The following is a 43,750-nucleotide window of genomic DNA, read 5'->3' on the forward strand; positions in this document are numbered from 1 at the left end:
CAAACGTGCGTGGTTTTGTCATCATGGTCGTCATCATCGGCTCGCTCGTTGTTCTCGCCGGATTGTATGCACTCCTCCCTCGAGATACGAACACGCCTGACAATCAGGGTAACCCGGTCGCCGCGCTGGCCACGGCGAGTGCCGAAGATGGCAATAGCGGCACGCAGGGCAGCGCCGAGGGAGCTGAGACCGCGGACGCAGCAACTGTAGCGACGCTCGCGCCTGAGCAGAGTTCTGTCGCCGAGAATGTGCCGCTGCCAACAGTAGCGCAACCGAACCTCATGTCGCCGATTGGCCCGCTTGGGTTCGTGCAGGAGTATTACGGCGAGACCTACACGTTCGGAAATGTCACTGTCGCATGGAGGCCCGGAGCGTTCGATCCATCGCTTGCACAGAACATCGCGGCGATGGCTGAGCATGGCACTGCCAAAGTCAATGCGTTCCTCGGGACCGATGACACATCGCCGCTGACGGTCTATCTGGCAGACCAGATGTTCAACGACGACTGCCGTGGCTGCCAGGGGTTTGCGGCCTCCGATTTGCACCAGATCTTCATCCTGCAGGATGGCAGTGTTGCGATGGATGAGATGCAGGGACTCATCACGCACGAGATCGCGCACGTCATCGCCGGCAACCATATCGCTCTGCCGAATAGCCTCTTCTTCGCTGAGGGTTTCGCCACCTACCTCATGGATGATGACGTGCAGGCGTCCGGATACATCACGTCGATTCAGTCCGCCGCCTGGGCCTACCAGGCCGGTGTGCTGCCAACGCTCGAGTTCCTCCGCGATGATGCGACCTATGAGGGCCGAGTGCGGCGTCGACTGGAGTACGACGCAGCCGGTTCCTTCTCGCGCTTTGTGGTCGATACATACGGCGTTGAGGCGTATTCTGAGCTGTATCGCACCCGGGTTCCGGAGCAGGTGCTCGGCGTCGACTGGCAACAGCTCGAAGAAGCGTGGCACGCCTATTTGCAGCCCTATGCCACAGCCGTTGTTGACGGTGTCGATGGCCCGACCTGGTGGAACGTCGCGCAAAACGTCGCGCTTGGCTTTGGTGCCCTCTACGACAATCCCGAATCTGTATCAGTTGAGGATTATGGGGCGCTCACCGTCGCACGTTTGGCGCTGTATCGGCTCGATCTGCCGACGGCGATCCGCTATGCAAACGAGAGCAACCTCGCTCCCAAGACGGCGACATAACTGTTGCGACGTTCTTCGCATAGGAGCGCCACGTCTCGTCGGTATACTTTGGTTGCCGATGCTGATTGACGCTGAGGATTCAGCGGATTCATCGCATTGACGGCTTTACCTGATGGCGTCACACGACATAAGGATATATCAGCGTGCCGATAGAAGAAGATCAGATTTACGACATCATCGTGATTGGTGGGGGGCCGGTCGGTCTCTTCGCCGGGTTCTATGGATGTATGCGCGGGATGCGGACCAAGGTGATCGAGGCCCTCGAAGAGCTTGGTGGTGCGCTCACGGCGATCTATCCAGAGAAGTACATCTACGACATTGCCGGGTTCCCCCGCGTCCTCGCCAAGGACTACGTGGCTGCTGCGGTCGAGCAGGCAGCCAACATGGGGTGCGAGTTCGTGGTCAAGACCGCAGTGCAGTCAGTGACGCGAACCGAGGACGGCATCTTCGTGCTGGAGACAACGACCGGAACCCATTACAGCCGGACGATCATCATTTCGGCGGGCATCGGCGCGTTCGAGCCCAAGCGCCTCGACGTTCCCGGCATCGAGCGGTTTGAGGGTGGCGGCGGCGTCCACTATTTCGCCAAGCGCATCGAGGACTTCCGCGATCGAGATGTGTTGATTGTCGGCGGCGGTGACTCTGCTGTCGACTGGGCAAACACCCTCGCGCCGCTCGCGCGCTCAGTTCGCCTCGTCCACCGATCGAAGTTCCGCGCCCACGAGCACGCGATCTCGCAGATGGAAATCGGTGGCGTGCAACTGCATTACCCCGACTACGCTGTCAAAGAGGTCCATGGTTCAGATCGTCTGGAGTCGGTGACGTTCCATCACCTCAAGGAAGGTCACGAGCAGACGGTCGATGCGAACGAGCTCATCGTCGCGATCGGCTTCCTCGCCGACCTTGGCCCGCTCAAGACCTGGGGGCTGGAGGTCCAGCGCAACACGATCCGAGTCGATCCGATCACGATGGCCACCAACATCGACGGCGTGTACGGCTGCGGTGACGTCGTGACGTATCAGGCCAAGTTCAAACTGATCGCGACCGGCGTGGCCGAAGCGATCACGGCTGTGAACCATTGCGCGACCTTTATCAACCCGTCGATGCGGCTTGATCCGGGCCATTCCACCAACATCATGGAGAAGCGCGAACGGGCAGCGGTTTAATCCGCTGCCCGCCAGAATTCGCGCGGTTACACCGCTGAGGATGGCGGTGGGATGACGCGACGTTCACGGTGCGCGGCCAACTCGCGATAGGTCGTGACCTCCGGGTTAACCTGGCAGTGCGGCGGGTCGCCGTTGAGGACGTTGGTCACGTTGACGAGCGCCAAGTAGAGCGCCCGATCAAATGCTTCTTTCGTCGTCCCGCCGATATGTGGTGTCAGCACAACGTTGGAGAACTCGGTGTACGGGTTGTCCGGATGCGGCTCGAACTGGAAGACATCCAGCCCAGCACCGGCGATCCTGCCTGATGCTAACGCACCAACCAGCGCCGATTCCTTAACGATCGGGCCGCGCGCCGTATTGATGAGGAACGCCGACGGCTTCATCAGATCGATCGCGCGCTCGTCGATCAGGTCGCGTGTGTGATCGTCAAGCGGGCAGTGCAGCGTCACGTAATCAGAACGCTTCAGCACCTCATCGAACGACATGTATGAGATGCCGTGCTCGTTGGCGAACGTCAGATCCCACGCGATATCGGCCGCCAGCACGCGCATACCGAACGCCTTGGCGAGCAGCGCCGTCGACTTGCCGACGCGGCCGAGGCCGACGATTCCGATCGTCTTGCCCCACAGCTCGGTGTTAGCGTCGGTCGGAATACGATCGTAAGGGAACCACTCGCCGTCGCGGATCGATTGATCGACAACAAGGACGTTCCGCGCGAGATTGACCATCATTCCGAAGGCAAGCTCAGACACGGAATGGTTGTTGCACCCTGCGCAAATCGCGACCGCGATGCCGCGTCGATTCGCTTCTTCGACGTCAATGTGATCGTAGCCAACGCCGCCGGCACTGACTACCTTGAGGTTCGGCGCGGCTTCCATGACACGCGGCGAGATCCACTCCAGGCCGGTGATAATGCCCTCTGCGTCGGCGGCAAGGCGACACAGTTGCTCCTGATCGATGGGATACTGCATTTCCGCATCGATCATTTCGCAGTTCCGCCTCGACAGAAACTCTTGCAGGAACTCGCTATTCCCTTCGCGGAACTTGCGGGACAGGACCAGCACCTTGTGCGCCACCGCGTTGCCTCCCCAACTTTGCGTTACGGTCTTCATCAGATGGCGCATTGTAGCATCGGTTTGATTAAGGCCGGGGTCGCATCTGTCCTTTCTGTCGGCTACAACTCGATATTGCCGATTCGGCAGTCATCATGCCTGATTGTTACCGAAATGCTCCTGCAGCAGGCGACTTCCGCGTCATGTAGTGCTATACTGGCCAACAGAAGAGATTCAGATGGCGTTTCATGTGCGACTGCAAAGTACGTACGCGGCTTTTGCGCATGTATCGCCGGATACGCAAGGAGTCGGGCATGGTACAGAGTCCGGTGGGCGGCAAACCGAAGACGGCCGAAGAGTACGCGCAGAGCGCACTTGAGCACGTCTGGATCCACTCAGCCAACTGGCAGGAGCTGGCGACCCAGAAGGGTATGAAGGTCTTCGATCACGGCAACGGCGCCCTCCTCTACGATGTCGATGGCAAGGAATATATCGACGGCATCGCCGGTCTGTGGGTGGTGAACGCGGGACACGGTCGCGCCGAGATCGGCCAGGCTATGGCCGAGCAGGCTGCGAAGGTCGCCTACGTTTCAGCCGCCAACTACACGACGGTTCCGGCTGTCGCGCTCGCAGAGACGATCGCTGAGATTTTGCCGGGTGATCTCAATCGTCTGTTCTTCTGCTCCGGTGGCTCTGAGGCCGTCGAGTCGGCGATGAAGATCGCCAAGCAGGTCCAGGTGATGCGCGGATTCCCGAAGCGCTACAAGATCATTGCCCGCCGCGGTTCGTACCACGGCATGACCTACGGCGCGATGAGCCTCACCTCGGCACGCAACGAGACCTATTTCGGTCCGTTCATGCACGGCGTGTACCATGTGCAGTCGCCGAACAACTATCGCCCGCAGTTCCCCGGCCTGTCCGGTGAGGCGGACGACATCGCCTGTGCCAACGCGTTCGAGGCCGAGATCGAATACCAGGGCCCCGAGACCGTCGCGGCGATCATTGCCGAGCCGATCTCGACCGCCAACGGTGTTCAGGTTCCGTCAAAGGCTTACTGGCAGCGGCTGCGGGAGATCTGCGACAAGCACGGTGTTCTTCTGATCGCCGACGAGGTCATCAACGGTTGGGGCCGCTCGGGCAAGTACTTCACGATCGAGCACTATGATGTCGTTCCTGACATGGTCACGATGGCCAAGGGTCTCTCGTCGGGTTATGCGCCGGTCGCTGGCGTGGCAGTTCGTGACTCGGTCTTCGACGGCTTCAAGGAGAAGGGCGATGTCGCCCTCGGTCACCTGCTGACCTTCGGTGGCCAGTCGGTTGCCTGCGTCGCAGCGCTCGCCAACATCGACATCTTTAAGCGCGAGAATCTGGTTCAGCAATCGGCTGACAAGGGCGAGTACCTGAAGAAGCAGCTTGAGGAGCTTCTCGTCCACCCGACTGTTGGTCAGGTTCGCGGACTCGGTCTGATGTGCGGCATCGAAGTTGTCAAGAACAAGGAAACCAAGGAGAAGTTCGGCAAGGACTCGAAGTTCATGAAGCGAGTCTCCGAGCACTTCGATGACAAGGGACTGCTGACCCGCGCCTGGGACACCATTCACTTCGCGCCGCCGTTCGTCATCACGACCGACGAGATTGATCGCATGATCACCATCGTCGATGAGTCGCTGACAGCGGCCGAGAAGGAATTCGCTGACGAGATCGCCCAGTAGCGACCAATCGTTGAGCGTAACAGCCCGACCGACGGAGCAATCCGTCGGTCGGGTTTTCTTTTGCATGTCGGTCGCGGTGCTACGTACCGAATAATCGGTCGCCCGCATCGCCGAGACCGGGCAGAATGTAGCCGCTGTCGTTGAGCCTGTCGTCGAGCGCAGCGGTCACGATCTGCACCCCGTCGTCGGCTTGTAGAACGGTCATTGCACCGAGAGGTGCCGTGACGAGGGCGACTACGTCGATTCGCCCTTCAAACGATCGCCGTACTTCGGCAATCACTCGCGCAGTCGATCCGCCAGTCGCCACCATCGGATCGAGCACAACGACCCGATCGGCCCAGCCGGACTTGTGCGGCAGGTTGGACGTGTAGATCGCCGGTGCCAGCGTCTCCTCATTCCGCCGAATCCCGACCTGGTAGAGCGGTGCATCCGGCAGCAGTGACCGGAATGGGGCCGAGAAGAGCATCCCGGCGCGCAGGATGACGACGCCAGCGATGCGCTCTGCCGGACGAGCGATGTCGATCGGCGAGCCGTCAAATCCGGCCACTGATTCGTGCTGCAGCCGCAGTTCGGATAGCGCCATCCACAGCGTGTGCGCGGCGAGGACCTCTCCGGCTTGGCCAAACTCCAGGGACTTCGTCGCGCGATCGCGGAGCCGCCCGAGATGTATCTTCGCCAGCGGGTCGTCGTTTATCTGGACTCGACCGGTCGCGAGCACGCTTTCGCGCGATGGCTGCGCGCGTCTTCCCATCGCGCTTGTGTCATCTGACATGGCGTATCCTCGCGTTCACTCTGCGGAAACCTCCGCGCCGATGGTCTCCGCCAGCCTGTCGACCCACGCTCGTTCTCGTGCCAGCGAAGCGTCGATTTGCAGCGACGTGCGGTGACCGCCGCTTTCAATCTCCAACTCGAACAACCGCTGAACAGTCGGCTCCTCCCACGGCGAAACTGCCTCGATCGAGTGCGACTTTTCCGTGAGGCGATACGCGCCGAGAGCGAGCAATTCAGCAAGGACAGCGCTCTGTGTGACGCAGGCGATCGATGTCTGCGGACTTTGGATCACGATGACCCAGGTCGGCGCTGCCCAGGCGGTCAGCTCGACGGAACCGTCCTGCGGGAGCGCGGCGGCTCGCAATCGTGTATTGGGATGGAACAGCGCATCTGCCGCATGCGCCGCGCCGGAACGTTCGTGCGGCCTGCTCACCATAAGGATTTCCGGGGTGCTCGCCGCGTCGGCACGCATGTCGGCGGAAGTCAGCGAAGCGCCGGCGAGATCTGTCAGACGAACCCAGCCAGATGTGTTCGCGCTGGGCAGGATCGATGCGTCGACTACGTTGGCGATGGTGGCGACAATGCCGTCTGGCGGTCGCGACGTTTCTCGTTCATCGATTAACAGCACCGCTGGGCCGTTGAGGTTGAGCGCGTCAGGCAGCCAATGCGCTATTTGGGAGACATCTCCGAGCGTAGCTGTTCGTTCGCGCGCTCGGTGGTTGACAGGCTGGCTGCGATCCGGTTGCGGCGGTCGCGTCGCTGCGATCGTGTTGCGCATGCCAGTGATCCAGCGAGTCACAGAACCTCCCGCACCTAGTCGAGCCGCCTGACTTCCGGATTCCACTTGATCAGTCCGAGCACGTAGATGAGCACGACACAGGCGTTCACCAGAATCGCGCGCTGCGTCCCCCATTTCTCGGCGACGATGCCGATCTGCAAATAGCCGATCGGAGTGAGCCCCCAAAATGTGGAGTAGACAGCCATGACCCTGCCGCGATACTCATCATGCACGATTGTCTGGATGAGTGTGTCGGCCAGCGTGCCGTAGATCGCGCTGACCAGACCCATGCCGAATATCAGCATCATGCCGATGGCCAGCGTCGGCGCGAACGAGAAGATAATCTGGAACACGGCGAAGAGAAAGACGAAGATAATCACCAGCAGTCCGCGACGGCGGAGCGACGCCAGGGTCGCCACCAGCATCACGCCGAGGAACGCTCCGGCTCCGTCAGCAGCATACAGAAATCCGAGGCCCTCGGAGCCGCGCCCGTACACATCGCGGGCGAGAGCCGGCAGCAGGGCAAAGAACGACATGCCGAAGATGACCGGTATCAGGTCGACCGACAAAAGGCTCCGAAGAGTCGGGTAGCTCCAGATATAGGAATAGCCGTCGGTGATCGTGCGGATCGCCGAGGTTCGCACACCGCTTGGTAGCACCCGGTCGATGCTGAGCGTGAGCAGGACAACCATTGACGGAATGAACGCGAACGCCGACAGATAGAAACAGGCCGCAGTACCAATGATTGCGATCAGCGTCCCGCCGATGACCGGCCCCATAATTCGCGCGCCATTGAACGCAGCAGAATTTAGCGCAATGGCACTCTGGAGTTCGTGCTGCGTGACGAGATTCGGCACGATCGACAAGCGGGCGGGCCAGTCGAACGCCGACGCTGCTCCTGCGAGCGTCGCAATGATCAGGATGTGGTTGACCGTCAAAATGCCCAGCGCATCCAGCGTGGCCAGCGCGAACAGGTTCAGAGCGATGAATGCCTGCGTGGCAAAGAGCACCTTGCGTCGATCAAATCGATCGACAACGACCCCAACGATCGGCGACAGAATCAGGACCGGTATAGCACTGAGAAAGCCGACGAGCCCCAGCAGGAACTTGTCACTGGTCATGTCATAGACAAGATAGCCCTGGACCGTGATACGGATCCACAGCCCGGTGAGTGCCAGTGTGATGGCGAGCCAGAAGTGCCGAAACTGCGGGTTACCGAGGGCAGCGATCCTGTGAGGCTTTGGCAGAGTTTCCGGCTCCTGACTCGTGATTGAATCAGTAACTTCCGTGTCGAGCGGCATGCAGTTCCCCCACGAGCCGAGTTCCGAAATCCGCCGCATGTTACACTGGCCATACGGAGTTATCGGTTATCGGATCACGTTCAGATGAGTACAATCAATCAAGCACTGAGCATCTTACAGGAATCGGGATACAGGGTCACAGCCCCGCGGCGAGCAGTTGTTGAGGCTGTCCATGCGACCGCAGGTGCCTTCACCGCTGACGATTTGCTGAGCAGCCTGGCGTCAGATGGTCAGTCTGTCGGGCGGGCGACTGTCTTCCGAACACTGGACGTGCTGGTGCGAAGTGGTCTTCTCGATCGACTGCACCGGCCGGACGGATGTCACAGCTATGTCCGCGTCAAAGGCGACGGCGGCCATCGGCATCATCTGATTTGCTCCGACTGCGGAGCCGTCGTCGAGTTTGACGAGTGCACCGTCGCTCCCATGCTCGAGGCGCTCGGCGCGCGCACCGACTTCGAGATCTCCGGTCACTGGCTTGAGGTCTTCGGCATCTGCGCCGCCTGCCGACACTAATCTATATTCAAACAGCATCATTGAGATTCGCTTGCACTTGCGTATCGTGCCGTTCGCAGCGACGATACGCTCTGTGCCGTGGCGCGTTCGTGCGCGCCAGCGACGTTCAGTGGGGAGGGCGGACTGGTGAGTCAGAACGACATCTGCTTTTCGACGGCGGTTGATCTCGCTCGTCGGATTCGGGAGCGCGAGCTATCCGCAGTCGAAGTGATGCAGGCGCATCTGGCGCAGATCGAGCGGGTGAACCCGAAGGTCAACGCGATTGTCACGTTGATCGACGGCGAGGAAGCGCTCGCCAAGGCGCGTGACGCGGATCAGCAACTTGCCTCGGGTGCTGAAGTTGGACCGCTGCATGGGCTTCCTGTCGCGCACAAGGATCTGGAGGAGACCGCTGGGATTCGCACGACCTTCGGGTCGCCGATCTTCCGCGACAACGTGCCGACGCACGATACGCTGCTCATTCAGCGCATCAAGCAAGCAGGCGCGTTGACGATCGGGAAGACGAACGTTCCCGAATTTGGCGCTGGCTCGCACTCGTTCAACCCGGTGTTTGGCGCGACGCTGAATCCGTACGACACGACGAAGACATGCGGCGGGTCGAGCGGCGGCGCAGGTGCAGCGCTCGCCTGCGGGATGATCCCGATTGCAGACGGCAGCGACATGGGCGGATCGCTGCGTAACCCCGGCAATTTCAACAATGTCGTCGGATTCCGTGGCTCGCCTGGCCGGGTGCCGGTTGTGCCCTCGATGAGCGCCTGGTCGAATCTAGGCGTCAAGGGGCCGATGGCGCGGACGGTTGACGATGTCGCGCTGTTCCTCAGCACGATTGCCGGGCCAGATCCGCGATCGCCGATCTCGATTGATACACCGGGCAGCACCTTCGCGCAGGCACTGGATCGTGACTTCAAGGGCGTACGCATTGGCTGGTCGCCCGACCTTGGCGGCCTGCCGCTCGACCCGCGTGTGCGCGAAGTCGTCGCCGGAGGCCGCAGTGTGTTTGGCGATATCGGCTGCGAGATCGATGACGCCAGCCCGGATTTCAGCGGAGCGAACGAAGCGTTCCAGACGTTACGGGCACTGAGCTTCGCGATGTCGCACGCCGAAAAGCTAAAGAACCATCGCGACATGGTCAAGGACACGGTCATCTGGAATACCGAGAAGGGCCTCGCGCTGACGCCGGACGAGATCAACCGCGCCGAAGTGCTGCGATCGCAACTCTACGCGCGTATACAGGAGTACCTGGAGACGCACGAGTTTCTGGTTTGCGTTGTCAATCAGGTGCCGCCGTTCGATGTCGGAACTGAGTATCCGACGGTGATCGACGGAGTCGAAATGGAGACGTACATCGACTGGATGAAGTCGGCGTACTACATTACGCTCACCGGGCTACCGGCGATCTCGGTTCCGTGCGGCTTCACCAGCGACGGCCTGCCTGTTGGCATCCAGATCGTCGGGCGCTGGCACGACGATTTTGGCGTGCTGCAGCTGGCCCGCGCGTTTGAGCAGGCCACTGAAGTCTGGAAGCGTCGACCGCCGGTCGTGACCGCGAGCTAAAGACGCTCGGCAAGCAGCTCGATCACATGCAATACCCGGATGGGCTGGTCACGACTGGCCAGCCCGCCCTGTATCTGCATGAGGCATCCCGGATTGTCGGAGACAACAACCTGCGCGCCGGTAGCAGTGATGTTGTTGATCTTCTTGGCCAGGATCGCGCTGGACACATTCGGATAGTCCATCGAGAATGAGCCGCCGAATCCGCAGCAGACGCTCGAATCCTCCATCTCGCGCAGCTCCAGGCCCAGCACATCAGTCATCAGTCGGCGCGCCCCGTCGCCCAGACCAAGTGCGTTATGCGACTGGCAAGCGTCGTGGTAGGTGACGGTCGGAGCGTCAGGATTCGGCGGGAAGTCACTGCTGGCGATCTGCGCATGCTCATCAATAAATGTCGTGACATCGATAAGGCGTGCGGCCTGTTTCGCGGCACGCTCGCGCCACTCGGTGTCGTGCCGGAAGAGGTGCTGATAGTCCTGTAGCATCGCCCCGAGGCAACTTGTACTGTTGGTCACGATCCAGTCTGCCTTGGTCGATTCAAGCATGCGGATGGTCTGCTCGGCCATCTCGCGCCCATGCACGCGGTCACCGGAATTCAGCGCCACGAGGCCACAGCAATGCTGATCGGGTGGGAACGTGACGGTGCAACCTGCCGCCCGCAGCACACGCACCATCGCTTCGGCCATACCCGGCGTGATCCGGTCAGTCATGCAGCCGGGGAAGATGGCAACTGTCGCGCCCTTTACCTGACTACTGGGCAGCTCTCGGACCGGCTGGTTCATCACCGCATTGAAGCGCTTGCGAAACGGTTTGGTCGTCGGTGCAAGCAGCGAACGTCCGTCAGTCAGCACCGGTTGGAGCGGGATGTGCTTAACGACCCCGTTGCGATTACTCACCAGCGACGCCGCACGTGATGCCAGTCCTGCCCAGCGCTCGCCACTTGCTGGGTCGGTCCAGCGCGAAATCGCGAAGTTCTTGAGCGTCGGTTGCCCGAACGCTTCAGTCGCGCGCTCACGCACGTCCAAAATCAGACGCGGGATTGGAATCTCCGCCGGGCACACCATCTCGCAGGCATTGCAGGATGCGCACAGACTCTGCGGGCCGGCGGCGTTCTCCAGTCCGTGGTGCATGGCTGTCATGATGAGGCCGATTGGGCCCGTGTAGATGTGCCCGAAGACGTGTCCGCCGACGATCTGATATGGCGGGCAGACGTTCGAGCATGCCCCGCAGCGAATGCAGTGCAACGCCTCGTGAAGATCTTCGTCCTCACGCGCGGCCCATCGTCCATTGTCGAGCAAGATGATGTGCTGTTCTTTCGGCCCATGAACGCCTGTTGTCAACGTCAGCTCGATGTCGGCGCTACGGCTCGGGCCGGTCATGAACGAGACGTAGCTTGTGATCTTCTGACCGGTGCCGGAGCGCGGCAGAACCTGCAGGATCGCCGTTGCATCCTCCATTGAGGGCACGATCTTCTCAATGCCGAGCACGGCAATGTGAACGGGCGGCAGCGTGGTCACGAGGCGGCCGTTGCCCTCATTCGTGACGATGACAAGCGTGCCGCTATCGGCGATGGCGATGTTTGCGCCGGAGATACCAACGTCCGCATCAATGAACGCCTGGCGCAAACGCTCTCGCGCAACGGCAACGAGTGTCGCCGGATCAGGCGGCAGATCCTGACCGGTCTCCTTCGAGAACAGCTCGGCTACCTGCTCGCGGGTCTTATGAACGGCTGGGGCGATCAAGTGCGAGGGGTGCTCGCCGGCAAGCTGCATGATCCATTCGCCGAGATCCGTCTCAACGACGTTGACGCCGAGCGCTTCGATCGACGGATTGAGCTGGATCTCTTCAGTCACCATCGACTTGCTCTTGACCACCAGCTTTGCATTCTGCTGCGTGATGATCTCGCCGATGATGCGGCGCGCGTCGGCATCGGTGGCGGCTGTATGGACGATTGCGCCGACGGCTTCTGCCTCTTGCGTGAAGCGCTCGACCAGCTCCGGCAGACGGGCGATGGCGTCGGCCTTGAGGTCGCGAACGCGACGGCGTCGGGCGGCAAAGTCCTGATCCTCGAACGCGCGCACGCGTCGGCGACCGAACTCCGGCAGCGCACGCTGGAGGGCAGTCCGGAGCTGCGGATCTGCGACGGCGCGATCGACTCGGCGCTTGAACTCTCGTTTATTTGGCTTCGCTGGTGCGGTACTCACTGTTGTTCCTCAAGTTGACCAATGACGGGATATCGACTGTTTTTGCGAGTATAGCCCTCGGTACAACGGTTGCCCGAATGCGATTCCCGCCCGCAATCGGGTAGAATGATCGTCCCCCACACGGGTGATTTGGGGTGCTATTCGAGCTGATTCGAGGCGTACCGATCTGGTCGCAGAAAGACGCTCTCCCTCGTGATGACTCCAGGACATGACTCGCAGGTACCCGCGAGTCATCCACTCGTACAATACCGCGAATCTGTGGCGACCGCCTGGCGCGATGTCGCACGCGAAGTAAGCCCCGCATACCGCCGCATGAGTCAGGCAATGCTGCGCGAGCGGATTGATGAAGCAATCGACGCGCTCATCGAAGCAGCCGCCGGCATCGAATCAGCCGAGCAGCGTTTCCTCTCGAATCTCGATTGGGCCATCGACCAGCAGCGGATTGAGTTCGACGACATTCTCGCTGGTCTTATCGGCGGCAGCGATGCGTTCGATCGCAGCCTCGCTCCGGACGTGCGCTACTCGCCGCAGATGATTGAGGCCGAGCGCACGCTGCGTGCACTCACCCGACGCTTCGCGGCGTCCGCAATCGACCTGATTACCGAGAAGCTTGAGGTAGAAGCTGCCGCTGAAGCGCGCAACAGAGCGCGGCTGCTGGCTCTGCAGCGCGTCGGTGCTGCCGTCACCAGCTCGCTGGATGTCGAATCGACGTTGCACACGATCGTTACCGAGGCGGCGTCACTGATGAACGGCGCGACGGCGCGCCTCCGACTCGCAGACGAGACCGGCGAGCACTTGCGGCTGATCGCGTCTTCGGGAGAGCTGGACAGCGAGGACTCCAACCCTGCTGTACCGGTCGAAACGACGCTGGCTGGACTGAGCTACCGCAGCGGTCGCCCGGTGATTTCGAACGATGTGGCTGCCGATCCGCGCGGCGATCAGTACGCGCAATCACGGCAACAGACACGATCGTTGCTCTCTGTTCCGCTCACCGTCCGAGGTACAGCAACCGGAGTACTCACGATTTCCAACATCTCCGACCGTGCGTTCGAGGAGTCAGACGCCGAGATCCTCGGCCTCTTCGCGGACCACGCTGCGATCGCCATCGAGAACGCGCGGCTGTTCGAGGAAGCTCAGGCGCAGATCACTGAGATGGAGATCATCAACCGCGTCTCAGCAGTCGTTTCTTCGTCGCTGAATCTCAATCAGATTTATCGCTCGATTCACCACGAGATCGCACGAATCATGATCGCCGATGCGTTCCTGATCGTGATTCGCACGCCGGAAGGCCGCGACGATCTCGTGTACATCGTCGATCTGGGCCAAACGTTCTCGCCGCGTCACAACATCACGCTGCCGATCGAGTACCTGGAGTCGATGAGCGAGCGCAAGGCGAGAATTCTCGATGCGTCGCAGGTGATCGAGTACGACAAATGGGAGCGCTATGGTGACATGTCCAAGCGCGTCCAGTCGATGCTGGTCGCCCCGCTGGTGCGTGGCAACGACGTCATCGGCTGCATCAGCGCACAGTCTTATGCGCCAAACAGCTACCGCCGCCGTGACACCGAGCTGTTGTGGACGGTTGCGAACGTCGCGGCTGTCGCAATCGAGAACGCGATGCTGTTCGAGCAGGCGTCGGATGTTGCCGTCGCTGAGGAGCGCAACCGCCTGGCGCGCGAGATCCACGACACGATTGCGCAGGGACTAGTTGGCATCATCCTCCAGCTTGAGGCCATCGGAGCGCAGGTGGAGTCGTCGCCACTTAGTACGCGGATCGATCGCGCGATTGCGCTGGCACGTGCCAACCTGGACGAGGCGCGGCGCTCAGTGCGCGATCTGCGTGCAGCGCCGCTGGAGCACTTGTCGCTCATTGAGGCGATTGAGCAACTTGCTGAGCAGCATATGGACGAAGTCGACACGCGCGTGATGATCGACTCGCCCGTGGGCTTGCCCCTGCTCGACGACAAGGTTGAGGCTGCGATCTACAGGTTTGTTCAGGAGTGCCTGACGAACTGCCGGAAGCACGCGCGCAATGCCGAAGTCAACATCTCTGTTTATATCGACGTTACCCTGAACATTGAGGTGCGCGACAACGGCCCCGGATTCGACCTGAAGACCCTCAAGCAGGACCGCACGGCCAACAGGTTTGGCGTGCTCGGCATGCGCGAACGAGCTGAGCGCCTGGGTGGGACGCTTGAGATTGACAGTGTGATCGGCTCTGGTACCCGCCTGGCGATGTCCTTCCCCTACGATCGACAAACAGACCGCAACTAGCGCCTGCCAGAATGGCGGAGTATCTCCCTGCTCGAATGGGGAGTTACCTTCTGCGACTCCAGAAAATACAATTGAGATATCGAAACATTGATGATTGAAAGGAGCTGCCTTGAGAGATTTTGCGCACCTTGGTGCTACGCCTGGTGGTCGCCCCGGTGGAGGACGACGATCAGAGCAAGAAGAAAACACAACCCCGCGCACGCGGCAGAATGATTTGCAGATTCTGCGCCGTGTGATCGGGATATTCCGCCCGTATCGTGCTCAGGTCGGCGCGATCATGCTGGCCATCCTCGTCTCGTCCGGTATCGGACTTGCGAACCCACTCCTCCTCCGACGCATCATCGACGACGCCATCCCAAACGGCGACATGAGCTTGCTGAACATTCTCGTCGCCTTGATGATTCTGGCCCCCATTCTCGGTGGCCTGGTTGGTGTCGGACAGTCGTATCTCAGCAATCGGGTCGGACAGAGCGTTATGCGCGATCTGCGAATGCGGTTGTACTCGCATCTGCAGGGCATGTCGCTGCGCTTCTTCACCGGAACGCGTACCGGCGAGATTCAGTCGCGTCTATCTAATGACGTCGGCGGCGTGCAGGGTGTCCTCACCAACACTGCCGCGAGCATCGTGTCGAACATTGCGACCGTGCTTACGACCGTCGTGGCGATGTCGCTGATTTCCGGCAAGCTCACTCTCCTGTCGTTTGCGCTGTTGCCAATCGCGCTCTATCTGACACAGAAGGTCGGCCGCACTCGCCGCCGCCTGTCGACCCAGACGCAGCGGACGATGGCAGACATGAGCTCGATGGTTGAGGAGACGCTGTCGGTTAGCGGCGTATTGCTGACCAAGACGTTTGGCCGACAGACCTACGAAATCGATCGATTTGGTGCCGAGAACGACTCACTGGCCAGCCTCCAACTGCACCAGCAGATGGTCGGTCGCTGGTATTTCATGATCATTGGTACGTTCTTCTCGATCGCACCAGCCGTCGCCTACTGGCTCGCCGGGCGCGCGATCATTGGTTCGGGCAGTGCCGCTGTGCTGACGATCGGTGACCTGGTCGCGTTCACCACCTTGCAGGCACGCCTGTTCTTCCCACTCGGCGCGCTGCTGAACGTGCAGGTTGAGATTCAGGGAGCCCTGGCGCTCTTCGAACGAATCTTCGACTACCTTGACCGCAAGCAGGAGATCGTCGATGCCTCGCAGGCTATTGTGCTTGACCCTCACAAGGTTGAGGGTCGGGTCGTGTATGACGACGTGTTCTTCCGCTACGGGACTGGCGATGATGGGACGAGCGTCCCCAAGAACGCTGAACGCGATTGGACGCTTCAGGGCGTGAGCTTTGAAGGGCGACCCGGTCAGCTGATCGCACTCGTTGGTCCATCTGGCGCTGGCAAGACGACACTCACCTACTTGCTCCCGCGTCTCTACGATGTTGCTTCCGGGTCGGTGTCGATTGATGGCCACGACGTGCGAGACATTTCACTCGCGTCGCTCGGTGAGATCATCGGCGCTGTCACGCAGGAAACGCATCTGTCGCACACAAGCATCCGCGAGAACCTGCGCTATGGTCGACCGGACGCGACCGACGACGAACTGATCGCCGCAGCACGCGCTGCCGCGATTCATGATCGCATCATGGAGCTCGAAGACGGCTACGACACGGTCGTCGGCGAGCGCGGTTACCGACTCTCCGGCGGCGAGAAGCAGCGCCTGGCAATCGCGCGGGTGATCCTCAAGGATCCGCGCATCCTCATCCTCGATGAGGCAACGTCAGCGCTGGATACCCGCTCTGAACGACTGATTCAGTCGGCGCTTGAGCCGTTGATGCAGAGCAGAACGACGATTGCCATCGCGCACCGCCTGTCAACGATCCTGGCAGCCGATCTGATCCTGGTGATCGACGGAGGACAGGTTGTCGAGCGCGGCACGCATGACGAGCTGCTGGTGCGGGGTGGCCTGTACAGTCGGCTCTATCACGAGCAGTTCGCTGCGCGCCCGGAACTGTCACCGACGGTCCTGGATTTCGTCCCGGCCGCCGATGACTAAGCTCCCGAGAGCAGATTGCTCGCCTCGCTGGCTACTTCTTGGCGGTCCAGCGTGGCGGCAACGGCTCCCGCTCCAGGTAGGCGAGAATCAGATCAACGCATTGAACCAGCTCCGGCTCGGTCACCATCTCGTTCGGAGAATGGGTGTACCGGGTCGGCATCGTTAGCAGAACCGTCTCAATTCCCCGGCGGGTGAGCTCCGCGCCATCACTCCCATAGTTCTGGAAGACAGCATGCTGCACGGGAATCCCGGCAACTTCGGCTGTTTCAGCCATCGCCATGGTCATGCGATGCGAGTAGTGACCCGATGAATCCTGATGGACGATGATCGGACCACCGCCAAGCTTTGCCGGATGCGTCTCCGGGCGCGTCCCCGGAACGTCGCCACACAGGCCCACGTCCAGGTTGATGGCATAGGAGAAGTCGGCGATTTCCGGAATGCTCGACGCTCCCAGCAGTCCGTTCTCTTCCTGAATCGTCGAACCAACCCAGAGGGTGTGCTTCAACTTGCTGATGTCGGCACGCTCAGCCACCGATGTTGCGATCGAGAGCGCGGCGCGATTGTCCATCGCCTTGCCCATGATCGCATCGCCCAGGCGTCGCGTTTTTGAGTTCACGACGATGCGGCTACCGGGCCGGATGCCGAGTCCCTCAACGCGCTCGCGCGTCATCAGGCCGAGATCAACAAACCAGTCGGCCCATTCAAAATGATCTTTCTGGTCAGCGGCACTGATGACGTGGCCGCTCGCATAGACCAGCTGGCCGTCGATCGGACCCTCGTCCGACATAACCAGAACCGGCTGGTTGATTGGGACATAGCGCAGGGCAGGACGTCCGCGCGTATCCCTGCCGGCCGGCCAGACGCGGAGCAGCCCGTTGGCGGTGATCGATGTCACCATCAAGGTCAGTTCATCGCCGTGGGCCAGGATGATGATGTTTGGTCCCTGACCGCCCACCCGCGCGATGACGTTGCCCACTCCGGTAATCTGAACATCGTCGGTGATCGTCGACCAGTGATCGGCGCACCATTCATGGACGAGGTCTTCCTGCCCGGTTGGTCCCGGAATTTCCGTCAATGTCTTGACGAGGTCGTACATCGCCGTTGGCTTACCCACTCCAGATACCCCTCTCAGTATTCTGCGGCCTGTGAGCCGCCGGAGAATAGGCGCGAATGGAGTAGCTTGTCAACGCGATGCTTGACGGGTCGTCAGCCGACTCCTAGTCTTCTGGCGTCTGGATGCAACATATCCCAGCTACAAGAGAACGGACGGGTGGAACTCATGAGCGACCTGATGCAGGGGTGGTTCGACGTACGGCGGTTTGATAGCGGAGTGACGATGATCGGCGAGCCGCTGCACTACGAGGACGTGAAGTCGTACCTGATCGAGGGTGATACCGACGTCGCTATCATAGACACCGGCATGGGAGTTGGAGACTTCGCAGCGGTTGTTTCCAGCCTGACGGATCGCGCGCCGATCGTCCTGCAATCCCACGCGCACTTCGATCACATCGGGGCCAGCAGTGCGTACCAGCGTGTCATGGTCCATCCATCCGAGGCCGAAGACCTGGCGCTTGGCTATCCCAACGAGAAGCTCCGCAAGTGGTGCGAACCGGAATACATGCGCGGCGCGCTCCCCGAAGGCTTCGATGCTACGACGGCCAGCATCGACGGCGTTGATTGGGCGATGCCGCTGGTTGCCGGTGACGAAATCGACCTCGGTGGTCGCGTGATCGAGGTGTTCCACACGCCGGGGCACTCATCGGGTGGACTCACGTTTCTTGATCGCGCAGCCAGGGTGCTGTTTCCCGGCGACGCAGTCTACGCCGGACCGATGTTCGCCTATCGTGAGGGTAGCGATCCGTCGCAGTATCGCGATTCACTGCAGTTGCTCGCTGAATTGGCCGCAATCGTCGACCACGTCTATCCGTCTCACAACCGTGTGCCGCTCAGACCGGACGAAGTGGTGGGGATGCACGAGGCGTATGAGCAGGTCTGGGCCGGGCGTGCGCCGGACAGCCGCCACCCGGATCACGATGTCTTCGACTTCGGGGATTTCTCATTTTGGCTGGTGCCGCGCGAGGATTGAGCGCAGCGCGTGGCAGCGGCTACCGGACCGCAGCGACGAGCAGAACGACCGACATCAACGCACCGAACTGCAGATGCAAGCCTGCCGTCTTGCGTAATGCGGTATTGAGCGTGCCGACGTCCTGCCGGTGCATGACGATGCGCACAAGCTCGATTGCGCGCGGGATGGTGAGAAACACGATCAGGATACCGGCCGGCAGCAGACCGCCGAGGGCGACGAGGGCGACAGCGATGTAGGAACCGACGAGGAGCGCGACATATTCGCGTCGCGCCCAGCGGTAGCCGATGTACGTCGCTAGCGTCCGCTTGCCGGCGTCGGTGTCGTCGCGAATGTCGCGGATGTTATTAGCCTGCAGGATGGCCGTCACGAGCAATCCGACCGGGATCGACAGCGCGACCGCCTCCCAGGAAATGGACTGCGCCTGCACATAATACGCACCAACGACCAGCACTGGACCCATGAAGATGAAGACGGTCGCCTCGCCAAGCGCGACATATCCCAGAGGCTTGGGGCCGCCGGTGTAGAGGTACGCGGCCAGAAGGCTGGGAATCGCAAACAGCAGGACCGGCCATCCGACTCGGGCGACGATGAGGAGCCCGATGATGGTTGCGATGGCAAAGAGCGCCAGACCGAACCACAGGATAGTTTTTGGGCTTATGAGGCCGCGCTGGATGAAGCCGCCGTTGCCGCGTGAGATCGGCTTGTCTGCGCCGTTGCGGAAGTCGTAATAGTCGTTTACGAGGTTGCTGCCTGCGTGAACGAGCAGCGAGGCCAGAATGACCATCACGAACAGGCTCAGCGAGAATGCGCCGTCGATCGAGGCGAGGAGCGTGCCGAGCAACGCCGGGATGATTGAGGCGGTGAAGGAGAAGGGCCGCGTCGCCATGAACCAGTTGCGGACAGCCTGCGGCACCGGAATGCTGAAGCGGCGTCGCTCGGGCGCGCGCCACGGCATCGCGACCCGTTCGACTTCGTCCATGACGAGATTCAGTAGCCAGCCGAGCATGCCAGTGACGATCAGTCCAACATACATCTTCTCGATCGCGAACGTCTGATACGAGTTCCAGATCAGGTAGCCGATGCCATTCTTCGCGGCGAGGAACTCGGTGCCGACGATCACCAGCAACGAGAACCCGAGCGCGAGGCGCAGACCGGAGAAGATCCCCGGCAGTGCTGCAGGAACCGCGACCGTGCGAATACGCTGCAACACACTCGCGCCCGCGTCGCGTGCGACATCGAAGTACCCCTGTTCGATCTCCAGGACTGCGCTCATTGTCGACAGCACGACCATGAACAGGACGCTGACAGCAACCATCGCGACCTTCGAAGTCTCGCCGATGCCGAAGATGATGATGACGAGCGGCAGAATGGCGATCTTTGGAACTGCGAAGAACGCTGCTGCGATCGGTGACACGACAGCACGCACCGGCCACCACAACCCCATCAGCACACCGATCAAAACTCCGGGCACGGCGGCGATGACGAACCCGGCCGCGACCCGTAGCATGCTGATCCGCAGATCGTCCCACAGCTGCCCGGACGAAATCAGCTTTCGTGCTGTCGTTTCGAGCGATGTCGGCGGCGGGAAGAAGAGCGGGTTGATCGTTTGTGTTCGGGCCAGGATTTCCCACGTCACAAGCACGACAACCGGCCCGAGCAGGGCCAGGATGAATCCCAGCCAGCGACGGCTCTCAGCGCCTCTCATGACGCCACCGCCGTCGGTGGCGCGGCAGATTCATCGCGCAGGAGCGACCAGATGTGCAGAAATAGCGTTGCGAACGTCGGGTCGGAGCGCACGGTCTCGATCGAGCGTGGTCGGGCGAACGGAACATCGATGTCCGCCTTGATCGTGCCGGGGCGCGAGCTCAGGACAATGATGCGGTCCGCCAGAATCATCGCTTCGTCGATTGAGTGCGTCACGAACATCACCGTCTTGCCGCTCTCCTCCCAGATGCGAAGGAGCTCGGATTGCAGGATCAGGCGTGTCTGCTCATCCAGTGCGCCGAACGGCTCGTCCATAAGCAACAGCTCGGGATCAACAGCGAACGCCCGGACGATTGCGACGCGCTGCCGCATGCCTTCTGAGAGCTGCGAGGGATAGGCATACAGAAACTCGCCGAGCCCGACCTGACGGAGTAACCGCTCTGCAATCGCTTCGCGCTCCTCGCGCGAAACGCCGCGCATCGCCAGGCCGTAGGCGGCGTTGTCGAGTACGGTCATCCACGGGAAGACGGAACGGCCCTGGAAGACCATCGCTCTCAGCGGCTTGTCATCCGAGTTGCGCTGAATCGCGATGCTGCCAGCGGTCGGCGAAACCAAACCGGACACAGCTCTGAGTAGCGTGCTCTTCCCGCAGCCGGACGGGCCAACGATTGCGCAGAACTGACTCTCCGGAATCGCCAGCGAGACGTTGTCAATCGCGGTGACCACCGAGCGCGCGAGTGGAAAGGTCACCTCCAGACTGCTGATATTGACTTTGTGGCTCGCGCTATCCGGCGAGTACATCGTCCCTCCGGTGGTTATTGTTCAGTGGCGACGCCGATTTCCTTAACTGCATTTTCGGCAAACGAGCGGTCGATCAGCGAGTTGACATCGAGCGGTTCGTCGTATTCGAGCAGGCCGCGATCAGCGAAGAATGTCTGCAAGGTGGCGAGATCGTCTGCGTGGATGTCGCCGTTCGGTTCGCAATAGGTGCGCGACGCCTCGCGAATCAGGTCCGGCGGCACATTCGTATGGGCTTCCAGGATCTCCAGGTTCTCGTCGCTGTCCCAGTCGTCACCCCACAGATCGCGGCAGCCGCGCAGCATGCCGGCCATGAAGCCGGTCACCAGGTCGGGAGAATCAGCGGCGAAATCCGGATTGACCCACACGAATGTCGGCTGGAAGTTCTCCGGGAAATTCGCGTCGAGGCGAACGATCAACCCCTGCTGCTCGGCTTGCGTAGCGATCGGCTCACCGAGCATCGCGCCATCGAGCGCGCCGGACGCCAGCGCCGCCGGCACGTCCGGGAATGGGAGCGTCTGGAGATCGACATCGCCGATAGTCAATCCATCTGTTTCCAATGCGGCGTTGAGCCAGTACTCAGTCGCGCCGCGCGCATTCACCGAAACCTTCTTGCCCTCCAGGTCACCCGGTGTGGTCAACTCGCCGCTGTCGTAGCGTTCCTTGGAGACGACGAGCGGCGTCGCTGCCTCACCGCGCTCGAAGTGCAGCGGCGAGATGAGTTTTAGATCGATGCCGCGCGCTACGGCGTTGAAGAAAGCTGGCCCGGTCCCACCGATGCCGATGTCAAAGTCGCCGTTGGCAGTCAGGACGACCATGTCAGATCCACCGGCAAGTGGCTCCAGGTTGACATCGAGGCCGTATTCCTCGAAGTAGCCCTTGTCGTGCGCGAGAGCGACCGGCGCGTAGATCAGCACCGGGATGAATCCGACTGTCACGGGAGTCAGTTCGGCGGGTGTCGATGTGTCGGCAGTCGCGTCGGTAGAGGAAGCAGTCGTCGCGGTCGAATCCGCTACTGGCGTCGATGTAGGATCCGAATCACCGCCGCACGCAGCGACCAGCATTCCCAGCATCACCAGAATCGTGAGCATACCAGCAGCACGGGTTCGCGTTCTCATCCGTAATTGGCGTCCCTTCGGGCTTGCTCGACCGAGCGTCTCTCGAAGTTCGGATATTGTTGGCGTAAGTCTAGCAGTGCCGCTATCGTTTGTGACTCGCTGCACAACTGAGATATTCCTGTGCACGGCTACAATCGGACTGTTCCGGATTGCTGCTTGCTCGAACGGAGAAGGTCCCGCTATGCGAGTGCGTATAGATCGCGACAAGTGTGTGGGTGCAGAGAACTGCGTCGTAACTGCTCCGTCGATCTTCGCGCTGGACGCGGACGGCAAGGCGCGCCTGCTAGAGATTCGCGAAATGAGTGCTGACCTCGTCTGGCTGGCGGCCGAATTGTGTCCGACTGAAGCGATCATCATTGAGGCCGATGACGGCGAGCAGCTGTATCCATGACAGTGCCAGCGACAACTCCGCAGTTACCGGGCCGTGAGCGCGAGCTAGCTGATGCAGTAGCCGTCCTTGGTGCATCGGCTGCTGGTCAGTTGCGCGTCATGGTACTGACCGGCGAGCCGGGCATCGGCAAGTCGCGGCTACTGGATGCTATCGAGACGCTGGCCGTTGCGCGGGGCTTTCAGACAGTGCGGACTGTCTGCGACGAAGAGTCGATGCCGGTTGCATTTGCTCCGTTGCAACAGGTAGTCGCCGAGCTTGGGCAATCGGCGGGTCTCGAAGAGCACTCGGAATCGCTTGCTGAGCATCTGCGCCGGTTGCCGCGCGAGGCGACCGAGCCGGAGCTGCGCCTGGCTGCCACCGATTACATCGCGCGGGTGATTCGAGCACGCAGTGCGGGTCAGCCGGTTGCGATCCTGATCGATGACGTGCAGTGGCTTGACGAGTCGAGCGCCTCGGTGTTGCGGCGCTTGATCCGAACCGTTCGTTATGTGCCTGTGACGCTCGTTGTCGCCTACCGCGGTGATGACCCGCGGGTGACCGGTGCCGGCGATCGCTTCATCAGTCAGGTTTCGTCCGACCCGGTGTGTCGGTTGGTTCCGTTACGGAGACTACCCGATGACGCGACGCGCTCAATCGTCGCGACGCACCTCGGGACGTCGTCTGACGAGGTGGCCGCGCTGAGCGACGAGATTCAGCGACAGTCCGAAGGTGTGCCGCTCTACGTCGTAGAGCTGATAAGCCATTTGCAGCGCTCCGACCTGCTGACGCGCAGGAATGGGCAGTGGCATGCCGACGCAGCGCAGATTGAAGGCATGCCCCTAAACATTCGAGCCCTGCTGGATCAACGGTTGGACCGTCTGGGCGACACACACCGCGATGTGCTTGAGGTTGCGGCAGTGCTCGGGTCAGACATCGAAGACGGAACACTGAGAGCGGTTGTCGATCTCTGCGCGCCGCATCTGGCGGAACACATCGACGACGCGCTCGCTCGCAGCGCAGAGCTGGGGCTTATTCTTGAAGATACGCGCGCAGACTCGACCGCAAGCCGATTTGGCCATCAGCTGTATCGGGATCGCCTGTACGCCGGTACCGGGCACGGCACGCGACGATCGATCCACGATGCCGCCGCGACCGTCCTTGAAGCGACAACTGCGAATGGAGAACAGGTAGAGCGCGTCGCGTATCACGCGATTCGAGGTCGTGACCCACTTGTCGGCGTTCACGCGGCTCGTCGCGCTGCACGGGCCGCCGCCGATATCCACGCCTGGGAAGATGCCGTGCAATGGATTGACGTTGCGATTGACTTGCTCAGCAGCATGCCGCCGGGCGACCCAATCGAACGTCCAGCACGAGCTGATCAGCAGATAGCGCTGGCGATTGAACGTGACACCTACGTGGCCGTCGTTGGCGATCCCACCGCGCGGCAGTCGAGCGCCGAGATTCTGGAACGCCTGGCGATCGAAGCGGCAACAGCATCCAGACGTTCCGAGCTGCTCGTGCGTGCCACACGTGGAATGGTCGCTGGAGGTGCGCTCGACCGAGCGAAGAAGCTCGCCGCACAGCTCGCAGGTCTGGCCGACGACGAGGAGATCGATGAGACGGCGCAGCTCTGGATTGCTGTTGGCGAAGCGGCTATCGGCAGGTCGATTGGAGAACCAGCGCCGGTGCGGTGCGCCGTTGATGGTCTGCAGCGAGCACGCAGTGCGTTTCATCGCGCCCTGTTTCTTGTTCCCGAGACGCCGACCAGCATCAGAGGATCGCTGCTTCAAGAGCTTGGTGTCGTGGAGGCGGCGCTGGCTGATCGTGGATTGCTGGAGCGACGTGTCGCGCACGAGAGGCTGCGGGCAGCGCTGGATGTTTACCGCCTGGCGAAAGACCGACGCGGCGAGACAACGATCCTGATCGCGCTCGCCTATCGCCGGAACATCGAAGCTGACCGCCCAACTAGTGGCAACTCAGACCGCTTCGTCTCATTTCTCGAAGAGATCCGCCGGTTGCGTGCTGCCGAGCACCGGATCGTTGGTGCCACCGACCAGCCGCGTGCGGAGGCGCTCTCGCTCCTTTCGACTCAGCTCTACTGTCGAACGAAAGGCTGGTACGAGTTGGCGCTCGAACGTGGGGCACAGGCTCGCCGGTGGGCCGATGAATCACGCGATCCTCGCGTCGGCGCGATGGTCGAGATCGCGCTGTCAGAGTGCAATTGGCTGGTTGGGCGGGGTGCGCGCGCCCTCGAGCATGCGGAGCGTGCGCTCGCTGCGCTCGATCAGCTCGCGGCTCATCCGAGCGCCGACAGCCTTTTGCACTGGCAGGCTTTGGCGGCCAGGGTCCGCGCGCATCTCGCAATGGGCGACACTACCCGCGCGACGCACCTTGCACGGCAAGCTGCATCGGATGAAGGCAATCGTCGTGGCGCGACGACGGGCCAGGTTGAAGCGCTGCTCGTTGAAGCTCTGGAGGCCAACAGGCACATCGACGAGGCGCGGGCGCTGGCTGAGGGCGAGTTGCGCGGGGCCGTGGGCCTGTCGTCCGGCACCATCTGGGACATCCAGCTGGACCTTGCGCTGTCTCGCATGGCGCTGGTTAGTGAGGATGGACGTTCGGCTGTCGGCCACGCCGCCGCCGCTGCGGCACGCCTGACCGAGCGCCGCACTCCGTTTGTCTGGCTGCGCCTCGCGGCCGGGACTGCCCTCGTCGCGTCACTGCTGGCAACCGGGCATGAGCGCGAGGCACGCGATGCTGCGCGCGATCCGGCCGAGCTCGCCGCGACAGTGCTCAGCCGCATTTCCGACCCGACCCTCTGGGACGAGACGGCCAGCGCCGCACCATATCTGGCGGATTTCCTGCGCATCATCGAGCCTCGCTGGCCCGACCTCATGCCGAAACCGATGCAAGCTACGCCGGAAATCTCGCACCCACTCACGGCGCGGGAGCTGGAGGTCATGCGACTCGTTGCGTCGGGACGCTCGAATCAGGAGATCGCCGACACGCTGTTCATTAGCGTCAAGACAGTGGCCCGTCATCTGACCAATGTCTACACAAAGATCGGCGCAGAGAGTCGGACACAGGCGGCGGCATGGGCGTATCGGAATCGCATCGTCTGACGAGGAGGGATTCACATGCTGTTACGCAAGGTCGACACCGGCTGGATAGCGATCACGCAGCCCGCTCATGCGCGTCTTTCGGCGCAGATCGCTGCGGCTTGGGACGCCGAGTGGGCCGCCCCGGTCACGCCGCGAGATGGCGTCGTCGCCGGAACACTTCTCCACGACATCGGCTGGCTCGACTGGGAATCATCCCCGACACTGAACCCGGAGACTGGGCTGCCGCACACGTTCCTGCAATTGTCTGTTACCGTGCATATCGGGATGTGGCGCACCGCTGCGCAGCGCGCGCTCGCGTTCGGTCGATATCCGGCGCTGCTCACGTCGATGCACGGCACGCGACTCTACGGGTCGCGCGATCTGAGTTCTCTGCCCGAGGGCGACGCGGCGTTAATTCGCGAGTTCCTGGCTGACGAAGCAGCTCGGCAGGGTGCGTTGATCGATTCGCTGCGAGCCGAGCCCTCGACTGCAGCGTCGGTGGAGGCCGAGCAGTTGGCGGTCAATAGTCAGTACGTCGCGCTGTGGGATGCGATGTCGCTGGCCATCTGCGGCGGAATCCGCGATGAGCGCTCGTTCAATCAGGTTCCGTCGGACGGAGAAGCATCTTCGATCCGAGTTCTCCCGGAGAATGGGCGAGAACGTCTAAGGCTGGACCCCTGGCCGTTCCGCGATGCCGCAGTCTCATTGACGTTCGACGCACGCCACATCGGCTCCACCTTCAACGATGAGGAGCAGATGCGGCGTGCGTTGAATGACTCTGTCTGGATTCAGGAATCGGTCGAGCTTGTCCCCGGCCCCTAGGGCATGAGACGCGTCAGGGCTTGCGCGCACCTTCAAACTGGTACGCGCCAGCGTACGTCGCCGTTGTTGACGCGGTCAGGCCGTGAAACACCAGCTGGCAGATGCGCGCGTTGCGAACGACCGTGAAGCCGGCCGGATTGTAGACGACCAGCAGCGACATCCCGCGTCCGGAATACCCCGCATCCCAAACCGCTGTGTGAAGCGCAACGCCTGATCGCAACAGGCTGGAGCGCGGGCGGGCGTACGCCATCAACCATGGCGGCAGGTTTACTGTCTCGTTGAATCGCACCTGATACGCGCCGGGTGCCAGAAACAGGCTGTCATCTGCGCCATACGCGATGTCTTCAGTGTCGGGCAGCACCCGGTTTGCACTGGTCAGTCCCAGCAGTCCCGCACCCTGAAATCGGGAGACCGTATCGAGCGTGATGTCGATGCCATTCGCTTGCAACTGGTCGTCCACGTCGATGAGACCCTCAAGCAGAGGTGGCGTCGATTCGAGGAGCGCCTCAATATCCTGGCGGCTCAGAACTCCGGTTGTCGGCTCCATGTCATCCCCTGTCCTCGGTCCGCGTCTCCACATATGTACGTACACTCTATCGTTGGCGGGTCGCGCCCGTCAATTCAATCGCGTAGGATCTGCATGCCGGGCATTCCGGCGGACGTGAGGGGTCGAGAGGGCAACCATGGGCGAGCTGCGGAAACCCCGCTTCTATCAGGCATCCATTGATGAGATTCGCGCCGGTGAAACGACCGACGTCTACTTCATTCGCACTGAGCAGATCATCCGCGAGGCTAATCTGGACCGGCACGTGCGTGCTGAGTTCTCGATCAAGGGCTTGCCACACAACTATCCGTGGGCGGTTTTCGCTGGCCTGGAAGAAGTGCTGGCGTTGCTCGACGGGCTCGATATCAATCTGCGCGGCATTCGCGAGGGCACGGTGATCCGTCCGCATCAGCCGATCATGGAGATCGAGGGCTCGTACCTCTCGTTTGCGCGGCTGGAGACAGCCATCCTCGGGCTGATCTGCGAGGCGTCCGGTGTCGCAACGAAGGCCGCCCGCATCCGCACCTTCGCGCGCGATCGTATTCTGGCCAGCTTCGGTGCGCGCCGCATGCACCCGGCCATTGCTCCGGTAATCGAGCGCGCTGCGTTCATTGGCGGCTGCGACGGCGTGAGCGTTGTCAAGAGCGCCCGCGAACTGGGGGAAGACCCGACCGGTACGACGCCGCACGCGTTGATGCTGATCGTGGGGGATACCGTCAAAGCAATGCAGCTCTTTGACGACCTCATCGAGCCTGGTGCGCAGCGCATCGCGTTGATCGATACGTTCGAGGATGAGAAGTTCGAGGCGTTGCGCGTTGCCGAAGGTTTGGGCGAGCGCCTCAACGGCGTCCGGCTCGACACGCCGGGCTCGCGTCGCGGGAACTTCGCTCAGATACTCCGCGAGGTCCGCTGGGAACTCGATCTGCGTGGATTCCAGCACGTGCGCTTGCTGGCCAGCGGCGGACTGGATGAGCGCGAGGTCGCCGACCTGTACGACTTCGTTGACGGTTACGGGGTCGGCACCAGCATCGCGAACGCACGAACCATCGACTTTGGTATGGATATCGTCGAGATCGAGGGACGACCTGTATCGAAGCGCGGCAAGATGAGTGGCGGAAAGCAAGTGTGGCGCGACCCGAAAACGCTGCTCGATGTCGTTCTGCCGTTGGGCAGCGATCCGGCGGAATCATCGCGCGAGCCGATGCTCAATCCGATCATTGACCATGGCACCTTGCTTGATCCTGTGCCGGATCCCCATGCGCTGCGTCAGTTCGTCCTCGACCAGTTAGCCATTGTCGGCGGCGAGATCGTGCCGAAGAACGAGGATGATTAGCGTTTGTCCTTGTCTTCAGCAGCTTCCTGCTCGGCGAGGGCAGCGGCGATCTCCTTCGCGATGTCGGCCGGCATTGGCTCGATGATCTGGGGATAGAGTCGGCGGCCGAATTGTTCAATCATGATGGCTTGTGTCGGGCAGGCCCGGGCAGCTGCGAAAAGCTCCTTTGCTTTGGCGGTCTCGCCTGCTTCCAGATCGTAGACGGCTTTATTCGTGTCTTCGTCGATGGTGATGATGCCCGGCGCGAGCACCGCGCAACGGCCAAATCCGACGCATCGATTCGGGTCAATCCGAACGCTGAGCGTATTCATGCATTGCTCCTGTTCTGCCTTGACCGTCCCGGTCGAAGGCGTCCTCACTGGCAGGTCTATCAGAGTGCGTAGGAGCAGGCAACGTGGTTGACGTTGGCGAGCGCCGCCTGCAAAGATCACAGCACGCCGGATTTGACCGGCGCTGGTGGACGGAGCCCTCGTGACGAAGTCTGCGCGTGCGAACGAGATTCGGATTGGCGAAGCATTGCGGCTTCAGCCGGTGCTCGATCCCAAGCCCTGGGGCGGTCGGCGGTTGGAACGCTACGGCAAGACCCTGCCCGATGGCCCGATCGGTGAATCCCTCGAAAGCGGCAACGAATCACACATCGTTGGCGGTCGGTTCGATGGGATGACGCTCGGTCAGCTGTCTGATCGATACCCCCAACAGCTTCTCGGATCGCGCGGTGTCATTGCCACCGGAGAGGTCGGTGGATTCCCGCTACTGGTCAAGTTGCTCGACGCGCAGCAGGATCTGTCGATTCAGGTGCATCCGCCGGATGACTTAGCCCCGAGTGGAAGCCGCGGAAAGACCGAGGCATGGCTGATTCTGGAGTCCGAGGTTGGCGGGAGTCTTGTCACCGGTGTCACCGGCGCAATTGACATCGCGCGAATTGAGGCTCAACTCGCCCGTGAGGAAGTGCGGCGCGGCGACGTGCTCTTCGTCGAGGCCGGGACCGTTCACGCCATCGGTGCCGGGGTGCTGCTCTATGAAATCCAGCAGGCAAGCGACGTCACCTATCGATTGTACGACTGGGGACGTCCGCGCGATCTGCACCTTGACCGCGGGCTGGAAGCTGCATCGCCCGATCTCCGCGCTCGGCACGTCACTCCGTTGCATCGGAACGACTCGACGGAGGTCCTTGTCGCCTGTCGCCATTTCCTTCTTGAGCGCTGGCGCGTTGGCGCGGCGCGGATTGCTGCGGGTGACGGTCAGTCTTGCCGCGTTCTTACGGTGATCGAAGGTTCGGCAACAATCGGTGATCTGGCATTGCGGTGTGGCGATAGTGTCGTGTTGCCGGCCGACCTGCTCGCGACGCCTATCAGTGGCGAGGCTGCAGTGCTTGTCGCGTCGATTCCAGACGTTGAGACTGATGTGATCGACCCACTTCGCGCGGCAGGCCATTCAGACGCCGATATACGGAACCTGGGAGTGAACATACGGTGACGAGCTCAACGTCATATCGCTGGATGCGTCGATGCCTTGAGATGCTGTACGACGACGTGAGTGATGATGACGCGCGCCAGATGCTGACGAATCCGGATGTTCGGGATGCGCGATACGCACAGTTCGCGCCGGCACTGGAGGAAGCAGGAATGCCGGTTGGCATGCTTGCATCGAGCGAAGGCCAGAGCCTGGGCGTCGCGATTCTGGCGCTGCGGTTGCGCTTCCCCCGACAGGATGGACTCGATCGGGTCGACCTCAATATCGCAATGCGCGAAGGGCGTGTTTAGCTGGTCTCGTCGAGCGTGAATTTCGGCGGCAACTGGCGTTTGTGCTCGGAGCCGCGCACCATGCGCTCGACGTTCTGCACGGCTTCTGGCTCTGCATCGGGCTTTTCACCGGCGGCGAGCGCAGCGCGGATACTGTCGAGGACCGCATAGGAGATCCCCATCTCTTCCTCGTCGGTCTGGCCCTCCCAGAGCCCAGCGCTCGGCTGCCGGTCAATGATCGGCTGCGGTACGCCGATCTCGCGCGCGACGTCGTAGACCTGATGCTTGTAGATACCGGCCAACGGCAGGAGATCGACGCCCGAATCACCGTACTTGGTGAAGTAGCCGACCATCAGCTCGCTGCGATTGCCGGTGCCGACAACAGCGCGACCGAGCGTATTCGCGAGATAGTAGAGCGTGATCATGCGCAGACGGGGCTTGATGTTGGCTCGCGCGAGCTGGGTCCCCTCCGGCAGCAACGGCATGAACGCATCGACCACGCTGGAGAGATCGACCGTGCGTTGCTCGATGCCGAACGCCTGGGCGGTGAGCTCCGCGTCGCGCGCATCCTGCGGCAACGAGTGCGCCGGCATGATGACGCCGAGGACGTTCTCCGGGCCGAGCGCGCGGGCGCACAAGCCGGCCACAACTGCAGAATCGATCCCGCCACTCAGGCCAAGCACGACGCCACTGACCCCGGCTCGCTTCACCTCAGTCGATATCCACTGCTCGATTTGCTCAGCAATGCTCACATCTGGCTCCCGCTGCATACCTGATCGCACGACGATTCGCCGCGTTTTCGGCGACCTCATCAACGTACCAGTATCGCCGGAGTCGTCAAGTAGCCCGCAGCGATCAGCAGCGTTCCGCGATGCCCCGCATCCTTTGGCTGCGTCGTTCGTTGTACAGATTGCAGGGACGTGGTCGTCAACGTGACGGCCCGGGGGGACGGACGGGATCGGTAACTGGCATGTTCGGTGTCGTTGCACTCGTAGCGGCGGGGATTCTCACAGTTCTTTCGATGCGCTCGATGGCGCTGGCGTTCGCCAGCACGGTGGGCGCTCACGCGCCTGATCGTGGCGCACCCGAGCGATCGCACCGTATCGCGCGCGGCTATCTTGCGTCGGGCGAGGCAGCCGTCCTCGTGTTCGATATCCTCATGTCGATCGGGATTGCGCTCCTCATTGTTGGGCTGACGGCGACTGCTGCGTTGCCGGGTCGCTTGATGGCCGGCGCACTCCTCGCTCAGGTAGCGGTCCTCTGCTCGTTGGTTGCGCCACCAATGGTTGTGTCGTACCGACAAATTGATGTGCGTCCGGTCGCGATTGCGCTGTGCATCGCCCAACTCGCCAATGTCGTCTTCTTCGTGCGGGCGATCGAATCTCTGCTGTAAAGCTATTCTGAAACTGCAGGGCGCTGCCGACGCTCGTTGCTCGCTCGCCACTGGACGAGCGGAGCGTCCGGATCGCTAAGCGTTTCGAGCCACGATTCGTCGCCGATGGTCGTTGGACCGCCGTGTCCGGCGTAGATCGTTGTTGCTTCAGGAAACGCTGCGAGGCGGCGCACGCTCACACCGAGCGCTTCGATGGATGATCCAGGCTCGGCAGTGTGACCGGCCCCACCCTTCAGCAGGGTGTCACCAGTGAACATAACATCCAGCGACGGTACCCAGAGCGTGATGCTCCCGGGAGTGTGTCCGGGGGTCTGCAGCACATGGATCTCCAGATCGCCAATGGCCAGGCGCTCGCCTTCGCGAAGCGGTCGATCGATCCGCACTGGCTCAACAATGAACGGCAGTGCCAGTCCTTGCCCGTGCGGGTCGGACATCATGTACTGATCGGCCGGGTTGCCGGCGATGGGGACACCAAGGTCATGAATACGCGACATGTCGGTGATGTGGTCCCAGTGCCCGTGCGTCGCAATGGCCAAACGGAGTGGCGCATCCAGGGCTTCGGCGGACTCTAGCGCGGCGCGCCATGCATCGCGCGGTGCGTCGATGATGATTGCGCCAACGCCCGGCACGATCAGTGCGTAGCACATTGTGTGGAGTGGTCCGCCGACAAATCGGCGCACAACTGGAGCGTTGGTACCCTGCGACATGCGACTTCCCCCTCAACCCGTTCCGTGTGCCATTGTACGGCGACAGTTAATGAACCGCCCCGACGTTGGCGTCGGGGCGGTTCTTCACGGGAAGGGTATTGGGGGTGGAGGGTTGCAGTGGGTGGGGAACCACTGCACTTTAGATAAGCGACGAATCACAGAACCGTTACGGTTCCTTTGCTACGAGTTCTTTGTGGTACGTTGTGCTGGCAGCGGGTGTGTGAGAAGCCATCCGGTTTCAGCAATCTATCTCGTACGCAGCGCAACAGGCTGACCTGATTGACGGCGGTAATCCCGACCGGGAAGGGAAGAACGCAACGATGTCGATGGTCATGGAAGAGATGACGAAGACAGAACGTGTCATGGCCGCAGTGATGGGCGAGGAAGTGGACCGCATTCCCGTCTGCTTCTGGCATCACTTCAAGCCGGAAGGTTCCGGTCGTCGGATGGCGGAAGCCACACTCGAGTTCTTCGAGGCTGAGTTCGACCTCGATATCCTGAAGATCATGCCCGACCTGCCATATCCGTTCCCGCGCCGGAGTGTGCGTGCGCCTGAAGACTGGCGGCTTGTTGAGCCGGTGGATATGGTCCGGTCGCGCTTTTTCCACCAGCGTGCTGTTGCCATCCAGGCGCTCCGCGATGCCGTCGGCTATGAGACGCCAATCATCATGACTGTGTTCTCGCCGCTCTGTGAAGCGCTCCACTTTACCGAAACGAAGGAACTGTTCCTGGAGCACGCGCGGAAGCACCCGGGCGTGGTCCATGAAGCGTTGGCAACCATCGCCGAGAACCTGCGGGCTCACATCCAGGATTGTGTCGATTCTGGAGCAGACGGCGTGTTTTTCGCGCTGCAAGGCTGCACCAGCGCGATGATGACCCCTGAGGAATATCGCGAGCTGGGGCGACCGTACGACCTGCTGGCGCTGCAGGGCGCGCGCGACAGCTGGCTGAACGTCCTGCATGTCCATGGCGACCGTGACCTGTTCTTCGACGATGTACTCGACTATCCGGTGCAGGTATTGTCGTGGTCGGATCGCCTCGCCGGGCCGAGCCTGGCCGAAGCGCGATCGAAGACGGACCTGTGCCTCATGGGTGGCTGGCACGAATTTGGCGCGCTTTCCAACGGGCCGGAAAACGAGATCCGGCGCGAGGCGGAAGACGCGATCGGCCAGACTGGAGGCCGCAAGTTCATTCTCGCCAACGGCTGCTCGGTGCCAGACGACACTGATCCGCAGTGGCTGCACATCGCGCGCGACATGGTTGACGAGCTGGAGTTGCCCACCGAATGACATCCACAGCACCGACAGACCAGGGATCTCGCGGCGTGATCGTGGCGCTGATCCCGGACGTCTTCTTTTCGGTTAACGTCCGCTCGACGATACTGCGCCTCGGGTATCAGGCAGTGTTGGCCAAGGGCGTTGATCAACTGTCCCAGGGGCAGAGCGCGCGACTTGTCATTGTCGATGGGACTGCGATCAGATCAGCCGAGGACTGGGATGCGCTCGGTCTGCTCAGCGCCGCTGGAACGCCGGTGCTCGTGTTTGGTCCGCACAAGGATGTTGATGTGCTGCGCGCTGCGAAGCAGGCCAACGTTACTCGTGTCGTTGCGAACAGCCTGTTTCACCGCGAAATGCCCAACCTCATCGAACGCTACGCCCTCGCCGAGGACTAGCGAACGACTGGGTTGACGAGGAGTGTCTGCGTCTCGGTGCGGTTGCCGTTCACCAGAACGGTGATCGTGTACTCGACCGGCCCGTTCTCGCGCGTCGGGACATCTACGCTCAGCGGCACCGCTATCCAGCCCTCTTCGCGGGTCTGCCTCGGCAGGCGCTCGTTTGAGTAGAGACTTCCACGCCGATGAAGACGGACCTCGACGACATCGTCGCGGGTGAGGTTCTCGACTTCCATCGCGAGCCACAGATCGGCGGTTCCGTCTTCCCGCGAATCCCAGATCGTGATGTCGTCGCCGAGCGGCACATTAGTGCGCGGGTTCACGCGGTCAGTCACGACGAGATCGGTGATGCGCACCGCGTTCGCCAGTGCAGGCGTCACGGTTGGAGTTGGCTCCTCGACTGGAACGCTGCCGGCCTCGGTGATTTCGAACGGTACCGTGCGAGCCTCGACGCCGTTCAGCAGCAACGTCACGGAGTAGTTGCCCTCGGGCAGCGAGCCATCCGGGCGTAGCGTGAACGTCAGCATCCGTGGGTCTTCGGTCGGATCGGGAGCGAGCTGATCGATCAGCACATCGCCACGGAACCAGAGCGTCGTGACTGTCCAGCCGTCCGGCTCAACCATGCGCGAGACACGGGCGCGAAATGTTAGCTCTTCGCTATCGGCTGGGAATCGGGTGCGGACGCCGACCGGTTTCCCGATGTTGTCGAACCCTGTCGCAAACGCGGCCTCGGCGATCGCCTTCGCCGGATCGCCCTTGCCAACGCGGAACAGGAATCGATCGAACTTCTGGTTGTCGATCAGCAGCTCGACGGCGTAGGTGGCGTCCGGCTTCAGTGCAAACGGCGGTTGATACGCGAGCGCAACCCAACTCGGACTGTCCTGTGTCTCAATGGTCATGTCGTCGCTCTGGGCGATGATCTGCTCGTTCTCCAGCCAGTAGGCGCGCAGCGGCGTCCCCGGCGGGAGTCCCTGCACGTGCACACACAGGAAAATCTGGCGGGCGGTTTCCGACACGACCGTCGTCTCGGCGAGCGGAGCATCACTGTCATCCACGCGTGTGGACAGCACGACTCGATCGACTGTTACGGGAACGGTAGTTGGTGTCGCAACCGGGCTGGCGGCCAGATCGACGGCGGTCGCTGTCGGCAGCGCTGTGGGTGTAGGCGGATTCGCCTCGGGAGTCTCACGAATGATGCGTGGCGTCGAGCAGCCAACCAGAAGCATGACGAGCATGCTCATCAGCAGCGTCTCAGCTGCCAGGCGGCTTCCGATAGACGCCAAAGGCGTCCTGATATTCGTCTGCGACCTCCTGGGCCGTCTTGTGAACATAGATCCTCGTGGTCGCCGGTGATGCATGCCCCAGCAGTGTCTGAACTGTCGATTCTCTGACGCGGCGTCGCACGAGCTCTGAAGCGAGGCCGTGTCGGAACGAATGGGGCGTGATCTCAGCTTCAACGCCGGCAGCAGTGCTTAGTTCGGCGACAATGTGCTCAACAGTGCGGGGCGAAATGTTTCGACCCGGCTCCCCAAGTTTGTCACGTCCGGAGAACGCAGGAAAGGCACCAGTTCCCCGGCCCTGATCGCCTCGGGCTGTCCAGTAAACGACGAGCGCCTCGGCTGTGGCTGCATCGAACAAGACGGTTCGGCTCTTGCCGCCTTTGGCGCGGTAGATCGACGCCTCTCCGCGCTCGAGGTCAATGTCGCGTCGCCGTAGTGCACAGAGCTCTGAGACACGAACGCCGGTTCGATACAGAAACAGGATCATCGCCCTGATCTTCAGGCGCCGTAGCTCAAGGTGCGGCTTCGTGGCGTGCGGCATCGCAAGGACGTGTTCAACGATTGTCTCAATGTCGTCGAGGTGGATATCCGGCGGCGGCGGTGTAAACCGCGGCATCATCGCTCGCACGCGTGTCCGCAGCTTGTCGTTGGGCAGATCGGGGTGGAAGTCGTAGGCCGCCAGGTACGCATACCACTTCCGCACAGCAGCGAGCTGCGTCTGAACGGTCCGCATTCGCGAGACTTCTTCCGGAGTTCGCAGATCCCGAGGCATCTCCCGCGAGACAAACGCAGTGACGTGCTCGATCGAAAGGTCGGTCACTGGCGTGGTTTGCGGATCGAGGCCGAAGTCATCTTCGACAATCGTCAGGAAGCGGCGGATCGAGTAGTCGTACGTGCGACGAGAGCGCGGCGAAAGGCGCAAATCCTCGTCGATAAAGCGCCGATGAGCATCGGCGATGGTCATCTCGTTGCCCGCTGAACCTGCTGATTGTGACTGATCACTGTGTACGTACATGTACGAACTATAGGATCAGTCATGGAAAAGAGCAACCTGACCTCGTGGCTGCCCAAGTGGACAGGGTGCAACCATGTCTGCTGGCCCCCCTATTCCGACCATATGGCTGACGCGGATACGCGGTCGGCTGATTAGGCTGAATGCACTGAGGAACTCGCCTCAGCTCGACAACGACGTCGATGTCTGAGAGGACAGCCATGCTGCTGGTTATTGCGTATCTGTTGTTTATCGCCTACGCCGCCGGGCTATTCGTCTACGCTGCTGTACGCGAACGGTCGTTTGCGGCGATCGGCATTCTGGTGTCGATGGTCGGGCTGCAGTTTGCACTGTTTGAGACAACGATGCCCATTGTTGGAATCGCCATCGCGGGTGTTGGATCGGCTGCTGATTGGTCGCGATCTGATCGACTCGATAACCCCGCGCCTCGCCCTGGCCGTCATTCAGCGTCGTCGCGGCAGCGCGATGTCGGCGCAGCCACGACGTGCCGGCAACCCGCTTTCGGAGTTCTGAAAGCAGGTTGCGCGACATGCTTTGAGAGGTTAATCGGTCTTAGCCCCGTACCGATACGAACCCTCGTGCGCGTGCTGCAGATAGGCAGTCAGCAAGTCGATTGCGGCCTGAATGTCAGCAGTCGAGCACATCTCGTTGACGGTGTGGACGTAGCGCGTTGGGATCGACAGCGTGACCGCCGGGACACCGGTGCGCGTGCGCTGGACTGCGCCAGCGTCGGTTCCGCCGCGTGGCAGGATCTCCATCTGGTGAGTAATGTCGGCGCTCCGGGCGACCTCCCGCATATGCTGGACGAGCGCGTAATTGGAGATTGTTGACGAGTCCATCAGCTTGATCGCCACGCCGTCGCCGAGCTTCGTCACCGCGTCCTGTTCGGCTGCGCCGGGGATGTCCATCGCGAGCGTCACGTCGAGCGCAATACCGATGTCTGGATCAACGCCGTAGGATGAAGTGATTGCGCCACGCAAGCCGACTTCTTCCTGTGTCGTAGCGACCGCGACGATTTCAGCCGATGTTGCCTCGCTCAGGGTGCGCAGTGCCTCCAGCATCTGGAAGACGCAGATCCGGTCGTCGAATGCCTTGCCGATGACGTTGTTGCCCAGCGGCTCGACAGTGCGCTGCATCGTCACCATGTCGCCAACTTCGACCAGGGCGCGGACCTCATCGCCGGACAGGCCGACATCGACGTACAGCTCGTCGATGCGCGGTGGCTTTACATCGCCGGGATCGAGCAAGTGGATCGGCTTGGCCGCTGTCGTCAGCACGCCCAGCAATGTCTCGCCGGCATAGCCGTGGACGAGAACGCGCTGCGCCGGTAACACCCGTGGATCGAAGCCACCGACCGGGTGGATGCGGATGAAGCCGCGGTCATCGATGTGCTTGACCAGAAATCCGATCTCGTCCATGTGCGCCAGAATCATGACCCTCGGGCCGCCTGTACCCTTCTTGACACCGATGACGTTGCCAAGAGCATCAACCGAGATGTCGTCAACGAGCGGACGCATCTCCTCGATGACAATGTCGCGAATCGTGCCTTCACGTCCGGCGATGCCTGCAGACTCGCAGAGTCGTTTGAGCAGGTGGAGATTCAATGTATGTCCGCTGGCCATAAGCCCTCCCTGATAGTGTCGATAACGCTGCCGAATCGAGATCGTGTCGGACTCTAGCAGCGTCGCGGATGACCCGTCAATCGCGACGCTGCCGTCGATTGCTCCCGACCGATTACACTGGCCGACAATTGCGCAATGGTGCGGAATCAACAGTGATCGCAGTGGAGCAGGGGGCGACGTGGCGTTCGATACTTCCAGGGCGCGTGCAGAAACGCCGGGTGCAGACGAGGTCGTGCATTTCAATAACGCAGGTTCGTCGCTGATGCCGCAGGTGGTGCTGGACGCGCAAATCGAGCATCTGCAGCTTGAGGCACGCATCGGCGGGTATGAGGCCGCTGCAGTCGCCGCGGATCGTGTTGGCCACGTCTACGACGCGGCTGCTGACCTGATTGGTGCAAGGCCGGATGAGATTGCCATCATCGAGAATGCCACTCGGGCGTGGGACATGGCCTTCTACAGCATTCCGTTTCAGCCCGGCGATCGCATCCTGACCGCTCGCGCTGAATACGGTAGCAACTTCATAGCGCTACTGCAGGTCGCAGAGCGCACCGGCGCGACCGTCGAAGCCGTGCCGAACGACGAACACGGTCAGCTCTCAGTCTCGGCGCTGCGCGACATGATCGATGACCGCGTTCGGCTGATCGCCATGACGCACGTGCCGACAAATGGCGGGCTGGTGAATCCCGCCGCGGAGGTTGGAGCAATCGCGCGCGACGCGGGGATTCTCTACCTGCTGGATGCCTGCCAGTCCGTCGGGCAATTGCCGGTCGATGTCGGCCGCATCGGCTGCGACATGCTCTCTGCGACCGGCCGGAAGTATCTGCGCGGACCGCGCGGCACCGGCTTCCTGTACGTCCGCCGTGACGTGATTCCCACGCTGGAGCCGCCATTCCTCGACAACCACGCTGCCGTCTGGATGTCCCCGGACACATATACGGTGCGTGAAGACGCCCGACGATTCGAAAATTGGGAGACGAACTACGCGGCCAAGATCGGCCTCGGCGCGGCGCTGGACTACGCAAGTGCTTGGGGAGTTGACGTAACCTGGGCGCGAATTCAAGTGCTTGCCGACCGATTGCGATCGGGGCTGGACGCTCTTGCCGGCGTCACGGTACGCGACCTCGGTGTCGAGCGCTGCGGAATCGTCTCGTTCACGGTTGATGGAGTGGGCGGGCAGGACATCAAGGAGCGCCTTGCGGCGCAATCGATCAATGTCACCGTGTCACGACCACCATCGACGCGCCTCGACATGGAAGACCGCGGGCTGGCAGAGGTGGTTCGTGCTTCCGTGCACTACTTCAACACTGAGGCGGAAGTGGATCGGTTTGTACAAGCAATCGACGGTTTGCGCTGATCGCGCTTCACGCTCTCGACGCGGAGCCTGAAGGCAGGTATTCTGCCGCGTGGATACTGAGATCGAAACAATGAGGAGGAACGCGTGAGCGCAAGGAAGTTCCCACTGATTTTTGACGGTCATAACGACACCGTCCTGAGCATGGCTGGTGGTCGTTCCATCTTCGAGCGATCGGATGAGGGACACATTGACCTGCCACGCGCTGAAGAAGGCGGTCTCGGCGGCGGATTCTTTGCCGTCTTTCTCACTGATCCACAGCCCGAAGTTGAACCGGATGCCGACCCGGAAGCGCTGGCCAATGCGGCAATGACTCGCTACCTCGACGCGGCGAATCGACCGCCAATGATGGAGCTGGGCTATGCGCAGGAGCATGCGATGGCGCACCTCGCACGCCTGTACCGTGCCGAGCGCGAGTCTGACGGCAAGATCCGCATCGCTCGCACCGCAGCCGAGCTCCAGCGCAACCTGGACGAAGGCGTCTTCACGATGGTGCTGCACTTCGAGGGCGCCGAACCGCTGGACACGAACGGTGATGCGCTGGAGGTCTTCTATCAGGCAGGTGTGCGCTCACTCGGCTTGACCTGGAGTCGCCAGAATCGCTTCTCCGAGGGCGTGCCGTTCCGCTTCCCCAGCAGCCCCGACATCGGCGATGGCCTCACCGACGCTGGCAAGCAGCTCGTCCGCGACTGCAATCGACTCGGTGTGATGATCGACCTGTCGCATCTGAACGAAAAGGGCTTCTGGGACGTGGCCAAGATCAGCGATGCTCCGCTGGTCGCGACCCACTCAAACGCCCACGTTGTTTGCGAGAGCCCGCGCAACCTGACCGACAAGCAGCTTGACGCCGTGCGAGATTCAGGCGGCGTCGTCGGCCTGAATTTCAACGTCGGCTTCCTGCGCCCCGATGGCGGGAGAGACGCCAGCATGCCGCTCTCGATCATGGTCGACCACGTCGATCATCTCGTCGAAAAGCTCGGCATTGATGGAGTCGCGATGGGATCCGACTTTGACGGTGCGCAGATGCCAACCGAGCTGCGCGATGCCGCCGGTCTGCCAAAGCTCATGCAGGCACTACAGGATCGCGGCTACGACGATGATGCGCTGCAGAAGATCGCGCACGGCAACTGGGTGCGTGTGCTTCGTGAGACCTGGGGCGAGTAAATACTCATGTGCGGTGCCGCAGGAGATGCGGCACCGCACTCATTTCTGGCCTGTCGAGGCAGCCACAACGGCGGGCCGCAGCACGAGGTTCTGACTCCCTGATGTGAAGCCGGCGAGATCCAGCGCCGCATAGGTATAGCCAGCATCGCGCATCGCCTCGACGATCTCGGCGCGCAGCTCAAGCGCCCGTGGGAAGTCCGCTTCCGGCAGCTCGATGCGTGCCAATGACTCGTGATGCCGCACGCGAAACCCGCGAAAGCCGAGGGATCGCATTGCCGACTCAGCCTTGGCCACAACCCGCAGCTTCTCGACGGTGATGGGATCGCCGTAGGCAAATCGCGACGACAGGCAGGCGAACGATGGCTTGTCCCACGTTCGCAAATTCAGCGCAGCAGAGAGTTCCCGGATCTCGCGCTTCGTGAATCCGAGGTCTGCGAGTGGACTGCGAACACCCAGATCGCGAGCTGCGCGCAAGCCCGGTCGAAAATCGCCGGTATCGTCGGCGTTCGTGCCGTCGAGAATGTGGGCGAACCCGCGCTCGCGTGCGACCGCTGCCAGTTGCGAGTACAGCTCGGACTTGCAGAAGAAGCAGCGCTGACTGTTGTTCGCGGCGTACCGCGGATCGGTCAGCTCCATCGTGCGGACGAAGATGAACTCGCTGCCGATCTCGGCCGCAATCTCACGCGCCTCCTGCATTTCCTCAGCCGGGTAGGTGTCGGACAAGCCGGTGGCGGCGGCAGCGTTGTCCCCCAGCGCATCGTGCGCCGCACGCAGGACGAGCGTCGAATCGACCCCGCCGCTGAACGCGACAAGCACCGATTCGTACGCGGCAATGTGCGACAGCAACTCGTCATAGCGTTGTTGCAGTTCCGGGTTCAACCAATCCCACCTTCCAGATTCATGCCTGTTGGATAGTAGATCGCCGTGCAGCGGCCGACGGGGCATACTTCGACATATGGAGTATCGACGAGCATTTCGACCGGCACACGGAACGTTTCAGCGCACTGGCGATCTGCATTCTGCGAAACAGCCCGCCTGATGTTCGACCAGCTTCGATCGCGCCTGCTCATTGGCGTAGCGGCCGGCGTCGCTGTCATGGCAGCGATACTCCTGATCTTCGACGCTGGCGACCTCACCAACGCGCTCCGCGATTTCGACTGGCGCTTCGTGCCGGCGATCCTCGCCCTGACACTTCTCAACTATGTCCTGCGGTTTGTCAAATGGCAGTACTACCTGCGAACGCTGGGCGTGAATTCACTGTCGCGCGGCGATTCCGCGCTCATCTTCGTCGCCGGGTTCACGATGGCGCTAACGCCGGGCAAGGTGGGCGAGTACCTCAAGTCATACCTGATCCGTGTCCGGTCGGGTGTTCCGATGGCGCGGACAGCGCCGGTGATCTTTGCTGAGCGCCTGTCGGATGGCGTCGCGATGCTGATCCTCGCGTCGAGCGGATTGCTCTTCTTTCGGCATGGCTGGCAGATCCTGGTAGCCGGGGCCATCGCGATGCTGGCGCTCGTGATCCTGCTGCAGCGCGAGAGTCTGGTCCGCGCCATTCTGGAGCGCATCGGGCGAACGCGCCTGCACAAGTATGTGCACCTCCTCGAGCAAGCGTACGACTCGATGCGCGAGCTGTTGCGACCGCGTCCGCTGGCGGTGGCCATTGGATTGGGTACAGTGTCCTGGCTCGGGGAGTGCCTGGCGTTTGTGCTGGTTCTGATCGGGCTTGGTATCGAGCCGAGTTGGCATCTGGTCGCCGCCGGCATCTTCGTCTTTGCGTCGGCGACGTGGATCGGCGGCGCGTCGATGCTGCCCGGCGGACTCGGTGCTGCCGACCTGAGCGTCGCGGCACTCTTGCTGCTCACGATCGACGATCCAGCGATGACCCGTAGCCTGGCCGGGGCAGCGACATTGTTGATCCGATTTGCGACACTGTGGTTCGGTATCCTCATTGGCATCGTGGCTCTGGCCCGCGTGTCGCGATGGCAGGAAGTGCCGCGACCGAACGATGCATCCGTTTGATCCGCCGTCATCGACGGGACAGAGAGTTGTGAGATGAGCGAGACACCACGCGACTATGCTGTCTGTCACAACTGCGGCGCGCTTTTGCCGCATGGCGCGCGCTTCTGCCCGACCTGCGGCGCTGCCGTGGCGGCACCTGTAGCAGCGCCTGTTGAGCAGCCCGCGAGCGACGATGCGTTCCGGAACGCAATCGACGCCGCGCTCGGGACATCAGCGAGCCAGCCCGATCAGCCGACGGTGCAAGCACCGATCGTGGGGCCGACCGAATCTGAGCTACCGGATGAATCACCGACTTCAGAGTCGGCAGCGTCTGCTCAGAGTTGGACACCGCCGCCACCAGGTCCGAACCCCTCTGATTCAATGCAGCAACCAACCTGGACGGCCACGCCGGAGCAGTGGCCGGCAGATATCAGCTCGAATAACCAGACAGGTTGGCGCAAATCGCGCACGACCTGGATCATTCTGGCGGTCTTCGGCTTCATCCTCTTCTGCTGTTGCGGGATCTTGTTCACACTCTTCGTCGCGTCCGCGTTTGATGACGGGCTTCAGTCAGACATCACGATGGCTGTGAGCGCACTCCTGTAGCTGCGGAGCACGTGAAGAGAGAAGCGCCCCGACCGTGATTGGTCGGGGCGTTGTCGTGAGCGCAGCGTAACTGTCGAGGCGTGTTGGTCAGACGGATGATCAGGTATTCACGCGATGCCGACCGAGCGGCAACATCAACGGTCGGCCCGACACGGGATCGGTGATGATGCGGCTCTCCAGTCCGAACACCGTTCGAACCATGTCCTCGGTCAGGACCTCCGCAGGTTCGCCGACTGCGAACACGTCGCCATTGACCAGCGCAATCAGCTGATCGGCGTATCGCGCAGCCAGATTAAGATCGTGCAGCACCATCACGATGGTCGTGCTGCGCGCGCGGTTCAGGTCAGTCAGGAGATCCAGGACCTCGACCTGATGGTTGACATCCAGAAAGGTCGTCGGCTCGTCGAGCAGCAGCAAGTCTGTTTGCTGCGCCAGCGCCATCGCGATCCACACGCGCTGCCGCTGACCGCCTGACAGCTCATCGACCGATCGCTCCACAGGATCCGCAGTGCCGGTCGCAATGAGCGCGTCGGCCACCGCTGCGTCGTCCGCGATTGAGTGGTCTGGCGAACGTCAATCTGCTGACGCGACGGCGGCCGCGATCAGATAGACGTAATCGTTGATCACGTACGGGATCTAGAGCGGGGTCGGGTTGGACGCCGTACCCAGTGGTTCGTTGCCGGGCAGCGACACGATCGCGCCGTTCTTGACCGCAGGAATCTGTGAGAGCAGCGGGTCGCCCTCAAGCGCCGAGACTAG

Annotated in this window: 40 protein-coding genes; 21 read left to right on the top strand and 19 right to left on the bottom strand. The window is 61.7% G+C overall.

The features are described from left to right. Positions 1-1,202 (top strand): hypothetical protein (locus M9890_06250; GenBank protein ID MCO5176556.1); only part of this gene is annotated, 1,202 nt, incomplete at its 5' end. Between the two features lie 143 nt (positions 1,203-1,345). Beyond that, on the top strand, positions 1,346-2,368 hold the full coding sequence (locus M9890_06255; protein MCO5176557.1) for an NAD(P)/FAD-dependent oxidoreductase: 1,023 nt from the start codon (positions 1,346-1,348) through the stop codon (positions 2,366-2,368). A gap of 26 nt (positions 2,369-2,394) precedes the next feature. On the opposite strand, the gene M9890_06260 is transcribed toward M9890_06255, so the two are convergent. After that, a complete protein-coding gene (locus M9890_06260; protein MCO5176558.1) occupies positions 2,395-3,444 on the bottom strand; it encodes a phosphoglycerate dehydrogenase in 1,050 nt (349 codons plus the stop codon). A gap of 290 nt (positions 3,445-3,734) precedes the next feature. Here M9890_06260 and M9890_06265 point away from each other — a divergent pair, with 290 nt between their 5' ends. After that, positions 3,735-5,129: an aspartate aminotransferase family protein gene (locus tag M9890_06265; GenBank protein ID MCO5176559.1), complete on the top strand. Its 1,395-nt coding sequence runs from the start codon at positions 3,735-3,737 to the stop codon at positions 5,127-5,129. Positions 5,130-5,208: 79 nt separating this feature from the next. Here M9890_06265 and upp read toward each other — a convergent pair whose 3' ends face one another. The 4 genes from upp to M9890_06285 form a co-directional block, all read right to left on the bottom strand. Next, the gene (gene upp, locus M9890_06270; GenBank protein ID MCO5176560.1) at positions 5,209-5,901 is read right to left on the bottom strand and encodes a uracil phosphoribosyltransferase; all 693 of its coding nucleotides are present in this window, start codon (positions 5,899-5,901) and stop codon (positions 5,209-5,211) included. A gap of 15 nt (positions 5,902-5,916) precedes the next feature. Next, positions 5,917-6,678 (bottom strand): hypothetical protein, encoded by a 762-nt coding sequence (locus M9890_06275; GenBank protein MCO5176561.1) that lies wholly within the window; start codon positions 6,676-6,678, stop codon positions 5,917-5,919. A 35-nt stretch (positions 6,679-6,713) separates the two neighbouring features. Next, positions 6,714-7,979 carry an MFS transporter gene (locus M9890_06280; GenBank protein MCO5176562.1) on the bottom strand — a complete coding sequence of 422 codons (1,266 nt, stop codon included), beginning with the start codon at positions 7,977-7,979 and terminating at the stop codon, positions 6,714-6,716. Between the two features lie 222 nt (positions 7,980-8,201). Then, complete coding sequence (locus M9890_06285) at positions 8,202-8,510, bottom strand: hypothetical protein (protein MCO5176563.1); 309 nt, start codon at positions 8,508-8,510, stop codon at positions 8,202-8,204. Between the two features lie 108 nt (positions 8,511-8,618). On the opposite strand from M9890_06285, the gene M9890_06290 reads away from it, so the two are divergent. Next, positions 8,619-10,046: an amidase gene (locus M9890_06290; GenBank protein ID MCO5176564.1), complete on the top strand. Its 1,428-nt coding sequence runs from the start codon at positions 8,619-8,621 to the stop codon at positions 10,044-10,046. On the opposite strand, the gene M9890_06295 is transcribed toward M9890_06290, so the two are convergent. Next, positions 10,043-12,247, bottom strand: coding sequence for an LUD domain-containing protein (locus tag M9890_06295; protein MCO5176565.1), 2,205 nt, complete (start codon positions 12,245-12,247; stop codon positions 10,043-10,045). The two genes, M9890_06290 and M9890_06295, sit on opposite strands and share 4 nt — an antisense overlap. 312 nt (positions 12,248-12,559) lie before the next feature. On the opposite strand from M9890_06295, the gene M9890_06300 reads away from it, so the two are divergent. Both M9890_06300 and M9890_06305 read left to right on the top strand, forming a co-directional pair. Then, positions 12,560-14,521 carry a GAF domain-containing sensor histidine kinase gene (locus M9890_06300; GenBank protein MCO5176566.1) on the top strand — a complete coding sequence of 654 codons (1,962 nt, stop codon included), beginning with the start codon at positions 12,560-12,562 and terminating at the stop codon, positions 14,519-14,521. 214 nt (positions 14,522-14,735) lie between these two features. After that, positions 14,736-16,568, top strand: a complete 1,833-nt coding sequence (locus M9890_06305; GenBank protein ID MCO5176567.1) for an ABC transporter ATP-binding protein/permease — start codon at positions 14,736-14,738, stop codon at positions 16,566-16,568. A 31-nt stretch (positions 16,569-16,599) separates the two neighbouring features. On the opposite strand, the gene M9890_06310 is transcribed toward M9890_06305, so the two are convergent. After that, positions 16,600-17,682, bottom strand: coding sequence for a M42 family peptidase (locus M9890_06310; GenBank protein MCO5176568.1), 1,083 nt, complete (start codon positions 17,680-17,682; stop codon positions 16,600-16,602). 165 nt (positions 17,683-17,847) lie between these two features. On the opposite strand from M9890_06310, the gene M9890_06315 reads away from it, so the two are divergent. Continuing rightward, complete coding sequence (locus tag M9890_06315; protein ID MCO5176569.1) at positions 17,848-18,654, top strand: MBL fold metallo-hydrolase; 807 nt, start codon at positions 17,848-17,850, stop codon at positions 18,652-18,654. A gap of 19 nt (positions 18,655-18,673) precedes the next feature. Here the strand turns inward: M9890_06315 and menA are convergent, their stop codons facing one another. The 3 genes from menA to M9890_06330 form a co-directional block, all read right to left on the bottom strand. Then, positions 18,674-20,359: a 1,4-dihydroxy-2-naphthoate octaprenyltransferase gene (gene menA / locus M9890_06320; protein ID MCO5176570.1), complete on the bottom strand. Its 1,686-nt coding sequence runs from the start codon at positions 20,357-20,359 to the stop codon at positions 18,674-18,676. Beyond that, positions 20,356-21,108 (bottom strand): ABC transporter ATP-binding protein, encoded by a 753-nt coding sequence (locus M9890_06325; GenBank protein ID MCO5176571.1) that lies wholly within the window; start codon positions 21,106-21,108, stop codon positions 20,356-20,358. The genes menA and M9890_06325 overlap by 4 nt, the downstream gene beginning before the upstream one ends. 65 nt (positions 21,109-21,173) lie before the next feature. After that, complete coding sequence (locus M9890_06330) at positions 21,174-22,274, bottom strand: ABC transporter substrate-binding protein (GenBank protein ID MCO5176572.1); 1,101 nt, start codon at positions 22,272-22,274, stop codon at positions 21,174-21,176. A gap of 211 nt (positions 22,275-22,485) precedes the next feature. Between M9890_06330 and M9890_06335 the strand changes: the two genes are divergently transcribed. Genes M9890_06335 through M9890_06345 form a run of 3 tightly spaced genes read left to right on the top strand, consistent with a single transcriptional unit; the run spans position 22,486 to position 26,567 of the window. Beyond that, positions 22,486-22,665: a ferredoxin gene (locus M9890_06335; protein MCO5176573.1), complete on the top strand. Its 180-nt coding sequence runs from the start codon at positions 22,486-22,488 to the stop codon at positions 22,663-22,665. Further along, positions 22,662-25,766, top strand: coding sequence for an AAA family ATPase (locus M9890_06340; GenBank protein MCO5176574.1), 3,105 nt, complete (start codon positions 22,662-22,664; stop codon positions 25,764-25,766). Before M9890_06335 ends, M9890_06340 begins: the two co-directional genes overlap by 4 nt. 15 nt (positions 25,767-25,781) lie before the next feature. After that, positions 25,782-26,567, top strand: coding sequence for a DUF3891 family protein (locus M9890_06345; protein MCO5176575.1), 786 nt, complete (start codon positions 25,782-25,784; stop codon positions 26,565-26,567). Positions 26,568-26,580: 13 nt separating this feature from the next. Here the strand turns inward: M9890_06345 and M9890_06350 are convergent, their stop codons facing one another. Beyond that, entirely contained in the window at positions 26,581-27,114 is a 534-nt protein-coding gene (locus M9890_06350; GenBank protein MCO5176576.1) for a deoxyuridine 5'-triphosphate nucleotidohydrolase, read from the bottom strand. Between the two features lie 136 nt (positions 27,115-27,250). Here M9890_06350 and M9890_06355 point away from each other — a divergent pair, with 136 nt between their 5' ends. Continuing rightward, a complete protein-coding gene (locus M9890_06355; GenBank protein ID MCO5176577.1) occupies positions 27,251-28,444 on the top strand; it encodes a nicotinate phosphoribosyltransferase in 1,194 nt (397 codons plus the stop codon). On the opposite strand, the gene M9890_06360 is transcribed toward M9890_06355, so the two are convergent. Then, positions 28,441-28,755, bottom strand: a complete 315-nt coding sequence (locus M9890_06360) for a ferredoxin (protein MCO5176578.1) — start codon at positions 28,753-28,755, stop codon at positions 28,441-28,443. The two genes, M9890_06355 and M9890_06360, sit on opposite strands and share 4 nt — an antisense overlap. A gap of 160 nt (positions 28,756-28,915) precedes the next feature. Between M9890_06360 and M9890_06365 the strand changes: the two genes are divergently transcribed. Both M9890_06365 and M9890_06370 read left to right on the top strand, forming a co-directional pair. Then, positions 28,916-29,920, top strand: coding sequence for a class I mannose-6-phosphate isomerase (locus M9890_06365; GenBank protein MCO5176579.1), 1,005 nt, complete (start codon positions 28,916-28,918; stop codon positions 29,918-29,920). Next, on the top strand, positions 29,917-30,207 hold the full coding sequence (locus M9890_06370) for a hypothetical protein (GenBank protein MCO5176580.1): 291 nt from the start codon (positions 29,917-29,919) through the stop codon (positions 30,205-30,207). The genes M9890_06365 and M9890_06370 overlap by 4 nt, the downstream gene beginning before the upstream one ends. Here the strand turns inward: M9890_06370 and M9890_06375 are convergent. Next, positions 30,204-30,938, bottom strand: coding sequence for an NAD+ synthase (locus tag M9890_06375; GenBank protein MCO5176581.1), 735 nt, complete (start codon positions 30,936-30,938; stop codon positions 30,204-30,206). The two genes, M9890_06370 and M9890_06375, sit on opposite strands and share 4 nt — an antisense overlap. Positions 30,939-31,156: 218 nt before the next feature. Here M9890_06375 and M9890_06380 point away from each other — a divergent pair, with 218 nt between their 5' ends. Then, the gene (locus M9890_06380) at positions 31,157-31,579 is read left to right on the top strand and encodes a hypothetical protein (GenBank protein MCO5176582.1); all 423 of its coding nucleotides are present in this window, start codon (positions 31,157-31,159) and stop codon (positions 31,577-31,579) included. 2 nt (positions 31,580-31,581) lie between these two features. On the opposite strand, the gene M9890_06385 is transcribed toward M9890_06380, so the two are convergent. Continuing rightward, a complete protein-coding gene (locus tag M9890_06385; GenBank protein ID MCO5176583.1) occupies positions 31,582-32,286 on the bottom strand; it encodes an MBL fold metallo-hydrolase in 705 nt (234 codons plus the stop codon). A 320-nt stretch (positions 32,287-32,606) separates the two neighbouring features. Between M9890_06385 and M9890_06390 the strand changes: the two genes are divergently transcribed. Continuing rightward, the gene (locus tag M9890_06390; GenBank protein MCO5176584.1) at positions 32,607-33,575 is read left to right on the top strand and encodes a uroporphyrinogen decarboxylase; all 969 of its coding nucleotides are present in this window, start codon (positions 32,607-32,609) and stop codon (positions 33,573-33,575) included. After that, positions 33,572-33,958 carry a hypothetical protein gene (locus M9890_06395; GenBank protein MCO5176585.1) on the top strand — a complete coding sequence of 129 codons (387 nt, stop codon included), beginning with the start codon at positions 33,572-33,574 and terminating at the stop codon, positions 33,956-33,958. Before M9890_06390 ends, M9890_06395 begins: the two co-directional genes overlap by 4 nt. Here M9890_06395 and M9890_06400 read toward each other — a convergent pair. Next, positions 33,955-35,241 (bottom strand): hypothetical protein, encoded by a 1,287-nt coding sequence (locus tag M9890_06400; protein ID MCO5176586.1) that lies wholly within the window; start codon positions 35,239-35,241, stop codon positions 33,955-33,957. The genes M9890_06395 and M9890_06400 overlap by 4 nt on opposite strands. Next, positions 35,210-36,202: a tyrosine-type recombinase/integrase gene (locus tag M9890_06405; GenBank protein ID MCO5176587.1), complete on the bottom strand. Its 993-nt coding sequence runs from the start codon at positions 36,200-36,202 to the stop codon at positions 35,210-35,212. The genes M9890_06400 and M9890_06405 overlap by 32 nt, the downstream gene beginning before the upstream one ends. Before the next feature lie 402 nt (positions 36,203-36,604). On the opposite strand from M9890_06405, the gene M9890_06410 reads away from it, so the two are divergent. Then, on the top strand, positions 36,605-36,763 hold the full coding sequence (locus M9890_06410; GenBank protein ID MCO5176588.1) for a hypothetical protein: 159 nt from the start codon (positions 36,605-36,607) through the stop codon (positions 36,761-36,763). A gap of 29 nt (positions 36,764-36,792) precedes the next feature. Here M9890_06410 and M9890_06415 read toward each other — a convergent pair whose 3' ends face one another. Further along, the gene (locus M9890_06415; GenBank protein MCO5176589.1) at positions 36,793-37,872 is read right to left on the bottom strand and encodes a M42 family metallopeptidase; all 1,080 of its coding nucleotides are present in this window, start codon (positions 37,870-37,872) and stop codon (positions 36,793-36,795) included. Between the two features lie 178 nt (positions 37,873-38,050). On the opposite strand from M9890_06415, the gene M9890_06420 reads away from it, so the two are divergent. Further along, entirely contained in the window at positions 38,051-39,226 is a 1,176-nt protein-coding gene (locus M9890_06420) for an aminotransferase class V-fold PLP-dependent enzyme (GenBank protein ID MCO5176590.1), read from the top strand. An 84-nt stretch (positions 39,227-39,310) separates the two neighbouring features. After that, positions 39,311-40,387 (top strand): dipeptidase, encoded by a 1,077-nt coding sequence (locus M9890_06425; protein ID MCO5176591.1) that lies wholly within the window; start codon positions 39,311-39,313, stop codon positions 40,385-40,387. A gap of 39 nt (positions 40,388-40,426) precedes the next feature. Here M9890_06425 and larE read toward each other — a convergent pair whose 3' ends face one another. Then, positions 40,427-41,266 (bottom strand): ATP-dependent sacrificial sulfur transferase LarE, encoded by an 840-nt coding sequence (gene larE / locus M9890_06430; protein MCO5176592.1) that lies wholly within the window; start codon positions 41,264-41,266, stop codon positions 40,427-40,429. A gap of 159 nt (positions 41,267-41,425) precedes the next feature. On the opposite strand from larE, the gene M9890_06435 reads away from it, so the two are divergent. Then, the gene (locus tag M9890_06435; GenBank protein ID MCO5176593.1) at positions 41,426-42,406 is read left to right on the top strand and encodes a flippase-like domain-containing protein; all 981 of its coding nucleotides are present in this window, start codon (positions 41,426-41,428) and stop codon (positions 42,404-42,406) included. Positions 42,407-42,439: 33 nt separating this feature from the next. Next, complete coding sequence (locus M9890_06440) at positions 42,440-42,991, top strand: zinc ribbon domain-containing protein (protein ID MCO5176594.1); 552 nt, start codon at positions 42,440-42,442, stop codon at positions 42,989-42,991. A 99-nt stretch (positions 42,992-43,090) separates the two neighbouring features. On the opposite strand, the gene M9890_06445 is transcribed toward M9890_06440, so the two are convergent. Further along, the gene (locus M9890_06445; GenBank protein ID MCO5176595.1) at positions 43,091-43,528 is read right to left on the bottom strand and encodes an ABC transporter ATP-binding protein; all 438 of its coding nucleotides are present in this window, start codon (positions 43,526-43,528) and stop codon (positions 43,091-43,093) included. Between the last annotated feature and the right edge of the window lie 222 nt (positions 43,529-43,750).

The sequence above is a fragment of the Thermomicrobiales bacterium genome (assembly GCA_023954495.1).
Classification (GTDB): domain Bacteria; phylum Chloroflexota; class Chloroflexia; order Thermomicrobiales; family CFX8; genus JAMLIA01.

Bases quoted from the DNA above. Each gene is read 5' to 3' on its own strand.
- M9890_06265 (MCO5176559.1), top strand. From the start codon at position 3,735: ATGGTACAGAGTCCGGTGGGCGGCAAACCGAAGACGGCCGAAGAGTAC.
- upp (MCO5176560.1), bottom strand. From the start codon at position 5,901: ATGTCAGATGACACAAGCGCGATGGGAAGACGCGCGCAGCCATCGCGC.
- M9890_06275 (MCO5176561.1), bottom strand. From the start codon at position 6,678: ATGCGCAACACGATCGCAGCGACGCGACCGCCGCAACCGGATCGCAGC.
- M9890_06280 (MCO5176562.1), bottom strand. From the start codon at position 7,979: ATGCCGCTCGACACGGAAGTTACTGATTCAATCACGAGTCAGGAGCCG.
- M9890_06285 (MCO5176563.1), bottom strand. From the start codon at position 8,510: ATGCTGTTTGAATATAGATTAGTGTCGGCAGGCGGCGCAGATGCCGAA.
- M9890_06300 (MCO5176566.1), top strand. From the start codon at position 12,560: ATGAGTCAGGCAATGCTGCGCGAGCGGATTGATGAAGCAATCGACGCG.
- M9890_06315 (MCO5176569.1), top strand. From the start codon at position 17,848: ATGAGCGACCTGATGCAGGGGTGGTTCGACGTACGGCGGTTTGATAGC.
- menA (MCO5176570.1), bottom strand. From the start codon at position 20,359: ATGAGAGGCGCTGAGAGCCGTCGCTGGCTGGGATTCATCCTGGCCCTG.
- M9890_06330 (MCO5176572.1), bottom strand. From the start codon at position 22,274: ATGAGAACGCGAACCCGTGCTGCTGGTATGCTCACGATTCTGGTGATG.
- M9890_06340 (MCO5176574.1), top strand. From the start codon at position 22,662: ATGACAGTGCCAGCGACAACTCCGCAGTTACCGGGCCGTGAGCGCGAG.
- M9890_06345 (MCO5176575.1), top strand. From the start codon at position 25,782: ATGCTGTTACGCAAGGTCGACACCGGCTGGATAGCGATCACGCAGCCC.
- M9890_06350 (MCO5176576.1), bottom strand. From the start codon at position 27,114: ATGGAGCCGACAACCGGAGTTCTGAGCCGCCAGGATATTGAGGCGCTC.
- M9890_06355 (MCO5176577.1), top strand. From the start codon at position 27,251: ATGGGCGAGCTGCGGAAACCCCGCTTCTATCAGGCATCCATTGATGAG.
- M9890_06360 (MCO5176578.1), bottom strand. From the start codon at position 28,755: ATGAATACGCTCAGCGTTCGGATTGACCCGAATCGATGCGTCGGATTT.
- M9890_06380 (MCO5176582.1), top strand. From the start codon at position 31,157: ATGTTCGGTGTCGTTGCACTCGTAGCGGCGGGGATTCTCACAGTTCTT.
- M9890_06385 (MCO5176583.1), bottom strand. From the start codon at position 32,286: ATGTCGCAGGGTACCAACGCTCCAGTTGTGCGCCGATTTGTCGGCGGA.
- M9890_06390 (MCO5176584.1), top strand. From the start codon at position 32,607: ATGTCGATGGTCATGGAAGAGATGACGAAGACAGAACGTGTCATGGCC.
- M9890_06395 (MCO5176585.1), top strand. From the start codon at position 33,572: ATGACATCCACAGCACCGACAGACCAGGGATCTCGCGGCGTGATCGTG.
- M9890_06405 (MCO5176587.1), bottom strand. From the start codon at position 36,202: ATGACCATCGCCGATGCTCATCGGCGCTTTATCGACGAGGATTTGCGC.
- M9890_06415 (MCO5176589.1), bottom strand. From the start codon at position 37,872: ATGGCCAGCGGACATACATTGAATCTCCACCTGCTCAAACGACTCTGC.
- M9890_06435 (MCO5176593.1), top strand. From the start codon at position 41,426: ATGTTCGACCAGCTTCGATCGCGCCTGCTCATTGGCGTAGCGGCCGGC.
- M9890_06440 (MCO5176594.1), top strand. From the start codon at position 42,440: ATGAGCGAGACACCACGCGACTATGCTGTCTGTCACAACTGCGGCGCG.